Origin of the sequence: Pseudomonas sp. Sample_20 (assembly GCF_004307585.1) — a bacterium.
Taxonomy (GTDB): Bacteria; Pseudomonadota; Gammaproteobacteria; order Pseudomonadales; family Pseudomonadaceae; genus Aquipseudomonas; species Aquipseudomonas atacamensis.
Map to the genome: position 1 here is coordinate 96,625 of NZ_RCOA01000036.1, position 56,523 is coordinate 153,147.

At 52.5% G+C, this 56,523-nt stretch carries 51 protein-coding genes, 1 tRNA gene and 5 pseudogenes; 29 read left to right on the forward strand and 28 right to left on the reverse strand.

The genetic code is table 11. From position 1 onward, the window contains the following. Positions 1–21: 21 nt before the first annotated feature. Positions 22–1,083: an SDR family oxidoreductase gene (locus D8U70_RS09485; protein WP_130928712.1), complete on the reverse strand. Its 1,062-nt coding sequence runs from the start codon at positions 1,081–1,083 to the stop codon at positions 22–24. Between the two features lie 104 nt (positions 1,084–1,187). Here D8U70_RS09485 and D8U70_RS09490 point away from each other — a divergent pair, with 104 nt between their 5' ends. The 3 genes from D8U70_RS09490 (at position 1,188) to D8U70_RS09500 (ending at position 4,390) form a co-directional block, all read left to right on the forward strand. Next, positions 1,188–1,826 (forward strand): dTMP kinase, encoded by a 639-nt coding sequence (locus D8U70_RS09490; RefSeq protein ID WP_130928713.1) that lies wholly within the window; start codon positions 1,188–1,190, stop codon positions 1,824–1,826. A gap of 142 nt (positions 1,827–1,968) precedes the next feature. Further along, a tRNA-Lys gene (locus D8U70_RS09495) sits at positions 1,969–2,043 on the forward strand. Positions 2,044–2,068: 25 nt separating this feature from the next. Then, entirely contained in the window at positions 2,069–4,390 is a 2,322-nt protein-coding gene (locus D8U70_RS09500) for a hypothetical protein (RefSeq protein ID WP_130928714.1), read from the forward strand. Positions 4,391–5,329: 939 nt separating this feature from the next. Here D8U70_RS09500 and D8U70_RS09505 read toward each other — a convergent pair. Together D8U70_RS09505 and D8U70_RS09510 are read right to left on the reverse strand one after the other, a co-directional pair. After that, on the reverse strand, positions 5,330–5,632 hold the full coding sequence (locus D8U70_RS09505; protein ID WP_130928715.1) for a hypothetical protein: 303 nt from the start codon (positions 5,630–5,632) through the stop codon (positions 5,330–5,332). A gap of 15 nt (positions 5,633–5,647) precedes the next feature. Further along, positions 5,648–5,962, reverse strand: coding sequence for a hypothetical protein (locus D8U70_RS09510; RefSeq protein WP_130928716.1), 315 nt, complete (start codon positions 5,960–5,962; stop codon positions 5,648–5,650). A 637-nt stretch (positions 5,963–6,599) separates the two neighbouring features. On the opposite strand from D8U70_RS09510, the gene D8U70_RS09515 reads away from it, so the two are divergent. Together D8U70_RS09515 and D8U70_RS09520 are read left to right on the forward strand one after the other, a co-directional pair. Beyond that, positions 6,600–11,060 (forward strand): GreA/GreB family elongation factor, encoded by a 4,461-nt coding sequence (locus D8U70_RS09515; RefSeq protein ID WP_241664640.1) that lies wholly within the window; start codon positions 6,600–6,602, stop codon positions 11,058–11,060. A gap of 117 nt (positions 11,061–11,177) precedes the next feature. Further along, positions 11,178–12,473 (forward strand): ImmA/IrrE family metallo-endopeptidase, encoded by a 1,296-nt coding sequence (locus D8U70_RS09520; RefSeq protein ID WP_130928717.1) that lies wholly within the window; start codon positions 11,178–11,180, stop codon positions 12,471–12,473. Between the two features lie 121 nt (positions 12,474–12,594). Here the strand turns inward: D8U70_RS09520 and D8U70_RS09525 are convergent, their stop codons facing one another. Then, positions 12,595–13,287, reverse strand: a complete 693-nt coding sequence (locus tag D8U70_RS09525) for an ImmA/IrrE family metallo-endopeptidase (protein ID WP_130928718.1) — start codon at positions 13,285–13,287, stop codon at positions 12,595–12,597. A gap of 296 nt (positions 13,288–13,583) precedes the next feature. Then, positions 13,584–14,651, reverse strand: a complete 1,068-nt coding sequence (locus D8U70_RS09530; protein WP_130928719.1) for a DNA-binding protein — start codon at positions 14,649–14,651, stop codon at positions 13,584–13,586. A 196-nt stretch (positions 14,652–14,847) separates the two neighbouring features. Between D8U70_RS09530 and D8U70_RS09535 the strand changes: the two genes are divergently transcribed. Then, positions 14,848–15,795, forward strand: a complete 948-nt coding sequence (locus tag D8U70_RS09535; protein ID WP_130928720.1) for a site-specific integrase — start codon at positions 14,848–14,850, stop codon at positions 15,793–15,795. A gap of 255 nt (positions 15,796–16,050) precedes the next feature. Here D8U70_RS09535 and D8U70_RS09540 read toward each other — a convergent pair whose 3' ends face one another. Together D8U70_RS09540 and D8U70_RS09545 are read right to left on the reverse strand one after the other, a co-directional pair. Continuing rightward, positions 16,051–17,019, reverse strand: coding sequence for a DUF4365 domain-containing protein (locus tag D8U70_RS09540; RefSeq protein ID WP_130928721.1), 969 nt, complete (start codon positions 17,017–17,019; stop codon positions 16,051–16,053). Positions 17,020–17,313: 294 nt separating this feature from the next. After that, positions 17,314–17,580 (reverse strand): hypothetical protein, encoded by a 267-nt coding sequence (locus D8U70_RS09545; protein ID WP_130928722.1) that lies wholly within the window; start codon positions 17,578–17,580, stop codon positions 17,314–17,316. Between the two features lie 358 nt (positions 17,581–17,938). Here D8U70_RS09545 and D8U70_RS09550 point away from each other — a divergent pair, with 358 nt between their 5' ends. The 4 genes from D8U70_RS09550 (at position 17,939) to D8U70_RS09565 (ending at position 20,988) form a co-directional block, all read left to right on the forward strand. Continuing rightward, on the forward strand, positions 17,939–18,682 hold the full coding sequence (locus tag D8U70_RS09550; RefSeq protein WP_130928723.1) for a hypothetical protein: 744 nt from the start codon (positions 17,939–17,941) through the stop codon (positions 18,680–18,682). 291 nt (positions 18,683–18,973) lie between these two features. After that, positions 18,974–19,249 carry a hypothetical protein gene (locus D8U70_RS09555; RefSeq protein WP_130928724.1) on the forward strand — a complete coding sequence of 92 codons (276 nt, stop codon included), beginning with the start codon at positions 18,974–18,976 and terminating at the stop codon, positions 19,247–19,249. Further along, positions 19,246–19,980 carry a Fic family protein gene (locus D8U70_RS09560; RefSeq protein WP_130928725.1) on the forward strand — a complete coding sequence of 245 codons (735 nt, stop codon included), beginning with the start codon at positions 19,246–19,248 and terminating at the stop codon, positions 19,978–19,980. The genes D8U70_RS09555 and D8U70_RS09560 overlap by 4 nt, the downstream gene beginning before the upstream one ends. A 699-nt stretch (positions 19,981–20,679) precedes the next feature. Continuing rightward, entirely contained in the window at positions 20,680–20,988 is a 309-nt protein-coding gene (locus D8U70_RS09565) for a hypothetical protein (protein ID WP_130928726.1), read from the forward strand. 176 nt (positions 20,989–21,164) lie between these two features. On the opposite strand, the gene D8U70_RS09570 is transcribed toward D8U70_RS09565, so the two are convergent. From D8U70_RS09570 to D8U70_RS09590, 5 genes are all read right to left on the reverse strand, one after another. Beyond that, a complete protein-coding gene (locus D8U70_RS09570) occupies positions 21,165–22,055 on the reverse strand; it encodes a nucleotide-binding protein (protein WP_130928727.1) in 891 nt (296 codons plus the stop codon). Beyond that, positions 22,055–22,330, reverse strand: coding sequence for a hypothetical protein (locus tag D8U70_RS09575; protein ID WP_130928728.1), 276 nt, complete (start codon positions 22,328–22,330; stop codon positions 22,055–22,057). Before D8U70_RS09575 ends, D8U70_RS09570 begins: the two co-directional genes overlap by 1 nt. A gap of 414 nt (positions 22,331–22,744) precedes the next feature. Next, positions 22,745–23,167 carry a hypothetical protein gene (locus tag D8U70_RS09580; RefSeq protein WP_130928729.1) on the reverse strand — a complete coding sequence of 141 codons (423 nt, stop codon included), beginning with the start codon at positions 23,165–23,167 and terminating at the stop codon, positions 22,745–22,747. Between the two features lie 169 nt (positions 23,168–23,336). Further along, positions 23,337–24,065, reverse strand: coding sequence for a hypothetical protein (locus tag D8U70_RS09585; protein WP_130928730.1), 729 nt, complete (start codon positions 24,063–24,065; stop codon positions 23,337–23,339). Between the two features lie 47 nt (positions 24,066–24,112). Beyond that, the gene (locus D8U70_RS09590) at positions 24,113–24,325 is read right to left on the reverse strand and encodes a hypothetical protein (protein WP_130928731.1); all 213 of its coding nucleotides are present in this window, start codon (positions 24,323–24,325) and stop codon (positions 24,113–24,115) included. A gap of 943 nt (positions 24,326–25,268) precedes the next feature. On the opposite strand from D8U70_RS09590, the pseudogene D8U70_RS09595 reads away from it, so the two are divergent. The 3 genes and pseudogenes from D8U70_RS09595 to D8U70_RS09610 all read left to right on the forward strand — a co-directional run. Then, positions 25,269–25,847: pseudogene (locus tag D8U70_RS09595) on the forward strand (histidine phosphatase family protein); the annotation flags it as partial. A 244-nt stretch (positions 25,848–26,091) separates the two neighbouring features. Next, positions 26,092–27,636 (forward strand): DUF6602 domain-containing protein, encoded by a 1,545-nt coding sequence (locus tag D8U70_RS09600; protein ID WP_130928733.1) that lies wholly within the window; start codon positions 26,092–26,094, stop codon positions 27,634–27,636. 601 nt (positions 27,637–28,237) lie between these two features. Further along, positions 28,238–29,377: an AAA family ATPase gene (locus D8U70_RS09610; RefSeq protein WP_174377111.1), complete on the forward strand. Its 1,140-nt coding sequence runs from the start codon at positions 28,238–28,240 to the stop codon at positions 29,375–29,377. 789 nt (positions 29,378–30,166) lie between these two features. On the opposite strand, the gene D8U70_RS09620 is transcribed toward D8U70_RS09610, so the two are convergent. Continuing rightward, positions 30,167–31,384: a radical SAM protein gene (locus tag D8U70_RS09620; RefSeq protein WP_130928736.1), complete on the reverse strand. Its 1,218-nt coding sequence runs from the start codon at positions 31,382–31,384 to the stop codon at positions 30,167–30,169. Between the two features lie 772 nt (positions 31,385–32,156). On the opposite strand from D8U70_RS09620, the pseudogene D8U70_RS28180 reads away from it, so the two are divergent. Beyond that, positions 32,157–32,354: pseudogene (locus tag D8U70_RS28180) on the forward strand (hypothetical protein). Between the two features lie 375 nt (positions 32,355–32,729). Here D8U70_RS28180 and D8U70_RS09635 read toward each other — a convergent pair. Further along, positions 32,730–33,956, reverse strand: a complete 1,227-nt coding sequence (locus D8U70_RS09635; protein ID WP_277751264.1) for a HEPN-associated N-terminal domain-containing protein — start codon at positions 33,954–33,956, stop codon at positions 32,730–32,732. Positions 33,957–34,128: 172 nt separating this feature from the next. Between D8U70_RS09635 and D8U70_RS09640 the strand changes: the two genes are divergently transcribed. Both D8U70_RS09640 and D8U70_RS09645 read left to right on the forward strand, forming a co-directional pair. Then, on the forward strand, positions 34,129–34,740 hold the full coding sequence (locus tag D8U70_RS09640; protein WP_130928793.1) for a 3'-5' exonuclease: 612 nt from the start codon (positions 34,129–34,131) through the stop codon (positions 34,738–34,740). A 187-nt stretch (positions 34,741–34,927) separates the two neighbouring features. Continuing rightward, positions 34,928–35,731 (forward strand): DUF6694 family lipoprotein, encoded by an 804-nt coding sequence (locus tag D8U70_RS09645; RefSeq protein ID WP_130928738.1) that lies wholly within the window; start codon positions 34,928–34,930, stop codon positions 35,729–35,731. Positions 35,732–35,977: 246 nt separating this feature from the next. On the opposite strand, the gene D8U70_RS09650 is transcribed toward D8U70_RS09645, so the two are convergent. The 3 genes from D8U70_RS09650 to D8U70_RS09660 form a co-directional block, all read right to left on the reverse strand. Next, entirely contained in the window at positions 35,978–37,279 is a 1,302-nt protein-coding gene (locus D8U70_RS09650) for a hypothetical protein (protein WP_130928739.1), read from the reverse strand. Positions 37,280–37,519: 240 nt separating this feature from the next. Continuing rightward, the gene (locus D8U70_RS09655; RefSeq protein WP_130928740.1) at positions 37,520–37,708 is read right to left on the reverse strand and encodes a hypothetical protein; all 189 of its coding nucleotides are present in this window, start codon (positions 37,706–37,708) and stop codon (positions 37,520–37,522) included. A gap of 152 nt (positions 37,709–37,860) precedes the next feature. Beyond that, a complete protein-coding gene (locus D8U70_RS09660) occupies positions 37,861–38,346 on the reverse strand; it encodes a 3'-5' exoribonuclease (protein WP_130928741.1) in 486 nt (161 codons plus the stop codon). A 226-nt stretch (positions 38,347–38,572) separates the two neighbouring features. On the opposite strand from D8U70_RS09660, the gene D8U70_RS27960 reads away from it, so the two are divergent. Beyond that, entirely contained in the window at positions 38,573–38,764 is a 192-nt protein-coding gene (locus D8U70_RS27960; protein ID WP_241664642.1) for a hypothetical protein, read from the forward strand. 189 nt (positions 38,765–38,953) lie between these two features. On the opposite strand, the pseudogene D8U70_RS09670 reads toward D8U70_RS27960, so the two are convergent. Then, positions 38,954–39,061, reverse strand: a pseudogene (locus tag D8U70_RS09670) (winged helix-turn-helix transcriptional regulator); the annotation flags it as partial. A gap of 185 nt (positions 39,062–39,246) precedes the next feature. On the opposite strand from D8U70_RS09670, the gene D8U70_RS27965 reads away from it, so the two are divergent. Further along, positions 39,247–39,594 carry a nuclear transport factor 2 family protein gene (locus tag D8U70_RS27965; RefSeq protein WP_241664645.1) on the forward strand — a complete coding sequence of 116 codons (348 nt, stop codon included), beginning with the start codon at positions 39,247–39,249 and terminating at the stop codon, positions 39,592–39,594. On the opposite strand, the gene D8U70_RS09680 is transcribed toward D8U70_RS27965, so the two are convergent. Next, positions 39,506–40,399 (reverse strand): AraC family transcriptional regulator, encoded by an 894-nt coding sequence (locus tag D8U70_RS09680; protein WP_177433955.1) that lies wholly within the window; start codon positions 40,397–40,399, stop codon positions 39,506–39,508. The two genes, D8U70_RS27965 and D8U70_RS09680, sit on opposite strands and share 89 nt — an antisense overlap. 138 nt (positions 40,400–40,537) lie before the next feature. Between D8U70_RS09680 and D8U70_RS09685 the strand changes: the two genes are divergently transcribed. Genes D8U70_RS09685 through D8U70_RS09695 form a run of 3 tightly spaced genes read left to right on the forward strand, consistent with a single transcriptional unit; the run spans position 40,538 to position 42,671 of the window. After that, positions 40,538–41,281, forward strand: a complete 744-nt coding sequence (locus D8U70_RS09685) for an SDR family oxidoreductase (RefSeq protein WP_130928743.1) — start codon at positions 40,538–40,540, stop codon at positions 41,279–41,281. Between the two features lie 14 nt (positions 41,282–41,295). Further along, positions 41,296–41,697 (forward strand): VOC family protein, encoded by a 402-nt coding sequence (locus tag D8U70_RS09690; RefSeq protein WP_130928744.1) that lies wholly within the window; start codon positions 41,296–41,298, stop codon positions 41,695–41,697. Continuing rightward, a complete protein-coding gene (locus D8U70_RS09695; protein WP_130928745.1) occupies positions 41,694–42,671 on the forward strand; it encodes a saccharopine dehydrogenase NADP-binding domain-containing protein in 978 nt (325 codons plus the stop codon). Before D8U70_RS09690 ends, D8U70_RS09695 begins: the two co-directional genes overlap by 4 nt. Before the next feature lie 31 nt (positions 42,672–42,702). On the opposite strand, the gene D8U70_RS09700 is transcribed toward D8U70_RS09695, so the two are convergent. Further along, positions 42,703–43,305, reverse strand: coding sequence for a TetR/AcrR family transcriptional regulator (locus D8U70_RS09700; RefSeq protein ID WP_130928746.1), 603 nt, complete (start codon positions 43,303–43,305; stop codon positions 42,703–42,705). 155 nt (positions 43,306–43,460) lie between these two features. Here D8U70_RS09700 and D8U70_RS09705 point away from each other — a divergent pair, with 155 nt between their 5' ends. The 5 genes and pseudogenes from D8U70_RS09705 (at position 43,461) to D8U70_RS09725 (ending at position 45,792) form a co-directional block, all read left to right on the forward strand. Then, the gene (locus tag D8U70_RS09705) at positions 43,461–44,201 is read left to right on the forward strand and encodes an SDR family oxidoreductase (protein ID WP_130928747.1); all 741 of its coding nucleotides are present in this window, start codon (positions 43,461–43,463) and stop codon (positions 44,199–44,201) included. Between the two features lie 76 nt (positions 44,202–44,277). Continuing rightward, positions 44,278–44,688: a VOC family protein gene (locus D8U70_RS09710; RefSeq protein WP_130928748.1), complete on the forward strand. Its 411-nt coding sequence runs from the start codon at positions 44,278–44,280 to the stop codon at positions 44,686–44,688. Positions 44,689–44,767: 79 nt separating this feature from the next. Further along, positions 44,768–44,888 (forward strand): annotated as a pseudogene (locus D8U70_RS27970) (NAD-dependent dehydratase); the annotation flags it as partial. A 221-nt stretch (positions 44,889–45,109) separates the two neighbouring features. Then, on the forward strand, positions 45,110–45,319 hold the full coding sequence (locus D8U70_RS09720) for a hypothetical protein (RefSeq protein WP_130928749.1): 210 nt from the start codon (positions 45,110–45,112) through the stop codon (positions 45,317–45,319). Continuing rightward, positions 45,316–45,792, forward strand: a complete 477-nt coding sequence (locus tag D8U70_RS09725; RefSeq protein ID WP_130928750.1) for a hypothetical protein — start codon at positions 45,316–45,318, stop codon at positions 45,790–45,792. The genes D8U70_RS09720 and D8U70_RS09725 overlap by 4 nt, the downstream gene beginning before the upstream one ends. A 623-nt stretch (positions 45,793–46,415) precedes the next feature. On the opposite strand, the gene D8U70_RS09730 is transcribed toward D8U70_RS09725, so the two are convergent. Next, complete coding sequence (locus D8U70_RS09730; protein WP_130928751.1) at positions 46,416–46,679, reverse strand: DUF1652 domain-containing protein; 264 nt, start codon at positions 46,677–46,679, stop codon at positions 46,416–46,418. A gap of 211 nt (positions 46,680–46,890) precedes the next feature. Further along, entirely contained in the window at positions 46,891–47,778 is an 888-nt protein-coding gene (locus D8U70_RS09735) for a LysR substrate-binding domain-containing protein (protein ID WP_130928752.1), read from the reverse strand. 161 nt (positions 47,779–47,939) lie between these two features. Here D8U70_RS09735 and D8U70_RS09740 point away from each other — a divergent pair, with 161 nt between their 5' ends. Together D8U70_RS09740 and D8U70_RS09745 are read left to right on the forward strand one after the other, a co-directional pair. Then, positions 47,940–48,656, forward strand: a complete 717-nt coding sequence (locus D8U70_RS09740; RefSeq protein ID WP_130928753.1) for an AzlC family ABC transporter permease — start codon at positions 47,940–47,942, stop codon at positions 48,654–48,656. Continuing rightward, positions 48,646–48,954 (forward strand): AzlD domain-containing protein, encoded by a 309-nt coding sequence (locus D8U70_RS09745; protein WP_130928754.1) that lies wholly within the window; start codon positions 48,646–48,648, stop codon positions 48,952–48,954. The genes D8U70_RS09740 and D8U70_RS09745 overlap by 11 nt, the downstream gene beginning before the upstream one ends. Before the next feature lie 329 nt (positions 48,955–49,283). On the opposite strand, the gene D8U70_RS09750 is transcribed toward D8U70_RS09745, so the two are convergent. The 4 genes from D8U70_RS09750 to D8U70_RS09765 form a co-directional block, all read right to left on the reverse strand. Further along, positions 49,284–50,795: a sensor domain-containing diguanylate cyclase gene (locus D8U70_RS09750; protein ID WP_130928755.1), complete on the reverse strand. Its 1,512-nt coding sequence runs from the start codon at positions 50,793–50,795 to the stop codon at positions 49,284–49,286. 423 nt (positions 50,796–51,218) lie between these two features. Beyond that, positions 51,219–51,443, reverse strand: coding sequence for a DUF2188 domain-containing protein (locus D8U70_RS09755; RefSeq protein ID WP_130928795.1), 225 nt, complete (start codon positions 51,441–51,443; stop codon positions 51,219–51,221). 187 nt (positions 51,444–51,630) lie between these two features. Beyond that, positions 51,631–52,470 carry an alpha/beta hydrolase gene (locus tag D8U70_RS09760; protein WP_130928756.1) on the reverse strand — a complete coding sequence of 280 codons (840 nt, stop codon included), beginning with the start codon at positions 52,468–52,470 and terminating at the stop codon, positions 51,631–51,633. A gap of 165 nt (positions 52,471–52,635) precedes the next feature. Beyond that, positions 52,636–53,646, reverse strand: coding sequence for a chemotaxis protein CheB (locus D8U70_RS09765; RefSeq protein WP_130928757.1), 1,011 nt, complete (start codon positions 53,644–53,646; stop codon positions 52,636–52,638). A gap of 421 nt (positions 53,647–54,067) precedes the next feature. On the opposite strand from D8U70_RS09765, the gene D8U70_RS09770 reads away from it, so the two are divergent. Next, complete coding sequence (locus D8U70_RS09770; protein ID WP_130928758.1) at positions 54,068–54,478, forward strand: response regulator; 411 nt, start codon at positions 54,068–54,070, stop codon at positions 54,476–54,478. A gap of 328 nt (positions 54,479–54,806) precedes the next feature. Here D8U70_RS09770 and D8U70_RS09775 read toward each other — a convergent pair. Then, positions 54,807–55,069, reverse strand: a pseudogene (locus D8U70_RS09775) (DUF1652 domain-containing protein). A 324-nt stretch (positions 55,070–55,393) separates the two neighbouring features. Next, entirely contained in the window at positions 55,394–55,960 is a 567-nt protein-coding gene (locus D8U70_RS09780; RefSeq protein ID WP_130928759.1) for a hypothetical protein, read from the reverse strand. Positions 55,961–56,523: the final 563 nt, after the last annotated feature.

Here is a 56,523-nt window from a genome sequence, read left to right on the forward strand (position 1 = left end):
ACCTTATCTGTCTGGAACCGCCTAAGGGATCAAGCGCATCTCCCGCAGCCTGTCGAACACGTCAAAAAATGCCTGATCACTCGCTTGGTAGGCAGTGAAGCCCATCAGGCGGCTTTTCGACATATCCGTGACCACTTCGATGGGCCGGCCAAGGTCGGCATCGGTATGCCATGGGGAAATCAGACGTCCAATGTCGGACTCTTTCAAACCGTGCTCGGCGACTATCTTCGTCCATACGGCTTGATCGTCCGCCATCTGCTTCTCTAGAGGCGAGGGTGACGCAGGATAGTCAGCAGCAGGCAGGTCGAAGTATTCGGCAATTCGGCTCCACATCCATTTCCAGCGGAATACATCGCCATTGGTGATATTGAATGCCTGATTTGCCGCAGCCGGCGTGGTGGCCGCCCACAGTTGCTGTTTCGCCAACTGCCGCGCATCGGTCATGTCGGTGAGGCTGTCCCACTGCACCCTGGATCCGGGAAACACAAACGGGCGATTGGTGTGTTTGCAAATCGAGGCATAGACGGCGAGGGTGGTTGCCATGTTCATCGCATTGCCCACGGCCACGCCGGTGACGGTATGCGGGCGATGAACGCTCCAGGTGAAGCCGTCCTTTTCAGCTGCGGCGAAGAGTTCGTCTTCCTGGGCGTAATAGAAATTCTCGACATCCAGACGACCCTGTTCTTCGCGAAACGGCGTCTGTGGCAGGCTGCCCTTACCATAGGCTTCGAAAGGGCCGAGATAGTGTTTCAGGCCGGTAACCAGTGCTACGTGTTTGACGCTTTTCGCTGGGCGAATGGCGGCGAGGACGTTGCGCACCATGGCGGCATTGACGCGAATGTTCTCCGCTTCCGTGGCTTGCCGCGACCACGTGGTAATGAACACATGAGTGGGTTTCACATCCCTCAGCGCCTGTTCCAGAGAAGCAGGATCCTGAAGGTCTGCCGCTACAGGGATCACGCCGTGCGCTTGCGATGGATGTCTCGATAGCGCGGCGACTTGCCACTGGTCGTCGATGAGTAACTGGGTGATGGCGCTGCCGACAATGCCGCTGGCGCCCACGACTAGAGCTGTCTGGGTCATAGGTTTCTCCTGGATTTGAGTTTGGGAGTCCGTCTGAGCAACAGAGGTTCAACCTGAAAATCCGTTAGAGTGCGCGCTACTCCCCGTTAAAGCCTGTGAGAAAAATGACTCGTCCGCTGTTTGTCGCTCTGGATGGCCCCAAAGGCGTCGGCAAAACCTCGCTGTTGGAGGCCATCACTGAAGTCCTGAGGGCAAACAACCAGAAAGTCATCCGATTGTGCGAGAAAAAAAGCGACCCGTTCAGGGGCGGGACAATGCATCTGGTGAATCGACTCGTCCGACATCCCGACCGGAATCTGGAGCTGGAAGTTTGCCAACGCCTGGCTGATAGCCGCCGCTGGATTTCCCAGCACGTGCTGACCAAACAACCCACCGACAGCATCATCCTGATTGATCGCTGGTACCCGTCCGATGCGGCGTTTCGCCGGATAGTCCCTTTCGCTGAAATCCTGCAATTGAACATTGACCGCAACGTACAGGTGCCGGACCTGCATGTTGGGGTGGTGACGACGGCGGAGATTTCGTGGGAGAGGGCAGGTTCACGCCGGCGTGGCTTGAGCAGTACTGTGCTTCGCGGTCTGGAGGAGCATGTCGCTTGTACTGAGGCGTTTGAGGTGGCCGCTGCCGATCAGGGTTGGTTTTTGTGTCGGAATGAGGGAACGATCGAGGAGGCGACGGGGCGGGTGGTAGGGGAGATTAATCGGGTGATTAGACGCCTCCATGTCCTAAGTATCCGTCCGTGATGCTGGGAGGAGCGGACTTGAGTGAACCCTATGGGTCATCGCCGACTGAGCATATAAGTTCAAGGGATACATCCAGGTTCACAACCGGCAATGTTTTCAACCTTCACAATCGTTCAGCGCTGGTGGACAATCCGCGCTCTGTTCCGGGGTAGTTCAGCGGTAGAACACTCGGCTCTTAACCGGGTGGGCGCTGGTTCGAATCCAGCCCCCGGACCCACAACATCACAGGCACGGACGGACTCATGCCCAAGAAAGATAGGAAATCGAATGCAAATGCCGGCATAGGTGCCGGCTATGCAGCCTTTCAACTGTCTCGGGCACTCGCTGCGTCGGGCCTCGACGATAACGGACAGACGAGCAAGCGCATCGAGCGCTGGCGCAATGTAATCGAGCACATATTGCAGGGATCCGCGTCGTATGGCTCACGAACGCCATTCGCGGATGTGCCTGAGTGGGTCACGCTGGAAATCGTCACGGGAGGTTTCGCCACTGGGCAGTTCATGGCCGGCGGTGCACTGACCGAGTACGAGCGACAGCTGGCTGCTTCGATTCCAGGTATCCGTCCCGGTTTCGAGCGACTCGATCTCAACACTTGGCACCTTACGGAGGAGGGGATTGAGGTACTGCAAACGAAGCTGGCGAGCGGGGATTATCGAATCGAGGTGCCCGAAGAAGCTGCACTGCTGACGGTGGCCTGGTTGCTGGGGCAGCAACGTACAGAGAGCGCATGGGATCTGGTTGAAGCGATAGCGCCTTTCTTTGAACAGCTGCGATTCTTTCCGATGGCTTCTGACGGTTTGCCGCTTTCAGCAGGGCAAGTGCAGGTTTTTACTGTCGGTAATGTCAGGGCCCTACTTTCAAATCGCCCGGCACAGGCGCGCGTGGCAGTGCAGAAGCATGTCGTTGAAACTCGTTTACCACTTTACGATTCGGCGGTGTCGCTGTTCCTTTTAACGTATCAGGATGATTGGCCTTGTCGCCGATACCCCGAGGGCTGGTTTGAGCAGGCGAATATTCTGAAGCGGCAGTTCGATGCTGCTTGCCCCAGCGCTTCAGGTGCAGCTGAAAGCTCAAGGGATCGGGCAGGGGAGTTGTTTGCACTGCTGGGGAGTTGCGCGAGCGATGCGGCGTCGCTTACGGGACGGCAAGTCGGACGAATTCGCAGGATCGTCGACGATTTCGTACGCAAGCATGGTCATCCCGAATCCGAATCTCATCAAAAGCTCAGAGAGTCTCAACGCAGTCATGTGTCCGCACCCGGTCACCATCTATTTGCTAAAGCGGTTGCCGCACGTCTGAGCAGGTATCCCGGTTCGGACGGAGTTTCCTACTTTTCATCTCTGCTGCAACCCGTTACCTGCGAAGAAGCGACCGCATATTCGCTGTTAACAGGTAGCGGCATTCCTCCTGGTATTCGTCGACGCGTCGAGCGGTGTCGAAAGGGCACAATTGCCGAGTTGATCGATAAGGGATTGATTACATCCGGGGATACCGTGGCGCGGGTGCTGCCAGCGATTACGGCTGAGATCTGCAGCGCAGGATTTCGCGATACGTCGCTGCGGATGCTCTCTGTAGCGACCTATCGCGCCTTTCGACAACGCCGATCATTGTTGCTGTTGGATCTGCAAAGTCAGGTCAGGATGAATGAATTGCCGTGGGTGGCGGCTGTTGAAGACCAGCGAGAAACGGACGCGGTGGTCGCTGAAGCAGCGAAACAGTTCCTGATCGAATCCGCAGCAATGACTCTTTGCGCTTTTCCTCAAGCGATCCTGCCCAACAAACTCATTCAGGAATTTGCTGCGCTTGGTGCGATGGCCAAGCTGGATCTGCCTTTTGTTGAAGAAGTCGCCTCGGACATTTTCATGGGCGCTTTCTCGAACAAGTACATAAGAGCTGCCAGGCAGGCGGCATTTTTGACAGGTGGTACGCTATACGCCAATTACTTCGACATTGATGCAAGCCAATTGGCGATGCTTCCTGATCAACCGAAATCCAGGCGCAAAAGGTTCTCCAGGCCTGACGCTAGTTCCAGAGACGCATTGGCCAGATTGTGCTCCCAGCGGGCTGATGAGGGCCTGGGTACATGGCGACCGGCGACTAACGGGAAAATCATCGAGCAACAACAGATCCTGACGACGCAAAACCTTGCGCTCTTATTTGGTGAGCTTGGGTTGAAAGCGCTGTTGCAGGATCGCTTGGCTTCGATGGCCGAGGAATGCTTCAGATGGATATGCGTACGCCAGCAGATGAAGTTGCGGTTTTATCACTCCAGCCTGGTGGTGATCAAAAATACGGCTTATGCCTGGCGGCAAATGGTCTTTTATCTAGCGATGCTCGATGAGGCAGAAATGCGTTTCGCGATTGAACGTATCGAAGCTCATTTCGCGATTCAGCCTAGTGCATTTCGTGAAAGGTTTCTGCCGGCGATTAGAGGATTGCGAGTAGCGGCTTCTGGCGCACTGTTGACCGAGGCACGCCAAGCAAGCGAAGGTGCTCAGGTTTTTATCGGATGGACTACCGAGAGACATTGGTTGTTGAAGCAGCAAACGAACGGCGTTGCTTAGACTGAGAGGTTGGGAGTGGTGGATCTGATATCTAAAGCCTGAGCCATTCACATACATGATTTAACATAATATACATTACACGTAACAAAGTATTGCAAAGTTAGCGTGGTCGCCCAGGAGATTTGAATCTGCGTTGGCCGCTTCAAAACCAGCTTTCCCTACAACCTGCAAGAACGCCGAAGTAAATTCGTACCCTAAACTGGAAGTAACCCGGTTTATTAGTCGGTATCTGCTATGACTCTGATCTTGCTTCTCAGAAAAGACCATCTTTGAATAAGACTTTTCGGTAGAACAAAAAAAAGAATTTGTCTAGGTTGCCATGAGCATACATTCATTTCTCTTTTCCCCGAGTCGCTGATTTCGGGCGCGCTCAGACTTGTAAGTCTCGCTATGCTTAGACGGTAACGCTGGAATATCAAACCGATACCGGAATGTGAAGCCTTTTTATCGGATTCCAAGCTACAGTTTAATGTAACCACAAGCAGTCCACCTCAGCTCATTTTCCGATGAGAGGCAGAGTTGCTAGCTTGGAAGTGTTTTAGGTGTTATTGCAATGCGGAAACAAAACGTTGTTACGGCAACATATAGTCTTGTGTGCTACCAAAGTATTCCCGTCCTTCAGGTTCTAGATCATTCATTTCAGGGGACAGACCTAGAGCCTTACAGGACTTACAGTCCGTGCTATTGCCCGTTCAGGGTCTACACCTCTGGTTTTCTTTAACCTTTCATTGTGAAAAAAAACGTGCTGCCGCGATGCTCGCTACGCAGTTGTAATGCCCCCCCGTCAGATGTGCCGTAACATTATCCCGCACTGAATCTAAAGTTGCGGATGCTGATTGTCACTCGATACTCTCCCGTTAAGTTTTTTTGGGGGGGGGCAGTGATATATAGCTCAACTAAATGCGTCTTTAGTTGAGTAGAAACTTGGCTGATCCTTTTCTATTTCTCTTCTTCTTGCACACTGGCCTCCACTAGCCTGTCGTGAAGCTCTTTTATTTCCGTATTGGCGCCTTGTTCACGTGGCTGGTCAAAATACCCAGGCTTTAACAGGTTTATAACGTCGCGAGCAGAAAAGTCGTTCTTTTTGGCTAACCGGTCAAGCGCACCCAGGAATTTAAGTTTCTTGGCCACCTCTTTCTCTAGAAGCAGAGAACTCGCGCAGCGGTATTCAGCTGAAATCCTTCTATCTGCTTCGAAAAGCACACCCATTTTTTGGTTGTCTGAGGTGAGATATTTAGCCATACGCTTACCCTTCCGTCAGCTCTTCACGTAGCCAGCGTGGTCGGTTGCTCCTTGGTCAACTTGGATTTCGGCGATGCTGAAGATATGCCGCAATTGATAGATTGTCTCGCAGCTGAACGATTTCTGGTCGATGTCGCCTCTCAGCATCAGCAGTTCCACGACCTCGTCCGCATCCGCCTGGTATGCTTGCATTAGCTTGGTCAGGTCTTCAAGAAACTGCTGATCGCGCTCGAGCCCCGCCTCCTTTTGAAGCTTGTTTATCTCGTTCTCAAGCTCGCTGATGCGCTGCTGAGCAAGACGAATTGCATCTGATCGATGAGGGGCATTCATGAGCTGGCCTCCACCTGCCGGTCTGTTGCATTTTAGCTGACTGAGTTTGACCGTTTGTCTGATCAAGAATCCGATATTTACCAAAAGTGCAAAGGTTCAGGTGCCCCCTGATCGCTCGTGATGGTGCTATGCCAAATTCGCATAGGCGTAGCCGATGGCCGGCAGGACGGTATTTCAGGTATCGCTAAGCCTCCCTTCAATATTTAGCATAAATTGACAGAGAGCACCGCTTTGCTCTGCCAAGGTGCTGAACTGATGCGGCAATTTATATGATAAATGTGCGTGCCACTTAGGGGCGGCTGTCTTAAACCGAGCCATCGGCTAGCACCGCCGTCTCGGCCCTGCGGGCTTCCATCCTCAAGCCTTCGCGCTCTGCTTGCTTGCTCATGCCCCGGTGGTAGTCAGATGATCGAGTTCAGGCTGACGCCCGGTCTGGTACATCATCCCCCCTGCCCCAGTTTCTAATCCTCCACAATCCTCGATTCAATTCCTGCTACCTGTGCTGACCTGGGACGGTGACCGGCCAAGAGCTGCGTAGTTCGAATCTCCGCGCCGCGCAAGCTCCGGCTAAATCAAGGCTACGCAGGGCGCTGAATGATCGATAAGATGAGCGGTATCTCAGTTCTGCGAGCCAGGTATGGCAAGGCCTCCAAAGGCAAAGGGAGAAAAATCTCCCACCCCTAAACCGAAACCCCGGCGGAAGAAGGTCGCAAGTCCTGTTTCCACGGGCGGGCGCGGTGGTGCATTCGAGCAACGCGTGCAAGCGGTGAGGCTGCTCGCTATGTGCCTGGGCATCCCGTGTGCGGGGTTGCGCGAAGGATTTGTCATCGTAGGGTTGCTGTTCCAAGGTCGAGGATTTGACCACAATACTGACGACCTGGTTGTCTATGCTGCGACGGCGAGCACAGGACGGAAAGCAACCATCAGAATGCAGATGAAGCGGTCACTCAAGGCGACTGCCAACGAGATTTTTACCGAGGCCGTAGGGCTTGCGTGGCTCGACTTCATCAAGCCAACTTTCCAGCGCGGACTGGACGACAATCTTATTGTGTACCACGTGTCCAGCTCGTCTTCCATGGAGGGCGCCGTGGAGGTGGTCAGGCTGGCCTCAGCGTCGATTTCGCATGAATCTTGGCACGTCCGTGTGCAGTCAGAGGGGCTGAGTAACGCTCGGAACCGAGCTGCTTACGCCGCCATCAAGGCTGCAGTTGAACAATATAATGAGGCGGCGGTTAGCGACGAAGACCTGCGACAGTTCGCGTTACACCTGAAATTCTTGCCCCACGACCTGGACTCGGATCGCACTCAGGAAGCCGGATACCAAAAGCAATTTATCGCCCAGGCATTGCCAAGCCGGGACAGCGGCGCGGTGTGGTCGCAGTTATTGGCTGTGTGTGCTGAGCTCAATGGCACTGCCGGAGAAATCGACCTCTCTTCCGCTTCAGCCCATCTGGGTGAGCTTGCCAAGGAATTTCATACGGCCAAGCTGATACGCGAGAGTGTGCAGGCCTACCAAATGGGTACGATGCCTGTCAGCCATGAGCGCGCGTCAGAGCTTACCCCGCTGGCGGAATATCTCGCTCCCCTCCTCTCCGTTGATCGCGCTGCCGGTAGTACACTGCTGACTGATGACCTTCCCATCGCAATCCAAGGGTCGGAAACTACATTTGCTACGCGCCAGCTCGACCGCATCAGCACGCTGCACAACGATCGCCGATACAAGGATGCCTTGACTCAGCTGGAACTCCTCGAGGACGAGCTGGACACGTTTGATATTCACCAGAAGGCCCGTTGGTATTTCCTTCGTGGGATGTGCTTCTGGCATCTTGGGGACGATGAGATCGCCTCGACAGATCTTGAGGCAGCCGCAAACCTCTATATCGACGATGATCGTATCGCTGCGGGTCATGTCCGGGCTCACATGCTCAAAAATGATGTGCAGGCTGCTCTCCAGGTTGGCCAGGCGGCACAGGCTCGCTTTCCGGAGTCGTATTCGGTATGGATCGCTTACACCAACGCAAGAGTCCTCAATAGAGAAGAGCTAACTGAAGACGAGATCCCCGAAGCCTTTCGCGATAGATCCGGGGCCTGGCAGATGGTGGCCAGTTCCAGGGCTGGCGCCGGGGACGATCTTGGTGCCGTCAACGCTATCAAGACAGCGTTGGAGCAGCCTGACAGCTCTATTTTCATCGTTGAAAACTATCTGCGCTTTGCCCTGCGACTCGCCACAGATAACCCGTTCCACGTGAATACGCGATCCCAGCCTCAGGATCGACGCGAGCTCATAATGGATGCCATGTCCAAGTTTGAGGATCGGGAGGCTGTGCTATGGGCCGAGCAAAGTCCTAGGACAAAGACTGACGTCGTTTTCCACCTCGCCTATGCGTATCTGCTATTGGGGCAGCCGGCTCAGGCGTTGGACATGATCGACCAGGGAAGACAGCGTAGCGTCCCAGAACATGAGACATCGGCCCGAGTGGAGCTTGAGGCCCTATGCGATTTGAATCGTGAGGGTGAAGCGGTTGATCGCTTCTGCGATCGCCTTGAGCAGCTTCCCGATGACGCACTGGTGATCTTCGGCCAAGCATGCTTGGTTGCGGGTCGGGAGCCAATGCTCGAGTCTGCCTATGGTCTACAGGTGCAGCGGCCTGTCACGGATGAGTCGGCGAAAGTGCTGCGGATACTCCGCCACATGCACTGGGAATTGTTGCTGCGTCAGCAACGCAATAATGCAGTTCAGCAAGAGCTTTCGCTGCTAGGTGTCAATCCCCAGAACAGCAATATCACCGATGGGGTTTTCGCTGCTCGGGCCTTCATCGATAACGACGCAGTGCGCCAGGCATTCGAGAATCGTGTGGCTGAACTCGCACCGCAAAGCAGCGATTTGCTGGAGCTGTCCATGGCATCGCAATGGATGCTCCATGCACGGCGTCACGATGACGCTATCGCAATGCTCGAACGCGTGCTTCCCCGCGACTCGTTTACTCCACTGCACGTGGATCTTCTTCACGCCTACGTCCTAACTGATCAGCGTGCGAAGGTTCGAGATCTGCTGGAGTCACTTCCTGGTGAATGGCGCCAGTCCGCAGATGTCCGAAACGTGGCTTTGAACGTTTACGGTAACGCCGGTGATTGGCCAAAAATGCGTGAAATCGCAGAGATGATCGCTTCTGAGAGCCCCCTTGATGCTAGTGCATGGTTGCTGCTGATTCAGATTCTAGCCAACATAAACCCTGAGCAGATGGACGCGTGCATAGCCACGCTTCCTGTCTTTCTGGAAGGCTCCGCTCAGGATCAGTTGAAACTTGCTAACGCAGAGATCAGTCGGGGGATGCATGATCAAGGTATCGCCCGCATTTACCGCACCATGCGAGTTAGCTCGGGAAATCTTGAGGCTGCTGCAGGTCACATCTCACTCATGGTCATGGCATCCGGCACGGTGGATGCTTTCCTCACCAACCCAGTCGAGGTCGCTTGTGGTACGTCAGTCGAACTCGAAGACAGCAACGGCGGCAGCGGTTACGTTTCAATAGATTTTGACATTGACCCCCCTCTCTCGCCTACCGCGGAGTTCATCGCTGCGGCCTCCGAGCAGGCTGTCGCGCTAATGGGTCTCAAAGTTGGCGAAACCACAACTATCCGTAGCTTGATAGGAGAGCAGACGCTCAAGGTCAAGCGGATTGTGACCATTCACCGACGTCTGCTCGATCTATCATATGGGCATGTCTCAAGCGCGGTCGTTCCGAGCAAAAATTTAGTCGCCATGACCATCCCCACGCGTGAGGATGGTGAGCTGGATATCTCCTTCTTCATCGAGCAAATCGAACGAAAAAAAACACAGGGCCTCAATACAATTGGGCTCTATAGCCAGCACATGGCCACGCTTGGGCTGATCGCGAAGATGCTCGGTGTGGATGTGATCGATCTCGTCAGAGGCTGGCCCTTTGAGGGGCCATTGCTGGAGGTCTCGATGGGTGTGGGCCAGACCCACGATGAATTCCCGGTTATCGGTGCCTCCGATCACTGTTGGGTGGTAGATCTTCCCATGCTGGTAGAGCTTGCGACGCTTGGAATGCTCGATGTACTGGAGCACATCCCCAGGCTGTATATAGCTGCTGCCACCAAGCAAGCGCTAGAAACGAAGATCGAGTCGTCATCGCGATTTCACAAGGGAGGGACGCTCTTCTCACACGATGGGCAACTCGGTATGCAGGAGCAGACAGAGGAAAATTGGCATCGGGAGCGGGCCTTCCTCGGCTCAATCTATGCCGCTATTGATGAGTATTGTGAGGTGGTACCGGCATATGGCCCACCCACACTGCCGGCACAGATGCATACGCTCAAAGACATTCTGGGTGAAGGCGAGTATGCAACCCTGCTTGTTTGCTTGGAGTACGGCGGTGGGCTGCTGTCGTCAGACGCCCGCCTCCGAGCTATAGCAGGACTCCTAGAGATCAAAGGAGCATCTCCTCAACTGCTACTGACGAATGAGCTGATTTCAGGGCGCTTGGTGCGTGCCGAGTACTCCCGGGCAGTTGTTCAAATGGTGATGACCAGGCGCAGCTTCATCTCGATCCAAGCTGCCGACCTTGTCACCATGATGGATCAGGGTGAAACGTTTGCAAACATAGGTATCAACCGATTGCGGAGTTACTTGGCCGAGCCGAACCTAACATTTGATACTGCTGTGCCCGTTATAGTCGACTTTGTCTGTCTGATGTTCCTGCAGGCGCGCTGTAACCTAGGTGTGATGCTGCAGCTGATTGAGTACTGTTTTGAACCGATGTTCCGCCACCCGAGCTGCCCTGACGATTTCCATAGGTTGGCGTACACACGGATCCTGCTCACGTTAGCCGGTGTAGAGATCAATTCCGTGGCCCGCAAGGCCATAGGGCACAGACTACATGTTGCGATGCAGCGCGCAGAGCGCCCTAGCAGGCCGGTGACACTGGAAGCGAAGGTTTCCTTCGCTTATGCAGTCCCTTTCTGGGCGGTCGTGGTGCCCTCGCCGCTAGCTTCTATTCAGCTAAAAGCCCAAAATCCTGCACCGGCATCGGTTCAGAGCGGTCATACAGAGGAAAGCAGGAAAGTGGATTAGCATTCATCATGATGCAACCTGACAGGCAGCATGTTCCGCAGGAAATCACCTTCTCGGAGCAACAACTATTCACGTACAACTGACTTTCTGATCCGTTAACCGGAGCCTGCTCTGCATATGAAAATTGAAGCGCTCAGCACCTATGCCAAGGGTGACCGATTCGAGGAGCAAGTCTTTGAGTTCCTGTCTCGTGAGATCAATGAAGGTCGCTTTTATGTCTTCCGACCTGAGTGCTGCAAAATTTTCAGGAAGAAGGGCTACTACTCCCGCGACCGAGAAGACTTCATCATTTTTGACATTTCGGTCGAAGTGTTCCTGCCTGGCTTCGAGACCCCATCGTTGCTTGTGCTCATCGAATGCAAGAACTACAGCGGCAAAGTGCCTGTGGGGGACATCGAAGAATTTGGATCAAAGATCAGTCAAGTGGCCGGCTTCAATGCTAAGGGTATTTTTGCCTCCGCCAGCGCGTTTCAGTCCGGCACGTTCAACATTGCGCGGAATCGAGGCTTCAGTGTCTTGCGTTACTTCGATCAATCTGAGTTCAGATGGGAGCTTCCTCGCGCCCTATTAACCGGGGCGCTTAGCGCTAGAGCTCGTAAGCGCGCAGAGATCGAATTCGCCTTAACCCAAACGGATTTTCGGCCTACCGTTTATAGCGCCTATGCCGTAACTCCTGCCGGTTTTACGGATGGCTGGGAAGGCATCTGGAAAGGCCTCGACCTTGTGAGTGCTTTTAAAGAGAACGATTTGAGTCTGATTCGTCAGCCCACGCTTATCGAAACACCCAGGGTTGCGTTCATTTCGCGGGACAAAATAGATCGCTTGGCGCAGCAGGCTTTGAAATCCATTTCATACATCCGGGGAGAGGTTGATCTTACTAAGCTAGTGTCCAGGGAAGCTGATGTCAGTGGACTGTCCGTGAGCTTCATTGAGGACTCGGGCTCAGCCCTCGGCAGTATCACGTTCAACCCGCTTGAGATCAAAATCTTCGGGGCAGATAGCCAATCCCACTTGGCCCGATTCACACTCGCCCATGAGTTGGGGCATCACTTTCTAGGTCATAAACGCTACATGACACGAGAAGCCATCCGAGCGCAGGACATTGACCAGAGCCAGCTCATCACCATCCCTAAAGGGGAAGTTGAGCGGCTGGAGTGGCAAGCAAATACGTTTGCTTCATGTCTCTTGATGCCTAAAGAGGACTTTCAGGCTGCGTTTGGGTTGTTACTACAGCATCTTGGCATCCGAGATCGCGGTCACGGGCATCTGTACTTAGACAGTCAGAGGGACAACGTCATCCAGTTTCATGCTGTGTGCAATTCTCTGAGCGGATATTTTAACGTTTCGAAGACAGCGATCCGATTGCGCATGAGGGCGTTGGAACTGCTGGTCGAGGTTGGTCGGCAAGATTGATCTGCATCTAACGGGGAGTTTATGACGCATGGCCGGGTGGTTCCTGAGCGTACAGTTCTTTATCGCCCCGCCACTCTTTTGCACTCCGATCGATACCTAGCGCCTACTTCATGCCCCCAAGCTACGGCCAGCGTACTAAACCAAGCTCCTTGAGTCGTAACGCCATTGCCGAATCGGATACTCCAAACTGCGTAGCAAGCGATACGACGTTGAGGTTATTGAAGCGTTGGCACCGCGCCAGTGCCAGCTCTCTTTCCAAGGAGTCTGACGAGGCATACAACAAACCTTCGATGTTATGCGCATCGAGGTGATATGCGACCGTATCGTTAAAGTGAAGCTGGTCTCCACATAGGAATAGACGCCTGAAACGGTCAGCGACCAGCTTCGCAGGCATCAAAAAACAAGCCGCAAAGAAATCAGCCTCCCTTTCTTCAGGGTTTCGAGCCCCGCCGACTGGACGGCCATCTAACGCCCGATCCCTATGCATAACCTCACCTTTATGTAGGGCGAGGTGGCCGATTTCATGAGCACCCGTGAACAGTTTTACCGTGGAAGAGAATTCTTGGGAGATTGCAATGCGGTTCGCTTGGCGATCAATCAGACCTGCAATCTTAGGGCCGGAGCCGCCTTGGATGAATTTGGGATCACCGAGATTCGGAAGCTCCCGATATTCAAAGCCGTACGCTAACGCCGCCTTTCTCGGATCACGCGCCTGAAGCGGGGTGATATCTTGATCGCCCCACAGGTGATATCGGTCGCGCCAGAGCATGCGCAGCAGCTCGGATGCTTCTTGTTCGATATTTGGCATGTCCATGCAAATCACCGCATGTAGTGTTCTTGGCTTTATAATAACCCAATATGTAGGGTTTTCAAGCCCGTCGAACATGCGTTGGTTGTGCTCGGCACACTGCTGCTAGTTTGCTTTACTCGAGTGAGCCGCTTCGATACTTGACTGAGCTCGGGTTTCCAATCGAGGACGGGTGTCGAGCTGTATGAAAGCTGGCGGTAATATGCTGTTCGCCAGCATCAAAGTGAGTCGCTGATGAGCCCACTGAAGCGCGGAGCATTCTTCATTAGGGCCTATGGGTTTGAGCGTGGCTTTGTTCATGGTCACTTCCTCGACGGTTTTGTGGGTGCTGTCTTTAGCTTCTCGGATGCAGGCGCAAATGTGGTGTCCGAATCGCTTCCATCTGTCTCAGCCTGTGTAGCCTGCACTCGCCGGAGTTGCTCATTCTCCGATTGGGCAGCGGCAAGCAGCAGTCTTGCCTCTAGCTCGCGCTCGCCGCTCTTGGCTGCTGCTTCATTCAGTGCCGTGGCGTCTTGTCGAAGCGTGGTGATCTGTTCCTGGAGCTGCTCAGCAACGCCGGCGGATTTCGCCGCTGCGAGTTTCAGTCCTTGGATCTCGCCAGTCAGTGTCTGTATGTGCGCCTCATGGCCGTGTAGCAGTTTCACCTGCTGCCTGGACTCTCCAAGCAACCGCTCGTTGTCACGATTTAAACGAGTTAGGTCATCCTGTTTCAGCACCAAGGTTTCCTGCAGCTTGCGCTTCTCCCCTTGAGCCTCGTGGAGTTGGGATTCATGCCGTCGTTGATCCTGATCACGCTGCTCTTTTATAGACTGCCGGTAGTGCTCCAATGCCCCGCGTGCATGAACATGCTTTTCCTCTAGAGAGTGGATCTGTTTATCCCGGTCACTGACCAGGGCTTCTAGGTCAGTACAGCGTTGATTAAGTCCGGCATTGCGTGTCAGCTCTGCCTGGAGCGAGGACTGCGTGGTTTTTAGGTCAGCAGTTTGAGCCTCAATCGCTGCTTGCTGAGTGTCGAGCTGCCGACGCGCTGCGGTCAGTTCAGTTTGCAGGCTGGCGATCTGCGCCTGGAGCTCTAGACGCTCAGTATCAAAGGCTAATCGGGATTGTTCGATCGACTCGTTGCCCTCCTCCATGAGTTGATCCAGAAGGCTTTCCACCATTGTCGAAAGTTCTTCACCCATGCGTTCGCGGGACGATAGTGGGCGTGGATCGTAGGATTCGATCTCTTTCAGGTACCGGGCAATGGTTGTCTTCGACCCGGTATTCCCCAGTTCCACACGCACGGCATCGATGCTTGGGTATGTGCCCCTAGCGAGCAGAGACTGCCTTGCTTTTTGCACCACCGCCTTGTTAATGCCGCCACGAGCCATGTGAACTCCTACGATTTCGTGCTGTGTTACGTGTCATGTAATTACGTGACACACTATCATCTATTTTTTGGACGTAAAGTCCAATAACTAAAAAGCTATAATAGTGCTTTATAGCTTCTTTATACTTTCAAGCGCCCAGAAAACCTCCTTGTGGCGCGGAAAGGCAGAAACGCTACGATTTTGAAGGCAACGTACGATGGAAAAGGCAGATCGGTACCTCAGTGCCGGCACCCGAGAGAACACCCGCAAAAGCTACCGGGCGGCGATCGAACATTTCGAGGTGACTTGGGGTGGGTACCTGCCCACGACAGGCGTGGGCGTCGTTCGGTACCTGGCGGAGTACGCCGACCAGCTCTCCATTAACACACTGAAGCAGCGCCTAGCAGCCCTTGCGCAATGGCACATCACTCAGGGTTTCCCTGATCCGACCAAGACGCCTGACGTCCGCCAGATGATCAAAGGCATCAGGGTCGTGCACCCAGCACAGGTTAAACAGGCCGCCCCACTGCTGCTGAAGCACCTGGAGCAAGCGGTCAAATGGCTTGAAGGGGAAGCTGCAGCTGCGATTGAACGGGGAGATTACAAATCGCTGGTTCGTCATCGTCGCTCGGTGGCGATGATTTTGATTGGGTTCTGGCGTGGCTTTCGAGGCGACGAACTGGCCAGGCTAACGGTGGAGGACACCCAAGCCGTAAGCGGTGAAGGTATTACCTTTTTCCTGCCTTACACCAAGGGCGACCGCCAGCATGAAGGAACTACTTTCCATACGCCGGCTCTTACCATGCTTTGCCCCGTCGAGGCCTACATCAACTGGATAACAGTTGCCGGGATCGCGAAAGGCCCGGTGTTCCAGCGGATTGATCGGTGGGGCAATCTTTCAGGCAAAGCTATGCAGCCGCATAGCCTGATCCCTGTGCTACGCCGCATTTTCAAAGACGCAGGATTGCCAGCTGAACTGTATAGCAGTCACTCGATGCGGCGAGGCTTTGCGACCTGGGCGTCCGCTAATGGGTGGGACATCAAAGGGCTGATGAGCTATGTGGGCTGGAAAGACATGAAATCTGCATTGCGCTACGTCGACCCCAGAACGTCTTTCGGTGGACTTGTCGCGCGTGGGGCACCGTCACAGCTAGAAATTGACTAACCGATGCTTTCACCATTTTGCGGACTGTTTAACTCAAAAATGATATAGCGCTTCACTCTGAAGCGCGGGCCCCAAAAATTCTACGTCGCAACAGGCGAAACTGGACGGAACTCCGCTGCTTTCTCGATGGCGAGAGGTAGATAGACTAACGATGCCGCCACCGCCGCTAGCGGATTTCGATCTGGACGCCCCTAGCAGAATGCATCGCTACCTCCTCCCTCCGCTAGGCTAAGATTCACTTAACAAATTGCACTATTAACGCAGGTCTTCAAAGACTGCTTGCCTCTCCTGCCAGGTCAGCTCCGTGAGCGCAGGCAACGCGGAGTCGGCGAAAGAGACTAATTCAGGGGCGGTATGCATCCAGTGTTCTCGGTAGCAAGCGATGAGTTCTCGAAGCTTGACGTAGACTTGCTGCATCTTGGCGTCCAGATGGCTCATTGCAACACTGAATTGTGCCTCATACATTTCACTACCCCATTTGCTGTAACAAGCTCCATTGCTGACTATCTCGTCGATAGTGGGCACATCCCATTCTACAGCAAGCAGCGTCGACACTCTGTGGACGCGATTGTAGAGGCTACGAATCTGGCGTTCGTATTTATGCTCCCCATGAGACCGACTGGGATCATAAGAGCCATCTCCATCCACCGCCATGTGCCCATCGCGCCCATATCGCTCGTCAAACAGACGATGAAAATCTTTGTGAAGGGACGGAAGCGAGGGCAGTTCATGATCTAACTGGCGTAGCCGCTTTGCGTATAGATATTGGTGGGTAAGACCAGCAGGCTCCAACTGATCGCAGCTCGAAAAGGTAAAAGTCACTTTTTCGATGTCGGTGCGTTTATATCGAAAAGGAGCCTTTCGCGTTTCGTGCTCAATGGATTTAGAGTAAACCTGCTTAGCGCTTGCATCCACCAAAATCAGGAAAACTGGTACCTCATAACCGAGCCACATATTCAGTGCTTTCGTACGGACAGCTACGTTGTGTCTTCCATCGTCTTCATTGAGGTTTGAACTGGCGGTGCCTTTAAGTTGAATGGCCGCAATCTGTCCAATAATTCGGTTTTTGGAGCTCACGAATTCTAGTAGAAAGTCGATGCCGTAGTCATTTTCCGAAAGCTCCCTCAGTAACCATTCCTGAGGAAGAGTAATTCTTAAGATATTTTTTGCTTGCGTGTCGACGATGTGGGACGAATGCCTATTAGGTAACCAGGAATCGCTCATATTTCCTCCTCGGAACTAGCCAGGCCACGGATAACAATTGTATATAATATCATCGACCCAGGCAGGATTAGGAGTTGATTTCCGCCGCCAACTACCGTGAACCAAGGCACTCTACTCCCGTGGGGGCGCTTCAGATTCTCATGCTTTAGTCCCGCAGCCCGAGCGCTACGCTTACCCAACCGGAGGGAGTGCGCCGATAGCGTCGCGAGTATCGCTATGCGTACCGGCTACAGTTCTGCTCACACGTAATGGAACCGCTGAAGGCGCAATGGATTGACGGCTCGCGATGCGCTGTTAACGGTCTGCATGACCAAGCTGCGCTCCGGCTTTAGCACCAAAGTGCTGGAATATTTTCACCAATTTCGCCGGCTCTGGCACCTGGTCATCGTTCAAAATGCCGATACCACTTGGGCCAATAAGGTCGTTTACCTTAATTGCCGGGATCTCCAAAACAATCAGGCCTGCTCCTTCAAGAGCCTTTGCGCCGAAGTGAATATGGTGGAAATCGCTGATATGGTTGTTCTCGTTAGCCGACTGCATGCACATCGGCACAACTACCATTTAGTAGCTGCTCTTGGCAATTGGCTGGCAACTACATGAGCTGGAAGTGATTACTTCCGGCAAGGAGCGGAGCGTGATAGCGTTTGCAAAGACGAAGGTTTACCCGGGAGTCAAGCTAAGCTCCTTTGTCATCCATGGAATATACGTTCTTACAAAAAAGGAGTGCCCCTCTCGTAAGGCGGTATTGCGTGCCCCTGGCGGGGGCGGCTGTCGTGAACCTAGACTCGTCGCCGGCGCCGGCGTCTCGGCCCTCTGGGCTTCCATTCTCACGCCTGCGCACTCCGTTTGCCTTTATAAGACGATCCTCAATGATGGGCTTTTGCTATCATCTGCAGCTTTTCACATGGATGGTTGAGAGATGGTTAAAGAAATAGCGGAGTATTTACGTGCTCGAAGAGACAGTCTGCCGTCGCTGTACGACTGGAAATTCGATTACGAAATTGCAAGCTCGGAGTTCGGACTCACTTTCTCAGGTGCCACCTCTTTTGAACGGACGCTCGAACTGAAAACCGGGTTGCGAAACCTAGTCAGCTCGAATACCAGTGATGCTGAACATCAGCGAGTTGCGACGTATTTCATCAAAACGTGGGGTGGGATCACTCGCTTTTCCAAGGTCAATGAGACGCTCGCGCTGTTTTCGTCTCACAAAGGCTCAACCGCAATGCCAGCTAAATTTAAGCCCTCCTTCAAGCTCATCAGCAGCTGGTCGAAATGGGCATCAATCATCTGCCCCGATTGGGCATGCATCTACGATGCTCGCGTTGCCTATTCTCTCAATGCCATCAACTACCTCTCAGGGTCGAGCCATCCTATTTTCCCGATGCCCGAGGGGCGCAACACACGATTAAAGATGTTGGACATCACTACCCTGTTGTTGGGGGAAAGACTTCAGCCCGGGGAGAGTAGCGACCCAAAGGAGCTGAGGAAAAATCATTACGTTCCGGAACAGGATGCTTACCCGTTGTACCTTTCCATCGTGCGGAATGTGAGCATGGAGCTGTGGGGAGACGTGGATCATATTCATGAAGTAGAGATGCTGCTCTTTTCGCTAGCCGACGGCGACATCTACCAGGAGGCATTCAATCGCCTCAGCAAGCTCTGAGTAGATCTCAACCCAGTGCCGGCCGATATCGACCGGGGCTGATCGCCCTCGTATTGATGGAGAACGAGATCCTGGGGGTAGGCATGCGTTTCCGTTAAACTCGTCCAGAAGGATGTGTCGATGCTGAACCTAGGCCTGTGGCATCTAAGGCGTTTCGCGACTGAAACGCCCTGCCAGTTTGAACGTAGCGAAGCTAGCGCAGATGCGACCTAGAGACGTCAGGAGTGTGGGTGGCACCAAAATACTCGGAGTCATGTAGAATGATATTGTACCGAGTAAGAGGGCCGCTTAATGACTCAATCAGCCACCAGAAGCGTTGCCAGTGAAGTTCGCCGTCTGGCCAAGTTTCACAAAGTAACCGCGAAGCGAGATAGCATCAGCTTTATGGCTACGTGCATCACTTCGCTGTCAGGCGACACTGTTGCCTTGGACACCGTTGAACAGCTGCTCGTGAATCTGAAACGCAAAGGTGTAATGAGCACCTCTGATCTGCTTGCGATGCAGGTGCGATACCTGAAGGAAAAAAACGCTAGCAAATCCAAAACCAAGAAGAAGCTTAAGGCGTGAGCTTTGACCCGTTCGGCGATTTCGATACTGCAGGCTATCTGCGCAACCACTTCCAACTGACCGACCTCAACACCGTAAAGCGTCTAGAGCACTCTTCGTTTGAAGCCAACATCGAACAGGCTCTAGACTATCTGGCCCGACTCAAGGACATCGAGTACGCATCCATCCTTGACGTTCATCGGATGCTGTTCCAAGAAATTTACCCTTGGGCCGGCCAAGATCGAATGGTAGTGGCGCCTGACCTGCGAATCAGTAAAGGCCGAAAAGGTGAGCCGGGCTATACCGAATTTGCTGATGCTGAAGACATCATCCTCGCCGCTGAATACGCAATTTCCACCGCGAACAAAGGGGTTCGATTTAGAGAAAGACCCGGTGAAGTCATGGGTCTACTTGCACTGGCTCACCCCTTCCTTGATGGCAACGGCAGAACCATCCTCCTCATCTACACCGAGCTTTGCTATCGGGCTGGCTTCAGCATTGACTGGAGCCAGACCACCAAAGATGGGTATCTGGCAGCTCTCAGCGCAGAAATCCTCGAGCCCAACGAGCGCTCATTAGATGAGTATCTTAAACCCCACGTCGTCCCTGCCGCCGAACGCAAAGACTGGCCCGCTCTTATCGGCGGGATTCAGGGACTGGATGGACTCGACAAAGAAGATTTGGACTACCAAAAACTGGATGGCTCACAGCCACAACCTCAGTACAAAGGCTACCTAGTTGAACGCGCCTGAATGGTCACACCAAAGCAGTCCAAAGCCCAGCCATAGGTGCTTAACGAAGTCCATCGAAAGCCGAACGCTTCCCATGGTTTAGGCTGAATGCTTCCGAGTCCGGCGTTGCGGTGCGAGCAGAGAATCGGAGCCCGTATCAATTTCCAATTGCGACTGCTTGCGTGTGGTACTCACGGCATTCCTCTTTATCAGCCGCATGAAAAAACGGCGAACCTTAGCTCGCCGCAAAGGAGCGTTTGTTTAGAACAGATTGATCGGGTAGTCCACGATCACTCTGCATTCGTTAGTATCCGCTGCATATCCGTGCGGAATACGCCGTGACGCATTGAGTACTCAACTCCTTGGCCGGGCTAATCGCATGCGTCCCCACCCTCTCCAACTCCAGACGATTGAATCCTTTGGAGGGCGCTCATTGTAGTATCCGCGCCCTCGTCATTGCCGAAGCGGATCCCTCTATCGCGAAGATATTTTCCCAGAGGTGATAGCACTCATCGCCGTCAAGCTCGAGGAAAAATACAGGGTACATTGTCGAGAAACGATCAACGAATGTTTTCGAGACACTTGAGAATCCCTTATGGCTTATCACCAGATACATGGGATTTTTTGTCCCACCCAGCCACAAGGTGATCGCCGTGGGTGTAGTCTTCGATGTCCAGGCTACCGTCCTAGGCCATGAATTTAACAAGGGAGTTGCGCACAATGCGTTATGCAAATTCAGTGATGACGACTTACTACGATGGCCTCGCAGGGTTTGAAAAGGAGCCTTGCGTGGTGATCATTCGGAATAAAGAAATCGTGGTCGAATACCTGCGAAAGGGCCGTCCCTCAACGTATCGGGGTGAGCTAGAGGGCGAGCAATACCATCTACATTACTTTCCCCAGATCGAAGGTTTTGTCGGAGAAGCCTACCTCAGTCGACCCGAAGGGAATTTGCTGGATGGCACATGGAACGAGTTTGAAAATGGCTCTAGAAGTGGAGGCACTTGGGACATCGAATTGAACGAGTGAGCTGTATGAGATCGATAATCACGTCCCTAAGGTTGTGGTTAGGTAGTGTCCCGAGCTTTCAGCGATTCGTTGTGGTCAGTGAGTGATTAAGCCAGGGACGTCCATTTGTTCACTGCGAGCTGATTTGAGTGAGCAAAGCAAGGCGGGACGCGGCAATGTCTGCCTTGCAGCATGACTTAAAGAACTGAGCTGGTATCAGGTGTGAGGCCTGCTGCCTTCATCTCTTTTATGAGCCTGTATTGCCACGCCTCATTAATATCCATTTCTGTATAGAGAACACCAAACAAGTCCGAAGGGATTTCAGGGTTGCCCTTCTTCAAGAGCATAACCTTCCCACGGCCTAGCTTTCCTCTGAAATAGCCAAGCTCGAAGATTACATTCTGGCGTGCACGGGCGTTTGTTGAAGCAGCTTGTGCGGAACCACCAACGTCATCAGGTGTGAGCAAGACCACTGCGAAGGCTGCATCTGATTCGGTTTCAAATTTTTCAATGATGGTCTGGCCTCGGTCAGGCATCTCCCTGAGCACGATCGCCTTTAGGCCGAGCCTCTCGATGAACCTAGCCAAACTCTGAAGTGCTGCCTCGTCGTGACCATGAACGATGAACACTTTGTTGGATGAGGCTGGGGAAGGCATCGGACGTAGGTTCTTAGGCTGGGATTGAACGTACAATTTGTAGTCCCGAACGAATGGGGCCAGGATCTGCGCGGTAAACCCATGAATGCCTGCGATGATTTTGTTGCTACCGTTGCTGAAGTGATGCATGCCGAAATTCAAGGCAAACCGAGGCTCTTCGCCCATCTTCAGCGCTAGCAGGATGATCAGCCCTAACCTCTCTTCCTCGTTGTCAGGCCAAGGTAGCGGGTTGCCACGGTACAACTTGCCGCTAGCTGCGAGGAATTCATCAAGGTCAACACGAGCAGTCAACTGGTCGTTAACGGTTGCTAATGACGGATCGCTCAGTGCTTTTGCTAATGTCCTCAGTGGCAGCTCATAGGTCTGATGCTGGGAACCTTGGAGATCAAGAACGGCGTTCGTGATCTTCTTGAAGATATCAATGGAAGTCATTATTCGCCACCGCTCAAGCGAGCCGCAGCCGCCTTATCAATGATGTGCTGCCTCGCGGTCTCTTTGAATTGCTCGATGAGAGGCTTCACAATTGAATTTGAGGCGTATGAACCTACTCGAGAATCAACATCTCGATAAATCTTTGCGATAGCTTGTTCAATGCTCAGAGGGTCGTTCGGGTCGTATTCCACTGACCCGATAGTTCCATCGAGTTCCTTTAGCGCCTTCGATGCCTCAGTCAAATCGCGCTGGAGCTTATCCAATCCTTTGATCATTCATCTACTCCCGGAGAAAATGCAACGGGGCTGTTGCCGCATGGCCGTAATAATGTCGAGGCTTCGCCATCCACTTACGTTAAAAATTTGGCTGACTGACGCAAGATAGCTCACATGACGAACCCCGACCGTTTGGAGCTGGTGCATTGCACATAAAATTACCAATCCAATATGACATCTCCCTAGCCCTTTTGATATCTAAGCGGGATTATTTTTCTGCTGGAATCGGGTAATGCTGCGCTGTCTAGCCTCGACATAATCATCAGGTCACACCGAGCTCATGCCATCAGTGGCCCGGATCGACAGATAGACAGAAGCTACGTGCACATGAGCATTTCGTGAACGCAGTAGGAGCGCTACGCCCTGATTCTTCTTGAGCAATTCGCTGCTGATGGTTTGATAGCAATGTAGATTTTAAGTGCCAGCAGTATCCATGCAAGCGCGCGCTTCGTGAGCTTTCTCCAATACCCGATATTTAGCCGCGTCTATCCGCGATGCCGTCGTATGCACACCAGATTTATCGTCTACTGCCTGATCTGTAGCTACAGGCGAGCCCGAAGAAAGCATTCTGACCGAGAGATCCTGGGTGAGATCTTTCGGCCACGATGACATTTTGAAAAAGGCTGGCCTGGAACAGGTCACTCGCAGCGGCTTCTGGGATGATGGCGCACCGTTAGGATCATTGGTCTGGAATGGCACCTCGTCTTCGTAAACGATAGCGACATACCACGAGCTCTCTTCCCGAATCCGTCCTCGGGGAAAATCGAAGATTAAATCGAACCGAAATGTCGATTCTTTAGGAAGGGTTACCAGCATGGCATCACTGAGATCAGTCATATAGGAGTCAGAGGAGAGAACAACCCAAGCTCTTGGTGAGTCACGCTGGCCTGAGCTTCTCCATTTTTATACACCACTATGAGCTTTCAACACCCTTGATATAGTTTGTCGTCTAAGGACAAGTGAATTGTTAGAAAAGCCCAAAGCAGCGCCCGATATAATCTCAACTCTACAAATGACTTGGTGAAACGATCAGGCGCACTGGAAGATCACCTGAAATTTTCGAAAGATCCATTTGGATTGTTGTGGGGCTTCTTATCAGCCTGCAGCGGTCATAGACGAAAAAAATGATCAACCGGCACTCGGGATGAATTCGATATCGCGCAATATCGTTAATCATCTCGTCGTTCAACTTCTTCAATGGCTTTCCTTGGTATGTGTATTTAGTTTCAATAACAATTCCGTATTTAGGCAGCAGAAAGTCTAAGCGAGAGCTGCTAGCCGCAATACTTGGCGTTGGCTCTTCAGACTTTACGTTATCGAAATGCAGCCCCAGTAGCGCATTGACTAAAAACTGCACGTCGTATTCATTATTGACCTGAATGCCCTTTTGGCCTATACGCGGGTGGGTTTCAAGATCTATCGCGAAATTATGGAATCGCCTCAGCATGCGACCAACGAGCTCTTCTGCGGACTCCACAGGTGTGGGCAGTACAGGCGACTCAAGAGAGAAATGAGTCTGTAAAATCTGCTCCTCGAAACGGCGCTGAGCTTTTGACGACCCTAGCAAAACAGAGGTAATCACTGTTCCGATTAACACCATCTCGGCGCTCAAAAACAAAATTAGATACCCGACGGAAAGCGAGACTTTGTATTGCCCTTCAATTTTATACTTCTGCCCCCCTCCCTCCCTGGGTTCGTTACGTGGAGCTAGTTTCAAATTGTACACGACGGTCACGCCCCTAATCGGTTGTACTCCCTGAAGACCATGTAGCGCATCTAATTCTATTTTTCCTTGGTATAGAGACTGAGCAGCTGATAAATTTCTCCGGTTTCCTCCTGATATCTTTTGGTATTAATCGCCTCGAGCACTGCAGAATTTGTAAGCTCTGAATCCTCGAAGTAAGGAGCAATCCATGCGAGATAAAAAGGTAACAGCATCAACGCTGGCACTGACAACGACACCGCAGATAAAATTCGCCAGCGTCGAATCGACATCACCAATTCACCTGGCGTGTCATATTCCTTGTTTGAAGCAAAAGATGCGTAGATCCATTTTAGCAACGCGTTCTTCTCCGAGGCATTCGATTAAAGTTGGTGCGTATCATACATGCAACGGTGATTGATAGAGCCAATCGTTAGACGACGCTTGGAGAGATTTTTGGCCGAATCACCATTGATAAGCGAGATTAACGCGATGAGCTTTTCAAACACCACGATCGCTCTTGTTAGAGCAGTTGTAGAGCTTTTATACGTGTGGAGTTTCAGGAGCGGCACTATTTGACGATCACTCTGGATCGCCTTAAGGCACCGCAGAACGTGCCGAATCTCCTCCATACACATTGCCAGAGAACTAGAGGACTCGAGAAACGTTGCTTCAATCGTGAAGCAAATGCTCCGTTGAATGCGTAAACCGCTCCGTCATGACCCAAGGGGCAGTGGACGCACACCGATTGTTAAGCCTAGACGTTAGACAAGTACTTACTATCCTCAGCTGGATGAGTTCGATCTCAGTGGTCGATCCCCGAAGAGGCGTGGGTTGCATAATGCAGTCTGGCCCCACCAAAGTCCTTGACTGCGAAATGATGGAGAATACTGCTGAATCCATAACCTGCGACGGCTCGCAATTGGTTAATGTCTTTTCCTAGCAGGCTGTTCGGGTACCAGTCATAGGCGGGCACAAGGCCCGGAGGGACGACACCTCCACGTACGGCCCAGCGATTGCGGCGCGCCTCTCTACTACGGACGTCACCATGATGTCGTAAGCCAACCAACTCCCCTCCCTGCTTTATTACCAACTCGCTCTAGATGCGGGCGATAATAGAGTCCACTGGGTCGAGCTTTCAGAAGTCTACATGCCACCCCATCACCCCTCCCTAATCCGGCCATGCCCTTAGCAACGCTACTGGTGTCGTGCGGCGGGGAAACGACAGGTAAGTCAATGAAGAATGTGAGGCTAGTGCGTCATGGAGAAAGCGCAGCCAATGCCGGTGCAGTTACCCTTGATCACGCAAGTATCCCGCTCACCGAAAAGGGCATCGAACAAGCTAAACGAGTGGCGCAATCCGTCAGCCGTGCACCTGAGTTAATCATTGCCTCCCCTTTCTCTCGGGCTCGAGCGACCGCCCGTGCGACTATCACCATATTCCCTGATGCTCCATCTGAGACATGGCCCATCGAGGAGTTCACCTACCTAGATCCGACCAGGTGCGTTGACACCACCGTCGGGCAACGGAAGGCATGGGTCGACCATTATTGGGCAAACGCAGATCCGTCCTACATTGATGGAGAAGGTGCTGAGTCGTTTCTGGAGTTTGTTGGCCGCGCACGCTCGTTCCTAGATGACCTCGCCACGCACCCGGCGCAAGACATCCTAGTCTTTTCGCACGGACAATTTCTCAATGCGGTAGCTTGGCTCATCGAGCGCAAACCACTCCAGGTAGATGCCCAAGCGATGATCGACTGGCGCAGGTACGAGATCGATAATCACGTCCGTAATTGTGGGTATGTCGTGACCCGTGCTCTAGGCGATTCGTCGTGGTCAGTGAGTGATCCAGTCGACATAGATGGCGCGGTTGATCTCAACATGCTCCAAGCAAGGTTAAGGCTTCGTATACGACAGAAGATTGCGGGTTTCATCGCTTACAAACGTGTTGACTCGCCTTTGTAAAAAAAGCCCAACAGGGCGTTTTTTCAATACCGGGTTTCCTCTCTTCTTACCTCCCGAGGATCCTTGAAAACGGAAAGTTGTAGAAGGTCAGAATGTGCACCTAACCGCACAGCTGATTTATCGAATCCCTGATGTTACCTTTCGCGCAGACTTCCAACGCGGCCAATTCAACATGCTCGAACAAAAAATCACCTACCTTAAAGAGATTGCTATTCTGATTGAGGAAAAAATCAGTGAGATGGCCGCAAAGCTTGAGCTCCAGCCGATGCCTCATATGCCGACATTGGGAAGCGGTTACGAAGCCATTTCAAAAACTACGCTTGAGACAACGCTAAAAGAGAAACTCCACGCACCTGTTTACCTATCAGAGGGTTTCGTCAGAATAGCCGGTGAGATGGCAGGGCAGCAAATTGACATTATTTTGTCCAGCAAGCCAGGTGAACAATACGGTAATACGGCGTCATTCATCCATAACATTGAAGATGTACTATGTATCATAGAGGTAAAAAAGACACTCGATAAGTCTTCATTCACCGATTCAATGCAGCACCTGACCGTGATAAAGGACAGTTACATAGATGCAATCACGAAAGGAACTATTCCTTTAAATTTTGCAGCAGTCGATCATGCAAGAAATGTCGTATCCATTCTAAAACACGCCCCATTACTTATTGAAAAAAAGAAAGGAAAAATTAACCTAACGAATTTAACGCTGCCTGAAGAGGTGCTCTTCTGGAGCTTTTATTTAGAGTGGGCATTGCCGCCCTATATTGTCCACGGCTTCGACGGCTATAAAACCGAGCAAGGACTGCAAAACGCATTCTCCAAATACGTGGATAATAAAGACATCAAGAAGAGATGGATTACCTATATTCCTTCCTTGGTAATGTCGGGAAAACTGTCGATTGTGAAGGCAACCGGAAATCCATTTTTCTATAAAGAAGGGGAAGAAGTCTCGGTTTTTTTTATGTCAGCCAATTCCTTACCTATGGAATTGATGTTGATGATTATCGTAAATCGCATGGTAGCCACTGGACTAGTCGACAAATCCTGGGGCTCTATCTACACCGAAAACTCATTCTGTCCCTTCCTCAAGGCAATAGTAAATCTGGAGGTATTAGATAGGTTTTCGGCCAGATTCACGCGTGTACTGTTCAAAAGAAACAACATTTTGGACGAAGCCTACCGGTTGAAGAATACTCCTCCACCGGGAAAGATCGGCCCGGCCGCCACCAACGTTATCCAGTCCCATATCTTCAATTTGCTAGCTCGCGAGCGTGGTCTCTTCTGCCGCGTTCCCTTTCTTAACGACATAGAAAGTCTGCAAGCCCTTGAGGAAATCGAAAGATTAGGGATCCCTGTAGATCTGGAAGGTTTTATGGCTGAAGTGGATTTTGCGTTTAGAGCGAACCCCAGCGACGGTACTGCCATAATTGATCAGTCAATCTCCAAAATGGAGCGTTTCGTGCTCTACTACCCAGAGCCAGTCATAGATGCTGTCCTCAGGTACAAAAACGGCAAAACGGATCTTAAGCTCTCCGAGCGATTCCAAAAAAAAATTGACCGCCAGATCGATGACTATTCAGCCCGTGGCTGGCTCATCTCAGAAGAAATAGCGAGAAAATATTCATTAATCTGAGTGGCTAGTAACCAGCGAAATCAACGGGCGCACAGCAAATTAAATAAAACTAAATGCCGGCCCAGGGCCGGCATGGTCAGCGACAGACTTCGATAACTAGGGAGCCCTCCCCCTATCGAACCGTATTTGAGTATTGATTGAACAGTAGCTTGCGCGTTTACTCGTCGGCCACAGGCGCAGTGTTGACCTGTTCTGCCAGCGCATAAGCACGCTTCTGCTCAGGCTCTTCACTGATCTGACCTAACTCATGAAAGGAATCTCGTGAAGCTGATCAAAATCGAAGAGGCAGAGACGCCCGAAGATTGGCTCGTGTGGATGGATGCATGGTGCGTTAGATTTCGCAGTTATGCCGAAGCCGAAAGCTTCGTTCGTTATTCAGCTGGTCGCAGTAAGCGGAAAATCCCCTCACATAGTTCCCGCTGGGCAACCTGTCGTGATTGGCGAAAGTTCGCAATCAACAAGGGAACTCCTCATCCTACCTCATGCTTAGGCCTATCGCGGAGCAATGCTCCTAGCGAAAAAAGCCCGGCACTCTGCTCATAATTTTTTGCCATCTGGGATTTGGTTAGTCTTCGGATACCAACGAATTTGGAGGACGATCATGGACAACCAACTACGAAAGCATGCGAAAGAACTCCGCGAGGCTGCCGACGTCAGCGTCAACCTCGCCGCGATGTGGGCCAACGTTGCCGAGAGAACCTGGAGATCCTGGGAAACCGATAGCGGCAACGTAACCTCACGCTTACCCTCCCCCGCTGCGCTGTGGAGCTTCCTAGCTCGCTCAGGGATCAACCTACGAAAATTGGGTCTTGATATTGATATAAAACCACGTGGGCTCGCGTTGGCTATCTCTTGCTACAAAGGAGGTGTTGGAAAGACATCCATCACTGTGAACCTCGCAGTCGCACTCGCTGAGCTGGGCTTTCGGGTAGCAGTCGTGACCAACGACTATAACTACCGTTATGCCTGCGGAGACGGCGAACAACCATCCCCAGACAGTTGGGCAAGTCGAGTCGGGTTCTTCGATGAGCGCGACCTCATCACATTCCCATCGGCTGTGAAGCAGCGTCGCAAGCGGATTCGCGATCAACTGGCGGCTTTGCCCCCAAACGAACGAGCGAAATATCAATTTATTTATGCCGATGAATTAGAAGTACTGGAACGAAAACAGCGAGCTACAGAAAAGCTCAGCGAACTGATTGCGCGGCATGATTACGTGTTGCTTGATGTGAACGCTGAGCTCGAACTAATACGGCGCTTTGCAAATCTGGTTGCCGTGGTCGTGGACACCAACTGCTCGATGGCTGTGCGCAGCGCTGGGAGATTCGTCTCGGCGCTGCAGGAAATCAAATGCCGCGAGACAACACCGAGCTACTTCGGCTTGCTGACAAATTGTGATGTCGGAGGCGTCAGCAGTGAGCTCGAAGAATTTGTTGGCGATTTTGTGAAGCTTAGTGATGAACAGTATCAGGACATCATCGACTCGAAATACTCGACCTGTAGGCGCCGCGAGCGAGTGCTCGAGCTGGTCGACTCACTGAAGTTTCCTCCTCTGCATACTGAGCTGACCGGCGCTTACCGGATCGCCATCGAGATGCTGGAGGACGCCCCTCCCCCGGGACAGGATTACGGCTATTTCAGCGCATTCGTAGATTTCGCACCGCGCTCACATGCCGCTCGTGAGATGCGTCGCTTGGCAGATGAACTCATCCATTGGCGACTCCCCAACAACTGGAAGTAATATAGAAAATTTGGTTTGCACTGCATGATGTTCAAGTCGGCACGCGGTTCCACCACCAAAGAGAAGGATTACGCGCTTCCTTCACGCACTTATGGAAGGAGGCCAGCAGTCGTTCATGGAACAAGAGCTGCGTCGATCGAGCATGCTAGGCTCAGCTCTGCACACATCTTCCATGATGCTCTCAATTACGCCATGTGCGAATCGTGCTTCACCGACAAACCCGAACATAAGGCGACCGGGCTGGCCGACTCCAACCAACACATCATCACAGCCCTCTATCGCCTCGCACTCCACAAGCGCTCCCGCTGTGCTGAGGCGCGACCTGCTGGGATTGCCAGTGCTGATTAAGTGTTTGCCCGCTGTTGTCTACCTTCAGCAGCAAACCTTCGTCATTCAAGACCTCATAAAGCCCGACAGCAGCAGCGATATCGCTGTATCACGACAACGAGCTTGAGACCAATGTATTTTTTAAAAGTAGCCATTACCTACCATGGCTCCCCTCCGTATTAATACCTAGGTTGGTATTTGGTAGTAAACATCTCGACAAGCGCATGCAACTCGATTCTTCCAATGAGATTCCAACTTAACTTTGTCCATCTTTTCTTGGACTCGCGTCAATACAGGCGCCTGCTCCGCCGAAATCACTACAAACTTATTAATCACCAGCGAAGGGTTTTCTTTGTATTCAAGATACAAATCATAATTTAGACATAGCCGATCACAGATAGCCAGCGATAGGGACTCTACAGTTTTGGACGCTTTCATAAAATCCATCTCAGTATTTTATTGTTAAACAGCTCGGATAATTCGATATGACTTGGCATCAACCATATTTATTAAAACTCTTGGCTCCTCCTCAGCCAATTTTTTGTACCAATGACGAAGTCGCTCCCACAGTACGAGCAAGAACGATTCATACCCATGACACGCATCACGGGAGCCATCTATAGTTGAATCTACTCTACAACCTTGATCGCACATGTTGGAGCTACTGCAATTTGTACAGCCAGAGTGCGTGCGAGAAGTTTGTTGCAGGAACTGTCCCACCGCATCCATACTGATGCCGGAATTTACCGAGCCCAGAACCCAATTATGGGTGGCTCTGGCAACTACGGCTTGCTCACATGGATAGATAGCACCATCAGGGGTGACGCTGATTATTCTTGTTGCGGCCCCGCAATCATAACGTGGCCATACCTCGCCTCTACCAAGCTCCCCGTAAAGCAGTGATAGATAGGTACTGATGGGATGCATGTCGACTGGGCTGCCTTTCTTCGCTAACGAGACCAACCTCCGCATAAACTCATCAATTAAATTCCCATAGGCTTCCGAGGTCATACTTACAGGTGGGGTATCATCAACGTAGCCCAGACTAATCTGACGAAGTCCTGCTGATATTAAAGCATCGAAATATTCCAGCTCGTTTGTACCTGGTGTCATGGTCGCGCGCGCCCATATTCGATCACTGGGGACATGTCGCTGCAACTGCTTCAGACCTTCCATTACTTTTTTGTAAGTTGGAAGCCCACGATGATCTACTCGTTTCGCATTGTGAACCTCCTCGCTTCCATCGATGCTTACCATAATGGTGGCTTCTGCATAGCCTAACCACTTCGAAATCTCCTCCGTAGCTAGAGTTGCATTCGTTATTAACTGCAGCTTGACGTCTACACCCTTCTGCCTGAGCGCACCAATCGACTCACACGCAGCTATTACACCCTTCCTATTCAATAGAGGCTCACCACCAAACATAACGATGGCCAGCGAATCATCAAGGTCATCTCGATTTTCAGTAAACCATGATATCGATCTGTTAACAGTGTCTACACTCATTAGCTTAGGCCCAGGCAAAGCATGACCCTCATCAACAAAGCAGTAGCTACATGCTATGTTGCATGTGCTTGCCATATCCAGCTTCATAGTTTGCAGCTCTTGCGAGGGCGATGAAAACACCTCTGACCCCGAAGAAAATAATTGCACCGCAGGTATGAGAGTCGGTTGACTCATAATAGGCTCTCCGTAGTCATCAGCAATGGTTTTCGTCGTTGTACGGAGCGTAGCCCATTTAAACAACACGCTTAGAAAAAAACGAAATATACAGACTTTAAAACAGACCAATTATTAGCGTTTCAGCAGTGATACACTTTTTTGCGGCCCAATAGCTGATATTTAACGCCTAACTTCCGTTCGGTATTCAGCCGCCTCAACAATACCAGCAGTAGGGAAAAACCAAATCAACCTGACGAGATTTTTGATATTGATGGCGCTGAGGCAATATCTCGACCTAATAGACTAACTCAACAGCCTATTAACAAAATTTTAAATGGGATGTCTACTAGCACCTTTAACAGACAACCAATAAAGGCCAGTTTCCGGCAATGACTACTACGAAGTAGTCGATTTTCCATACCGAAACTTTGGTTGATATCTGATGACTGCTTAGCGTTAGGTTTGAGTTAATCCTCTCAATCACGGTCTGAAGCTCCGCCTACACAAAAATAATTAGTCGACCTGCCCCCCCAATAAACGCCGCAAACGATAGGTCAGACCGCCTAACCAATGCCATCAAATGCTTATCACTTGCCCCCCCGCTTCCCTGCCATTCGGTTTCTCACCGTTTCTCGTTTGCATTTGTCCAAGGTACCCACCCGAGTTACGCAGATGCCTGGATTGTCCCTAGGGAAAATCGCGCTCAGGTACTTGTTCTGCATAGCCGAAGTGTCCTGCATCTCATCGACAATCACACATGGAAAGCGGTGCATGAGCCCTTGCGCGACGCCTGGTCGATCTACTAGTTGAGCCTTGCCTAGGACGAAGATCTCGTCATAGCAAAGCCGCGATAATGGATCTAACTTTATGGGTCGAGTAGCGCGGATCAGCGGAGGTCGCCGGCAACGTTCGCGGAGTTTTGGTCACAATCAGTAAGAACGAAGAGTTCATCAACATGACGTTAGCTGTGCTCATGAAACCTGAGTGAGTAGTTCTCGAGCTCAGTAGACTAGCCGGGCCCAGTTGGCCCGAACGAGCGACCTCTCCATTAACAACGCTGGTTCATCCAGGGCAAGAGATGACTCGAGCTCAGAATGCTTTGAACACAACCTCCCCTCTCACCGCCCGCGAGGTATGCCAAGTGCTGACAGACTTCGTGCTCGGCAAGGTCATCATGATGAGAAGCTCCATCCAGTCATGGAATGAGATCTACCACGGCCTCATGCCCGTAAAGACTGGCTGGTAGCTCATTGCGGACAGCTCGGCAACGCTAAGGAAAAATGAGACGACCGCAATGCGCTTCCTTGAAGCCCAGCTCCCCAGACCCCAAGCATTATCAGCCAGCGCAAAACTCCTATTCCGGTCAAAAATTTTCGGTGCTTTCAACAATTGCATATGGATCCAAGCTGACATCGACCGCTCTATCCAGCCTCAGAAGTGCGCAACTCCCCTGCGTTTCTTCGGCATCAATGCATGCAGCAGAGTCAGCGAAAATCACGATCGCCTTCTGCCCAGTTTTAGAACTGGGGTAGATGATTCCGTCTATCTGAGCTCCATCTCCAGTCCGATACACATGTCGAAAATACTCTGTCACCACTTGGGTGGGTACATACTCAGCGTGCGCCCTGTCACTGCGCTCAATCGGCTTGGTGAAATCGTCGATAAAGTTATTCATGAACCGGTAATAGTTACGCAGCTCCTGGAGTGTTGGATCGAAGAGGCTGGGAACAGGAAGCGACTTCGATAGATCCACCACTCTAAGATCTCGAAGAGCAGTGAACTCACCCGAGGCGACCTTCTTCCCCGCATTGTCAGGCTCGTAAACCTCACGAATGGCTGTATTGAGATCAAATGCACCATAGAACATCGGAATGCCTACTGGGCTCATCCTATTAGGCATATTTGCTCGTTCGGCTGGAGGTGGGCCAAGATCCTTGGCCTGCGTTATCAGCTCGTCCTGGTCGACGATCCGAACGCGATAAATTTTTTTCCCGCCCGGAACCGTATCGATAAGACCTAGACTCCCCACAACTCGGCCCAACGTCTCCAGGATGTCAACCGGGTTCATTTCGTCATGTTGGTCACGATCGTATGTTGGGTTGACCGCCCTGAAAAATACGAAGCGCGCGGTGTGAGTGATGAATTTACTGAAGCTCTGCCAGCCGTAGACCAATATCTTGTGAAGAGGTAGAGAATACGGGTCTTTCTCGCACCATCCGGTGTCATGAATTGACCCGGCAATGGTATCTAGAATCTCTTCTGGGCAATCGGGGCCGAAGTCGTAAAGTAGCTCATAAATGCTGTAAACATTACCTTGCCACCCACCTTCTCGGGTCTCGTAGGGAAGTCCTTCATTAGCTGGATCGCCCCACTCCAAGCAGAGGCTATTCACCACGTGCTCTATCACATCATCCATGGTGGACACTCTGACCGATCTATCGCAATAGGAGCAGGTACCGGGGCTACGATTTTTCCTTACGAATTTTTTCAGCCCAGCGTCGTGAATGCATCTCTCGCAGACATAGGTATCCTCAACGCTCGAATATCCGCGCTCCATTTCCTCTTCCAACATCCTTTGGACTCTACCCATCCCGGTAATCTCACAATGAATTAAAAACAATCGAAAGACTTTTGCCAGCGAGGAATCCTTGAGTACATCGCGACTGAGATTCCACTCATATCCATTCGCGGCCCAATTCCGCATTCTTTAAGCATCGCAAGCTACCATATGCTGATCCGATCCAAAGCCAGCCATCATGATCATGAGCATCGAAGCAAAACTCCTTCACCTCCAATCCATCCAAAACCTCCTCGCGCCATACCGCTACCTCTATTGTGTAGACCTCGAGGCAACCTGTGATGACGTTGGTGAGTCACCAAGACCGCTTGCAATCGTTCCTGATCAGATGGAAACGATTGAAATTGGCCTGGTGGTGATCGATCTGGAAACGCTTGAGGTCGTCGACGAGTTCCAGCGGTTCGTTCGCCCCCGGATCAATCCCGTCCTCACCGACTTCTGCAAAGCGCTGACATCCATTCAACAAGCGGACGTGGACGGCGCAAGTACCTATGCGGAGGTTGGTCAGGAGCTGGGAGCATTCATTGTGCGATATCCAGATGCTGCTTGGGCATCATGGGGTGACTACGATGCAAGGCAGCTGGAGCGCGATGCAGCATTAGCTGCGTGCCCTTCCCTGCTCTTCGGTCTGCAGCACTTCAACGTCAGGAAATGGCATAAAGGCCTATACGATGATCAGCCGAAAAGTCTGAAGCAGACGGTCGAGTCGTTGGGCCTCGTCTGGCAAGGCACTTATCATCGGGGTATCGACGATGCGAGGAATGTGGCCTCAATCATGAAGGAAATGCTGGGCTAGAAACGAGCCGGGCCTTGTGGCCCCGAAGAAAGACCTGAAAAGATGCTTCATAGGCATCAATAGCCTCGGCTAAGGCTATAAGCGCAAACCCTAAATAGTTCTGCTGAGTGCGAAAACAAAAACTGCACAGAAAGCATTCCGACATCAATTTGATATGCTGCCCTGAATTTTCTGAGAGGGAATGCAGATGCGTCGATTTATGTGCGTAGCGCTTATGGCAGGGATGCTAGCTGGCTGTGGCGAGCCCAAGCTAGACGGTAGCTCACAACAGGCTTTCAAAGACTCTGCGGCAAAGGTTGCTGCGAGCCTGCCCGAGGACAAGCGCAAGCAGTTCGCATCTGATGTGATGGTACTTGCGCTTCAGGGGCTCGATATTTCTCAGGTGTTACAGGGCAAGAAAAATGCCGAAGGTGTGTCCGCAGATATGCTTGCTGCGCTCAACGGAAAGACTGCTCAGCAGGTTGCCGATGAAGCAAACCGAGTACGAACAGAACGTGCAGAGCGAGAACGGCAACAGGCCTTGGCGGAAATTCAGGAGCTGGTCGACAAGCAAAAAAAATCCGAAGCTGCAAAAACAGAATTAGCCCGCTTTCAGGTTTCAAAGTCTCGCTTTTATCAAAGGGCCAAAGAGTATGGCCTTGGTAACCAACCCATCATCGAAATAACTGTGAATAACGGGACTGCCAGCGCCGTGTCACGGGCGTATTTCAAAGGCACCATAGCATCTCCTGGACGCTCAGTGCCTTGGCTTGTCGAAACGTTCAATTACTCAATCAGCGGTGGTTTGGAACCGGGCGAATCTCAATCCTGGAGTCTCGCACCTAATCAGTTCTCGGACTGGGGCAAGGTCGAACCACCAAAGGATGCCATCTTTACCGTAACCGTCGAACGGCTTGATGGTGCTGATGATAAGCCTTTATTCGACGCAGGCTCATTCACCGAGCGTGATGCAACGAGGCTAACCGTACTCCAAACAAAATACGCTCAGTAACGTGGTGCAGGCTCTATAGCAGACTCGTGGTTAAGGTTGAATTTCATCGGGCGAGCCGCCCCAGGCGGCTAACCTCCCCTCTTCCATCCAGATAAACCGCCACGTCGCCCGATCAGGCGATGTCCTCAGACTCGCTATTTGCCTTCAGTCGATTTACTTCCCAAGGCAAAGCAGGCTGAGAGCGGACTTTTTTTGTATTTGCCCTTGGCGAACATGTAAGTCTGCAGCTCCTTGAAACGCCGGCTCCTACTCGCCGCCCTGAAGCGGTGGTGGTTTCCAGTCAGCGAAGTGCTTTAACGCATCAAGGTCGCCGATCAATTCCTTCGCGTTGGCCAGCCGCTTCATGACAGCCTCTCTCGCCACACCATCCAGGCACTGCGCTGATTTTTCGATATCGGCGAAGAATGCGCGAACACTGTTCACCTTTGCCCACGTCTGGATTACGGCTTCGAGTTGCTCACGGCTATCCTGTATGGCCTTGAGGTACCGTTTCTCCTCCTCCTTTCTTTTCCATTCAGCTAATTGCAGCTGGTGCTTTTGCCATTCGAGCTCGGCTTTCTCCCGTTCGAGCTTCACTTTCTCGGCAAACCCTGGAGCTTCAGCGATCAGAAGCTTCACGATGCTTGGGATTTTATTGATCAGATCGCCAGGCTTGTCTTCCTTCCAGCGCTGAACCCACTCCGCCCGGTAGTAAGGAGAGTAAACCTGTAGGCACAGTCGACCGCTGGGCATGTCGGCACGCATTACCCATTCGTTTCGATACGGGGCAGCGCGTTTTCTCTCTGGACGTGAACCCAACCGGACTAACCTTTTGTCTACGCTTTTGACTTCAACGTATTCGCTGATTTCGTAAATGGACAAACCAAAAACGACGCTTCCAACATGAACCACAGTTGGACGTTGAGGCTGCCAAAGCGAGGGATAGACATATCTCGATGAAGGGTTGTCCCTATGATCAACTGGTTCGCGGCTCATGCGCTCGGCAGGATCGCTGAAGGTAACGGTGAGGCCTTTTTTCATAAACGCTAGAAACAACTGGTTTGCGAAGTTGACTGCATGAGCGAGCCCACTGCGGCTCACTATCAAATCCGCCATCGCACGTTTGGTAGGCCTATCGTAGCCGTTCTCGCTTTCCCGCACTTTTTTGAAGTGATCTTCAATGCTCAGTAAAAGTGGGTGCCTTCGGGGTTGCGCTTCAGCATTGCGCGGCGCCGTACGATTCAACCTCTTTTGTTTGATCGCTGACGGTCGCTGAACCTGAAGCGGTGCTTCATTTCGGTTCCACACCGTCGGTTCGCCAGGTTGAGCGTCAGGCAAGACTGGGCGAGCTTTAGCTTTTCCTACCGCGACTTGCGCCCAGTAGCCAACAGGCGGCCTAGGAATATTCAGGCTGACGAAGACCTTCGTGAGATAGCTGGAGGAGACTCCGAATCGCAAGCTAATTTTGCTCATTGGAGTCGACCAAGCCAGATCGAAAAGCGATTCTCTCGTCACTACTTCATCCGACATATCACCCGCTGAGTTCTGAGGGTTAGCTGAGCCTTCCATAGGGATCACTTTCCAGCGATTGAATAACAAATGATCGTAGCCAGCCCGTCGCGACTACAAAGTTGGTTACCTACTTCCGACGGATAGACGATGTGAAATGACGCGTCGATCTTAAAGGAAATGGTGGCACTTCGATTAACCCGGCGTTGTGCCCGAGAATGCCTTCTTACATACGAACCTACAGACGGAACAGCCGTAAACGAATCGTGCTAACCGTCTGTGGTTTGCCGCGATACCTCATCACGCATTGACCGGCGTCTCAATGAATCGATCAGCCGACTCCATGTAAGTGGCCAGGTCGACGATCTGTCGAAGGACAATGACTACCTCAAGCTTGTGTGCATCGTCGGGCAGCCCTATCCGTTTTAGCATCGCCTTTGCGTCTTCCTCGATCGCCGCTAGCGCATCGATATCGCTCTGCAACCTCATGTCGGCCTCCTGCCAGTGTGAGATCAGAGATACATAACCCACTTCTTCGAATCACGCCAGTTGGCACATTCACGGCTTCGCGATGGAGACATCGTCGACTAGCTAAGCACGCCCTAGCCTTAGGCATAGCGATGGATCGGGACATCCCCCGCTCATGAATGAGTAGCTCTCAGATGCTGATAAAGGTCAGCAAGAAGCTTGGCATCGAGTAATGCATGGTGCGGAAGCTCCGGAAGCTCGACTCCACCGAGGTCATTGCCTTCTAGGTGGCGAAACAGGTGAATCAGATTCGTGGGCTCGTTGGCCACATTGCTTGGCCATTCATCAGCCGAATCGGCCATCTGGCAGAAAAACCTCCAGTCCCAATCTGGCGCATCCGAGCAAATCTCGAGCTCTTCCTCAAAACTGTCGAGGTAAGACTTCATAGCCGCTTGGGCGGAAGCGAGTGACCTGCCATGACGGTTTGAATCCAACTGCGGCAAGACGTTTTGAATCACGAAGTCGCTGCAGTCTTCCACTCGGTAGGTATCAATCAGCTCAACGTAAAACTCCTCTCCAACCTCAGGCACTAACGCCAGAGAGATCAGCTTCGCTTCACGGTTGAGTTGAGTGAACTCACAGTCCAAAAATAGCTTCATCTCTTCCGCCCTAGGTGTACCTGCGTCATGGCTCCCAGTGTACCTTTGAGGAAACGACCAAAACCGGCTGGTTTCTTTTATGGTTTCAAACGACTGCACTGGCGAGTCTATGCCTGTACTCACGGCGAGGGAAGTTTGTCAGGTACTGCGCGATGTAATCTTCGGGCGACACGTGATGGTTAGGCTAAGCGCTCAGACTTGGGATGAGCTCTATGCAGGTTTGTTCATGGTAACCATTGAAGGATGGAGCATTACGATCTTCAACGATTGTGATGAGCTGGACTACTGTGAAGAGTGCATAAGCCCAGATGGCCGGCGTTGGTCGTTCGATTCGGGGAACCGGTTTGGCACAGATCCCATTGCGCTGCTCTCTGTGTGGGAAAATCAAACGCTTGAGAACCAACTGAAGGAGCTCTGAAGACCAGAGCCAACAGCGAGCGAGCATTTTCGATGCATTCAAAAACTACGCCAGAGACGCTTGATACCTAGGTCGTTCCCAAACGCATAATTACGACTGGGAGCTTATTTTGCGACTTGGTTTATGAGGACGGACGCTGGCCCAGGATCGTCGTAATTTTCCTACCGATGCAACGACGCAAGCCAACCCGCGCGCAAGGATCCCGTTACGTTCGAGCCTTCTGAGCGCCTGGGTCAGCGCTTTTTGAGTGATACCGTCCAGGCACCGCTTTAGTTCGTTAAAGCGAAGCGGCTCTTCACCGCTGACAAGCTTGCAGTCGCCGAAGCTCTATATGGCTACGCTGCAGGTATTGATATTCGTGATGCCGGGCTTATGGCCTCGGCGCTTACAGATAGTGCCGCTTCTGATTTCCGGCCCGCAGCAGCCAAAGCCGGTTTGAATACCCTGTTCTTCAAGGTCGTGACACCATCGTCCAGGCTCTCATTACGTCACTTAGCCGAGTCGATACCACGCACTCTGGGAACAATCCCCGCGTCACCGTTGAAGGAGATGAGGCGGTGCTGGATGCGTTGGTAGAAGCCCAACATGTTTTGAAAACTGATCACTCCCGTTCCTATCTCATGAAAAACCGTTACGACGTGAAGCTGGTCAGGCAGGGTGAAACTTGGCGCATTCAGCACATCGTGGTGGACAACGTCTGGCGGACGGGAGATCCCGCAGTCCTCGCCGTATTTGATCTGATCAGGCCCTTGAAACTTTATTCTCGTGCTGAATGCGCGCAGCGTCTCTTGAGGGCGGTAGCCCGAAGACTTTTGCGTAATCTCGGCTGAACTGGGTGCTGCTTTCATACCCGACTTCAAAGGCAGCCGCAGTGACGCTTCTGGCGTTGGCAACCATAAGGGTGCGAGCCTGAAGCAGGCGTACACGCTTTTGATATTGCAGAGGGCTCAGTGTGGTTACCGCCTTGAAGTGTCGGTGAAATGCCGAAACGCTCATTGCTGCTTTCTCTGCCATATGTTCTACCCGAATAGATTCGGCGAAGTCGCGGCGGATCCACTGAATGGCCTGATTGACACGGGCCATCGCAGAGTCCGGCGCGGCGATTTCACGCAGCATCCAGCCGTGAGGGCCTTGGAGTACACGATAGAGGATCTCGCGTTCGTATGCCGGCGCCAGGGCGGCGATACTTTGTGGGTCACCCATCAAGCGCAGCAGGCGCACCCAAGCATCCATCAACTGAGGCGTGACCGGCGCTACTGAAAAACCCGGATCTTGGTCATGGCGATCAGCCGGAAGTGGTAGGTCGGCCAGCAGCGTGGTTAGCGCCACCGGGTCGAGAGTCAGGCTTACCGCGAGATAAGGCTCTCCGGTCGACGCCGGATGAACTGTGCCCACGGCGGGCAGCTCGATCGACATCACGAAGTACGTCGCCGGGTCATAGTGCAACGTCTGCTCCCCGACGGTCATGGTTTTACTGCCGTGGAGAATCAGGTTGATCATCGGCTCGTAGACGGCGGCCAGCATGTGCTCGGGAATCTCACCCTGCACCATGGCTACCCTGGGGATTCCTGTCTCAGTGCGCCGATTTTCAGCACTTGAGGTCAGGGCTCGCAGTTCATTCAATTGTGTGGTCATGGGCTGGATCCTGCCGGCTCGTTTGGGACTTGGCAAGCAGAAAGCAGAAACAGGCAGGTTTCGAGTAGGAATGGCCACGTTCTGGATGGCCGGGGACTCTACTGTGGAGGCTCAAGTCATCGACACGGGAAGTGCACCATGGGCGTCATCGTTATCACCGGAGGCAGTCGCGGCATTGGCGCCAGCGCTGCTCTCCATATTGCCGAACGGGGGATGGGCGTCATCCTTACCTACAACCAGAATCCTGATGCAGCTCACCAGATCGTCCGGCAAATCGAGGCCGCTGGCGGCAAGGCGGTGGCGCTGCGGCTGGACGTGAGTAACACCTCAAACTTTGCTGCATTTCGTGATGCCGTGGTCTCCGCTCTGGAAATTACCTGGGGCACAAACACGCTGGCAGGTCTTGTAAACAACGCAGGCTACGGTCTGTTCAACCCGCTGGAGTCAGTCTGCGAGGAGCAATTCGACGGCCTGTTCGCAGTGCACCTCAAGGGGCCTTTCTTCCTCACTCAAACGCTGCTGCCGCTACTTGAAGATGGCGCGAGCATCGTCAACCTGACGAGTGCCACAACGCGCGTCGCGACATCAGGGGTCGCGCCGTATGCGGCCTTTAAAGGCGGTCTCGAAGTATTGACCCGCTACATGGCGAAAGAACTGTGTGAGCGCGGTATTCGTGCCAATGCGGTTTCGCCTGGTGCCATTCGTACTGAGCTGGGGGGCGGTTTGAACGATGAGTTTGAAGCCATGCTGGCCAGTCAGACAGCACTGGGCCGGGTGGGCGAGCCGCAAGACGTCGCTCGTGTTATTGCGATGCTGCTCTCTCAGGAAAGCGCCTGGATCAACGCGCAAACCATCGAAGTCGCAGGCGGCTACATCATCTAAATCATGGAGGCTTCATGCTCGATCATATTTTTCTCTCGGTGAGCGACATCAAGCGCTCGATACACTTTTATCAGGCAGCACTGACGCCGCTTGGCATCACGGCGCGTCTGGATTACGACGGCAAGGACGGGCCTCCTGGTCATCCTGACCTCAAGGGCTTTGGCGCCCATGGCCGAATGTTCTTCTGGCTGCGCGAAGGGGCGGTGGAGGGACAGGCGGTGCACGTAGGTTTCGTCGCCAATAGCCGTGCCGAGGTCGATATCGCCTATGCAGCGGCCATCGCCCAAGGGGCAACAGACAACGGCCCTCCCGGCGCACGTCTGCATTACGACCCGAACTACTACGCGGCCAATGTCCTCGACCCGGACGGCTATAGCCTCGAATTCGTTTACAAGAACTGGCAGCACGCCCAATGAAGAAATTGATGATCTACGGCGCAACCGGCTACATGGGACGCATGGCTGCCGAGTATGCAGCAGCGCAGGGGCTGGATGTCATCATTGCTGGGCGCAATCAGGAGAAGCTGCGCGCTCTGGCCACCCAGTTGAATGTTCCTTATCGTATATTTATGCCTGATGCTTTGACGCCAGAAATGCTTAGCGGTGTCGCCGCGCTCCTGAATTGTGCCGGGCCCTTTGCTCAAACGGCCAGTGCGCTAATGCAGACCTGTATAAACGCTGGCGTCGACTATCTTGATATCACGGCTGAGATCAAGGTCTATGAGCTGGCCGAGCGAATGGGCACTAAGGCAGCCGAGTCAGGCGTCATGCTCCTGCCCGGGGTCGGGTGGGATGTAGTGCCAACTGATTGCCTGGCGGTTCATGTTGCACGTCGGGTGCAAGCGCCGCAGTCGATAAAGATCGCACTTCAGGTCGCAGGTTCGATGTCACGTGGCTCGGCCCGAAGTGTTAGCGAAATCATTGGTGCAGGGTTGCTGGCGAGGATTGACGGGGCAGTGGTTGCAACTCCCGCTGCACAACCACGATCGTTCGATTTTGGTGACGGCCCGGAGCTGTGTGCGCCGCTCTCGTTTGGCGATCTGATCACGAGCTGGCATTCCACTGGCATACCCAACATTTCCATGTTCGTGCATTTCTCTGGCGATCCGATTCCCCAAGCAGATATTTCAACGCTTCCCGAGGGGCCGGATGTGCACCAACGTGAAAATCATCGCGCACGAGCCGTAGCCGAAGTTACCGGCGCCGACGGTGCTGTTGCGCGTTCGATAATCGAAACTGTCAATGGCTACACCTACACTCCGCTCGCTGCAGTGGAGGCTGCGCGCAGAGTATTGGCAGGCAAGCGACAACCAGGCTTCGAGACGCCAGCGAGGCTGCTGGGGGTTGAGTTCGCCGAGAGCATCGCGGGTACGACTATCACGGATCTCTAAATCATCAAAAGGTTAAAGCAGTGGCGGTTGCTCAGGAGTCAGCGGCGGTGTCGCCTGCATCTAGCGCTACAGAAATTGCGGTGCCGGCAATTTGCGCCACCTCTATCAACCGCCCAAGGGACATGCCGTTGCATGCTGCAGCAGAGAGTCCACGCAAAGTGGTCACTAGGTAGTCAGTCAGCGCTTGCGCGCCTCGGGGACAAACTTGGTCAAGGTAATTGCGGATTGTCTGAATTGCGGCTCCTCCCAGCTTCTCGGCCATGCTTCGGGCAACAGGATCATCCGCGCGCAAGCCCTCAGTGATAAGACAACCACGCAAAGCGGTATCTCCTCCGTACTGCTTCGCAGCGGCTACAAGCAGCGACTTCAGCGCTGCTGCGGGTGGCAAATCCGACGTTAGCAGCTTGTCTAGAGGTAATGCTTTTTCGCTAGCGTAGCGACACATTGCCCGCTCGAACAGTTCGGCCTTGCTGCCATAGGCGGCGTAAAAGCTTGGGGGCTTAATATTCATGGCATCCGTCAGGTCAGACAGGCTGACTGCATCGTACCCCCGGTGATGAAACAATGCCTGAGCAATCGCTATCCCTTGCTCGCGATCAAACGCGGGACGGCGCTGGCGGGTGCTTATGTTCATTGATGTCTCACTCAGTCGAGGCGACAACTGTAGCGATCGCTACAGCTGATATCAATCGCGTCGGGCACGAATTATTTAGTGATCGCTAAAAAGGTTGTGATTGACCGTGCACCTATGTAGTGTTCACTACATATTCACTCGCTGAGACGTTTCCCATGGAATTTAAAAACAAGGTTGTTCTGGTAACTGGTGGCTCTTCAGGCCTCGGCTTCGCCATCGCTGAAGCGTTCGCCTTCCAAGGCGCCACTCTGATCATCACGGGGCGTCGGCAACCTCAGTTAGATGAAGCCGTGAGTCGCTTGGGCGGGAACTCGTCCGCTGTCTGCACGGATATCTCGAACGCCACAGACCTTGCCGAGTTGTTCAGCCACATGCAGGCGGTTCATGGCCATATCGATGTATTGATTGCCAACGCAGGTATAGGCGTAATCGAGCCACTAGGAGCGATCACCGAAGTAGGGTTCGATAAAGTTTTCACTACCAACGTCAAAGGCACGATTTTCACCGTACAAGGCGCACTGCCGTTGATGAGCAAGGTGAGCAGCATTGTTATCATCGGCTCGACCGCCTCTATCAACCCTGGCCCCGGTCTGAGCGTCTATGGAGCTACAAAGGCGGCCCTGAGGGCGCTGGTGCGTAGTTGGATTTTGGATATCAAAGGTTCTGGCGTCCGTATCAACCTACTCAGCCCCGGCCCTGTGAACACCCAATCCCTTCGCGATGTGCTTGGCGAAAACGCGCAGGAGGTGATTGATGGCCTCAGCGAGAAAAGCACACTGGGTCGAATCGGCGAGGCACGCGAAATTGGTCAAGCCGCTCTTTTCCTTGCGAGTGATGCGTCAAGCTATGTTAATGGCACCGAGCTATTCGCCGACGGTGGCGCATCGCAGATTTAGGGGTTGATGAACGGACGCACGGGGCATTAATTGCATGCTTCGCCAGCCGAGCAGTCGGTATTTATGGAGTCATCTAATGAACAATTTTGCGGGCTCGGCAATAGACCATATGGGCATCGGTGTTTCGGATATCGTGCACGCCAAAACCTTTTACGCCTCACTGCTCGGGCCACTAGGTATCAGCTTAGTAATGAGCATCGAGGCTGATCCTCCTTGTGCAAAGCCTCGACGACTGGGATTTGGCCGTGGAGGAAAGCCATTTCTATGGTTGCATGACGAGCCCGATTCCAGCCATAGCCTGCACATAGCACTAGTCGCTGAGAGCCGTGAAGCGGTCGACGCTTTTCATGCGGCTGGCATAGCTGCCGGCGGCAAAGATAATGGGGCACCCGGCCTAAGGCCTAATTACCACCCTAGCTATTACGCGGCTTATGTCTTGGCGCCCGACGGAATGAACCTAGAGGCCGTTTGCCAAGCGGCTCTTTGACTCCATAGCCCTTCATCCGGCTAGGACTGCTGCGATAATGATTTCGATGATCTCTCTTCCCAGTTATCCGGATCAGGGCGTCCAGCACGGAGCGCTGGGTTACCGGGCTAGAACACTATGTCGGCCCGTTCGAAGCCGATGATAAAGGCAACCTTCCGCTAACACCGCTTCGCGAGGAACAGGGACATCTGGATGTGAAATGAAGTCATCCTTTCCAGCAGCGGCAAAACGTTCGTCCTCTTGGGGGAAACAACAACTGGGGGCGGCCTCCGCCCAAAAAGCTGCACTATTGGCTTCACTGCGCACCAAACGAAGGATCAGGCAATTTTCGACGTGCTCGACAGATTGCGTGAGATGCGGCTAATCCATAGAACGCTAAAAATGGCTATGCTCAGATGACTCCAGGGAGAGGACGAGGAAAATGTCAGCTGAATACTCGTTATCAGATGTGCTCGAAAGGATGTATCTGAATCAGCTCGCCCTGGAGGCGGCGCTGATGGAGTTAACGCTCCATGTTGAAGCCCAGGGCAGTGCTGAAGTCGGGGATAATGTCCGAGGTGCTTTGTGGGCAATTGGTGAGAATGCTGGGCACATCAAGCAGGGGTTAGCCCGGCTCAAAAAGCTCCCATGACGCAGCCGCTCTTTGATTTTGATCTCAAGCGTGTGTCACGCGAGCACTACATAACTGGCAAAGCCGCCATCAATTTTCCGCACGCTGGGAGCACCACTGGTGGGTGGCATTTTCTGCCCTACTTCGACCGGGATTCGGGTGTAGCGAAAGTGTCGTTGGCAGGCATTCACTATCCAGATACCGCCGATTTCTTTATAGACGCTGGAATCATCGACGTTACCGACGAGCTTTCAGTGCGTGGATGGGAACTGGAGGGCAGGCACATCTTCATCGCAGACCATTACCGCGCCGCCGGTGACATGATTATCAAATGGGCTCTCAGCGGTTCGACATGTTGCAATGTTGAAATAGCTGATTGGTTTCCCACGCATGCTGACCGACAGCGACTCTTCGCACTTTTGAGCCTGGGGAAACAAAAACTACTCGAGCTTGGTCGCCTGGAACGACTCGAAGCATGGCTAGCCTCTCAGTAACCCATTAGCTGGTTTGGTGACGCAGCCCCTTGGTCTGCATAGCTCAGCTAAGTCTGAACTCCCCCTTAAACCTCGCATCAATGATGCAAAGTGGGAGTCAATACATGAAGCATGCATGTCGAATCTGTTGGGGTGATTCTTCGTTGCTGGGACTTATGGCGACTGGGAGGAGATCGTGTGTCTGGGCTGCGGGCGGTACATGATTAGCAAGCGTCTGCTTGTAGTGAATCCAGGAAAAGCTTTTGACGTCATTCTGATGAGAGTGGAGCTCGAAAGCTGGCGAGCAGTCCACCAGACACCCATTGTGAGTCAGAGTAATGCCCGCTTCACGACCCAAAATCCCCATCACCGTCTTCAATGCGCATTTATGGTTGAGCCAGGATCGTAGACGACGGCGTACATGACTAATCTATGGGTTCGCTCTGGTGTCGCGACTGTGAAAACGTGATTCATCGGAGCGGGGACGCCCTGTAGGTTGGAGGCGACTCGGCTACTCCCGCCAGCAGGTACCTGTGGTCAATGCTCTATCGGAGGACACGTGCCCTGCTCCATGACAACGAAACCGCAGCATGAGCCGATATCAGTTTGAGATCGCAGGCTGAGTCCTCGTTTCCTTCCCCTCACTACCCTTGTGCCCTACTCCTACTCGGCTCAAAGCCGGTTTTGCGGGAAGCCATTTCACTCCGAAGTTCGCCTATCAGATTGGCAATCGCACGACTCGAAGTCAGCTGGGTCGTCGACACCCCTGTGACCAACAGCTCCACGCTGCCTGTAGAAGGCTCAATTACTTTTATCATCAATGAACCATCCACGTTTAACGTGCATGAGCAGGAGAGCGGCAGGAAGCCACACTCAATAATGTGTCGGAGCTCAAGAGCGGAAATCATGGTGGTCTTCCTAGGAGCGATGTGCCTTGATTGTTGCCTAAATGGGGCAGGAGTCAAAGATTCCTAGAGCCATTATTCGACAAGGAGTTTCAGGGCTTACTCCGCTGAAACGTTGCACCTAGCTGCGTGCGTTGAAGAGCGTAAAAAAAGAGTCTTGAGCCGGGCCTTGCCCGAAGAGGCGACACCATGGCAGGCCTCGCTAGAGCCTCCGTCACGAATGGTGCAACGTCGAAAGCTCACCTGATATCCGGAGCGTTTTGATTAATAAGCCATGCAAGCTGTCTACTGACTTTGATCTAGCAGACGCGCGACTTCGATATACCGCAACTTCCATTGGTCTCAGCGGGCCGAGTCCATGCTCTGCGCCGAGAATCTCCAACTGCTCAGGAACACTGCATCGAGTGAGTACCGCCACCGCGAGACCGCTTTCAACCGCTGCGATCTGACCCGCTAGGCTGGAGCTGTGATAGACCACTTTGAAGTTTCGGCCTTGCAGGGCTAGTGAGTCGATTGCACAGCGCCTGGCTAGACTCGCTTCCTCATACGTTGCGATGGGAAGCGGATCTCGCGCCCAGAGGTCAAACTGCGCAGATCCAACCCAGACCATAGGCTCATGAAACAAAAGCGTGCCTCGTCTAGAGTGGTCGCGCGATACCAATGCCAAATCAAGATCGCCCTGTTCAACACGAGGTATTAGCGAAGTCGATTGTTCGCAGTGAAGTTCGATTTCCACCGCCCCATGGCGGGGTGCAAAGCGCTTGAGCACCGGAGTGAGATATTTGGCTGCGTAATCATCCGGAACGCCTAAGCGTATTCGCCCCCTTAATTCAACTCCAGTGAAAGCCGCTTGGGCATCCGCATGCAAATCCAATATCCGTCTGGCGTATCCCAGGAGCATTTGCCCATCGTGGGTCAATTGATGGTTACGCGCATCCCGAACGAGTAATTGCCGGCCCACCGCAGCCTCGAGCTTTTTAAGCTGCATGCTCACCGCCGATTGCGAGCGAAACACTTCGTTCCCAGCGCTGGTAAGCGATCCTGTGTCGACGACCGCCACAAAGCACTTGAGCCAATCTATTTGAAGGTCTTGAACGTTCATTACGGCGTCCATTCGATTAACGGATAATAGCTACAATCATTATGCGCTTTCCGAAACGTCGCCTGTTAGCGATAGTAGGCTCGCGCTGCGCGCTATGACGCCGCTGAGCTTTTCGAAGCTTTGCCTTCGCAGCCTTAATCACCGGACTGGGAGGAAACGCTGTGGTATCCGCTGAAAGCTCTGTATCTGATCTAACGTTCGTTGAGGCTTGGGCCGGCTTCAAGAACTTATTACCCATTTCGCTATTTGTAGCGGTGTTTGGAGGCGCATTTGGGCTCGCTGCTGCTCAGGCTGGACTGAGTGAATTTTCAACCGTAGTCATGAGTCTTCTTGTATTTGCCGGCGCTGCACAATTTGCAGCTCTCGATCTATGGGGCGCGCACGTCCCGGTAATCCCGCTGATGATCACTGTTTTTGCGATCAATGCCCGGCATCTCTTGATGGGAGCAACCTTGTACCCGTGGTTACGGGAGCTTCCACTGGCAAAACGGTATGGCGTCATGTTGGTGGTTTCGGACGCCAATTGGGCGATGTCCATGCAGGCTTTCAACAGTCGGAAAGCTGGCTTTGGCGTATTACTTGGCGGCGGTATCGCCCTATGGGCCTCGTGGACGATAGGGACTTGGCTGGGCATCTATCTCGGGAGCGCGATTAAAAACCCCGTCAGTCTAGGGCTCGATATGGTGATGGGCTGTTTTCTCTTAGCCATGGCGATTGGGGGTAAGAAAAGCTCCCGCATGTCGATCATTTGGATTGTGGCTGCTGCGGCAGCACTGCTCGCTTACTGGTACCTACCGAAGAATTGCCATGTTGTTGTAGGTGCGCTTGCGGGCGGTCTATTGGGAGCCTTTTGGATGGAAAAGAAAGATGAGCATTGAAAGCGCAGGCGCGGGCACCTTCTTCTTAATCTTGATCATGGCTGCAGTCACGCTGGTAACGCGTTGGGGTGGCGTTTTCGTCATGTCTTTCGTACCCATAAACTACCGCGTTCAACAATTCATTAGCGCCATGTCGGGCTCAGTGCTGATAGCGGTGCTAACACCATTAGCAGTCACGGGAGATAATGGCGCCCGTCTTGCTCTATTAACAACTGGAGTGATGATGCTGCTCGTTAAAAAGCCTTTACCGGCTATCGCAGCGGGCATTGCCGTAGCAGCTTTATGGCGCAATCTTTAATCTTCAATCTCCTAGGATTCTTGGTTTTCAACCCAGAAAGAGCTAGCACAGCATGGCAAGCATTCCCCAGTATTATTGGAAGAGTTTTTCGCCATTCTAGATCTACGCTGTCGCTCATAACTCTAATGGTTCCCGGCCCTGGGTTGCAGCCGCGATAACACACGTCAAGAGATAGGCCCCAAGCTTAGCTGACTGCGTTCATCACCTTGGCTTTGCGATATAAAGTTCAAATGTGTCACGCGAGAACCGGCAGTCTTGAACGACAGCATAGCAATCGTCTCAGTTACGCATGTGAGTTGGCCAAGCGCATTTTCGAGACGGTCAGCAGCTCAACTTCCTACTCGATTTCGTCCTTGAGACTTGGCGGCGTAGAGCAAACGGTCTGCCTCGACCAGAAACTCTTTTGGACTCTTTTCTCCTGTTCTAGAGGTCGAGACTACACCTGAGCTTATGGTGACTATTCCGAAGGGGCTCGCTGAATGTTGAAGATTTGCATTCGATAGGGAAAGCCTAATATTTTCTGCAACCATGACCGCACCTGCTAGTTCAGTGTCCGGAAGCAAAACTACGAACTCTTCCCCACCGTAGCGAGCAGCAATATCACCGGGCCTATTGACGTTGGCTGCAATAAGGTTGGCTACGTGTACAAGACAATCGTCGCCACTTAGATGGCCGTAACGGTCATTATATTGTTTGAACAAATCTATATCTAAAAGGATTACGGATATGCTTGTCTGATTTCTCGTGGCACGCTTCCATTCTTTATCTATAGCCAAGTCAAAGCTCCTCCTATTGGCCAGAGAAGTGAGACTATCTGTGTGGGCTATTACCTCTAACTCTTTTCGGATAATCTTTAGCTCGTACTCTGCAACCAGCAGCTGTTGGATCTGGCGATATAGCAAGCTACCTAAAATTGCCAACGCCAGTATGATGGAACCTACCAGTGCAACCGATTGGTAAACATATGACCACCAAGGGGCAAATACATGCTCGTACGACACGCCAGCTGCTGCGACGATAGGCAGCCCAGCCAGACGACGATAGGCGTAGATCCGCTCGATACCATCCACGATAGATTTTATGACTGCAGTCCCGCTATCGCTCTCAGGTAGATACCGGCTAAAAATTTCGCCTTTGGAAAGATTAGTGGTCATCAATGCTGCGACGGTCGGGCGTCGCGCGAGGAGTTCGCCGTTATCGAGTGCTAGGAAAATTACCCCTTCGTCGTCCACGGCCATACGTTTGAAAAAGCTTTGAAAATATGAAACCGGAACCGTGGCTAACGCAACCCCTGCAAAAGCTCCATCGGCTGTTTGGATACGCCGACTTATAGGGATCACCATATCCCCTGTCGTTCGACTTTCCACTATCGAGCCAACGTGGATGGACTGGTCATCGTGCTCACGGTGATATCGAAAGTAAGCTCTGTCGCCGTTGTTTTTGGTTTGCAAACCTTCGGAAAAGGAATTGGCCATCCAATTGCCTTGAGCATCGAAGATGAATAGACCCTGAACGCCTTCAATGTCGTTCACCTGGCGGGCCATCAGCTTCGTTAACCGCTCCTGTTGATCAGGGCCGCTTCCATCATGCGCCACACGCTCAGCAAGATCTCGCAGGGTATTGTCGGCCTGGAGCATCGTGTCACGGGCCTGCTGTTCAGCGGCAAGTACAATGTTCGAAACAGTTATTTTGGCCGCGTCTACCCGCTCACCGGACGACTGCACAATCTGCCAAGCAGTAGCAAGAATCAACGATAAACAAACTAGAAGAACGAAACCTATCAGCGAAAGGGACAGCGCTTTAGGTGTCAGCCTTGCTGAAATCGGTAAGGAGAGCGTCATTTGTGCGTCGTCAAATTGGCGGTGGGCTTAAGCGAGCAATTTTTATACCGGCGTGGAAATAAAGCTTTCACCCGCAGCTTCGGAATCCCTGAAACCCGAGCACACAGTCGTTGTTCTTTATATATACCGACGCGGTTTCGCCCCCACACATCACCAAATGCTCCATAAACCCATCGGACTGCGAAGACGGCGACCCCGCGCGAACTCGATTGGCAACACCGGGCCGTCCATGAACCATTTGCTCGCGAGCGGCTAGATGTTCGTTTTCCAAATCAACGATCCCTATCCTAAACATGCGATTAACATGCTCAGCACCTGTGTTTGAAACGAAGCTCAATCGAAATGCCCCGAGCCCTACAGGTCAACCGCGTGCACGGCAGTTCGGTGCGATGGGCACTGCCCCTCCTTGGGCAAGTAGTCCCTTCAGCCTTTAGTCTTTCTAGGATCTGCTGATCGAGGAAATGTACGCTCCTCTTGGATCGTGCCGTCCTCTTTGTGGATTTTGAGAGAGGCTGTCTTGCCCTGAAGAAATTCGCTCGCTATCTGCGTAATTTCTGCTTTGGTAGATGCAGTCTTGGAGGCGCGTTGCGCGCCCTCTTTAACGAGCTCCCAGAGTTTTTCCGCTTTTTTGATGTGATAGTTATCCATTGGCTCACCTCTGACATGACGATCCATACCTGTCAGGTTGACCGTAGGAAAACCGAAGAGTTTGAACGGATTGCGGCATTCTGGATGCTTACGGAAATCCTCTTGAGTTTCCTCAGGACGTGGGCCAAACGCCCGAAGCATGGGCTGTAGCCGCTACACAGCAGTAAGAGCTTTAGCATGGCAAAGCTTAAACAGTCTTAGCTCGCTGCAAGCGTTGCTTACCAGCGCGGTTAGCGATCTCCGGCGCTGAGCCTTCACCGTTCTGCTGCCGGCAAAGAAATTCGCGTATCAAACCCGCAGTTCGCCTGGCACTGGTCACTACGAAAAAATGCCCCTCGCCCTTGAGAACGCGCAGTTCGGCTTGTGGAATTGAGCGTCGCAGGACATGCGCATTGTATGGCTGCACGAGGGTGTCACGATCGCCGATGAGGATGAGCGTGCGTATACGCAAACGGGATAACCGCAGCAGACTTGTCCAGCCTACTAAAGCGGTTAGCTGGTGGTGGTAGGTTCGCAGGCGTACGGTTAGCATTCGCTTTACAACACCGAAACGCAGCAGCGCCTGTGTCGAATTGACTGAACCATCTCGTTTCCTCTGTTTGGCGCCTGCGCTCCCTCTAAAGAACTCAAGGATGTCAGCGGGCCTCATCAGTAGAACCGGGCCCGCAGAAGTTGCCGCCAGAATAAGCCGTCGTACCATGGTTGGATGACGAAGAGCCAACTCTTGCGCCAATGCACCGCCCCAGCTCACGCCGAATACATCAACATGGTCGAAACCCAATTGTGTGAGCATTTCGGCGATCACATCGGCATGGCTTGGCAAACGCATCGGCCAGCGGGGCATCTGCGATTTGCCGACACCAGGTACGTCCAACGTGATCGTCGTGTAGTCGCCTAGTTCGTTGCGCAAGGCATCGAAGGTTTTAATCAAACCTCCCAGACCGTTGAGTAGGAGTAACGGTGGGCCCTGGCCGGCGATTGAGACATTCACCTGCAAGCCTTTAACGGTCATGATCCGGCTCGGCATGGACACCTCCTCTGTCATCCGTTCAACAGTCTAGATGAGCTGTGAAAACTCGATTTTTCGGCAATAGACAGCCTGATAGGGGCTTCAAATTTATCTTTCGAGCATCTTCACCGGAGCCGTACACGTTACTGGCGCCACAACGAAATAACCCAAGTCGCCGCGTGTTCAACCGGGACATAAGGATGAAACCAATCCTCGAAGAGTCGCCTTGTGGCTTTCGAGTCCCTCACTTGCAAGTTCGTATTCTCGTAACGCGCCCAAGCGCCCGCCATCTCTGCTGCTCTGAACAAGCCGACCAAGGAGCAACTGTTTTTCATGCAACGCTCTAATGGCCACCCAGAGTGCTTCCTCAGTCGTTTCATCCTGCGCATGAAATAATGCGGCGGCGGTATAGGCATGACCGGTATGGCAGCGAAACCGTGGAGAGGATGCGGCTACCTCCCACAGAGCGCCTCCGCATTCCGGACAGGACATGCCTGCGACTCGACCGATCTCATCCAGCGCGGAGGCACCCCCCTTACTGAAATCCTCAGTCAGATCATTCTCCGTTGCGAATGGCTCGATACGTTTTGACTCTGAAGCCGCCGTCGCCTCCGCTGTACGTTGATTGATGATCTGTACGAGCCTCTTACTCAACTCAGTAACCGGCAAGCATTCGTCCACGGTCACATACCGGAGAGCGTTCGTTGGCATTGAGGGTGCTTCGGCAGTCTCAGGATCTTGTACGTAGGCCAGTCCGCCATAGGCTTTTATCGCCTGAAGCCCAACTACACCGTCATCAAGCTCGCCGGTCATCAGCACCCCTATGGCACTGCTTCCATAGCTGATGGCAGTCGATCTAAACATCGGATCAATCGCAGGCCGCGAGTGGTTTTCCTTTGCGCTTCGAATGATCTGAATAGCTCCTTTTTTGACAAGCAGATGCTTGTCGGGAGGTGCTATGTATACACGCCCCGTCTGTATCTGCTCTTCGCTCAACGCGAAGCCGACGGGCAATTGGCTCGACTGAGTAAGAAGGTTAGGGAGAGCACTAGGTTGGTCTCCGATGTGCATCGTGACGAAGACAGCCGCATTTAGATCAGACGGAAGCCCGGCAAGAAATTCACGCAATGCAGCGAGCCCGCCGCTGGAGGTGCCGATGACAATGACTTGGGGGTTTTGGTTTTCTTGCTGCATGGATCGATCCTGGGTTGCTAGCCATTGCACGCTCGAATTTGACTCAGCTGCCTCAACTAATTCGCGATAAGTGCTTGCCGATCTTCCCCGGTGATGCGCTTACCTTGTTGCTAGTTTCGATAGATACCTCTGAGGGAAGGTTCGAAAAATTAATCAATGCTTGATCTAGATCAAGGGATTGCTACGCAGCATTCGTAGCCTCAAGCCCACAATTGGAAGGGATTCGATGCTTTCGCGGACAATCAGAAAAGCAAGGCGCCACGCGCTCCTTCAATACGCTGCGAGGACATCTGTAGGGTGACTTCAGTTGAGTCGAATGTGCCGCGAGCTCCAAGCGCCATCACGGCACACGCGGTTTTCGCTTACAGTCATGCTACCGTTCCGTTTGTTTGGTCGGTTTCTCTGGTAGGAGGAGGATTGTTTGAACGTAAATTGGGAAGGATTGCTGCCGATTCGCGGTGAGGTCATCGTCATTGAGGACGACCCAACTCTACAGTCGCTCATGACCGATATCATGGATGAGATTGGTGCGAAGACTGTCCCGTTCGCGACAGCGGATGATGCGTTGACCTACCTGCTCGAAGCTCATGGTGACTGCGCCCTAGTGATCGCCGATCACGGCGTCCCCGGCCAAGTCCAAGGCATCGAGTTCATAGAAATGGTCAAAGGCAGGTGGCCTCACATCGCTGCGATCCTTACCTCGGGTTATCTGATCGAGAGCACCGCAGTGCCAGCTAACACGATTTACCTGCACAAGCCTTGGTCATTGGACGACATGGTGGCAGCAGTCGCGGAGCTTCTTCAGCCTGGCAATCCTGTTAGCAAGCGCTGACCCATCGCTCATCAGAATTTATATCCGAAGGGAGACGCTTGCGACAAAGCCGCGTAATCGCTTTGTCGATTTCGTCAGCAGCGCCTTCCCTATACTCAGGATCTGCCCACTGCCAATACCCATCCGACATCAGTCCACCAACCGCCATAGCGCAAGCGTCTTCAATGCTTCCGCCTCTCTGCCCCAAGGCCGCCAGGACGGCGAGAAGGGCTTGTTCAAGGTGTAGCCCACGTTCTTGGGACACGATCTTAATCAAACTATACGGGGAGACTGAGTTTAACCTAGTGTCACTCTGCCACCAACCATCAAACTGAAATCGATCCTACCCTCAAGAGGAGGAGTTCTGCGCTGTCTTCCGAAACGATCCTTGGCAGGCCGCGATCTCACTCCTTAGCTCCGCAATCAGATTCGCCAGCGCACGACTGGAGGTGAGTTCAGAAACGGAAATACCAGTGACTAAGAGATCGACGCGGCCCGAGGAAGCTTCGTAAACTTTAATTGTCAGCGAGCCATCTGGACTGAGGTGCAAGTACAGGATAGCGGAAGGAAACCAGATTCAATTATGCGTCTCAATTCAAGCATAGAAAGCATACGTTTTCCCGATGCATATACAATTAACTGGGACAGAGTCTCTCCAAAGCATAACTTCATGAAACATTTTTGACTCACTGCAGAACGTAAAGTTGTGAGGTCGATCAGGAAACAAATCGGTAGCTAAGGGCTTCAAAGCGCACAGACGACAAGACTCTGCACAACGACTTTACGGCACAGAACATCGCGAATTAATTGGTATCGAGGTAAGGGATAAGTGTGTTGAGCTTTCAGCTTCACATTGGCCTTCGGCAGGAGACGAAAAGCCCTAGCTCCGATGCTAGGGCTTTCGTCCCGCAGACCAGCTACGCGCGCATTGCTAAGTTACGCTTGCTGGAACATGCCGATACCGCTGCCGTAAAACTGACCATTGATGTCGGCATGATATTGAGCTGGGTGAACCAATACAGCGATCAGGCGGTTCCCTTCTAAGATTGACAGGGAAAGCGCGCCTTGATTGATCGATAACTGGAGCGAAAGCTGAATCCCGATCAGATTCTCGGCGTCAGGAACTGTGCCTTGCAGATAGACGTTGCTAATTTCTAGATTTGTGCCCGTGCCCGTTGCCTGACCGATGAATCGAACAGGAGTGCCTTGCTGCGGAGCATTCGGGCCGATATTGGCCAGCGATGAACTTATCTGAATGGTTTCAGTGTGAGGCCCACAGCCGCAACCGCAGCCTTCGAAATTGAAGTAACCGCAGATGTTCTGCTGGCAACCGCATCCGCATAAAGTTTGAGGGTGCACTTTCTGGTGGAGAACTTCTTGAAGGGCCGGCTTAGCGCTCACAACATCGTCACGACGTTGAATTTCAGCGTCAAAAGCCGCCTGAGATTGCTGCTTCAGCGCATCTATTTCTTCAGGTTTGATGTTTTGCAAAGACAGGGTCATAGCTAATTCCTTTTATTTTCAAGAAGCACCCGGAGACCATCCGCTTCTAAGCCGGCGCCTCCTTGGCGCGGAACCCACGAAATCCTTCGACCCGTGGCCAAGCCTTTAAACCATAATGTTTCTCCTCTTTCAAGTATTTTGATGGTCAGTCAAATACTATCGACCGCTCCGCGCCAGCTTGCGCGTTAGTGATCGCCGCTCACGGCGTCCCCAGTCAAGTCGAAGGCATCAAGTTCATAGAGATGGTCAAAGGCAGGTGGCTTCACATCGCTGCGATACTCACCTCGGGTTATCTGATCGGGAGCACTGTAGTGCCAGCTAAAAACCATTAATCTGCCCAAGCCTCGGTCGCTGGATGAGATGGTGGTGGTGGAGTTTCTGCAGCCCGTAAATCCCATAAGTAAACGCTGCGCCTCGCTTCAAATCGTGAGGCCATGTAGGACTTGGTTGGTGCTAAGCGGATGAAGCTGCATTTGCACCGCCCTGAATCAATTCAGGGGATGAAGTCCCTGATTTTTTTGAATTTTTCCGCGCCCGATGACTCCGTTAGCTCAGAGCAGACG

Bases quoted from the DNA above. Each gene is read 5' to 3' on its own strand.
- D8U70_RS09580 (WP_130928729.1), bottom strand. From the start codon at position 23,167: ATGACTGATCTCAGTGATGCCATGCTGGTAACCCTTCCTAAAGAATCG.
- D8U70_RS09540 (WP_130928721.1), bottom strand. From the start codon at position 17,019: ATGAGCGATTCCTGGTTACCTAATAGGCATTCGTCCCACATCGTCGAC.
- D8U70_RS09635 (WP_277751264.1), bottom strand. From the start codon at position 33,956: ATGGGTAGAGTCCAAAGGATGTTGGAAGAGGAAATGGAGCGCGGATAT.
- D8U70_RS09535 (WP_130928720.1), top strand. From the start codon at position 14,848: ATGGAAAAGGCAGATCGGTACCTCAGTGCCGGCACCCGAGAGAACACC.
- D8U70_RS09545 (WP_130928722.1), bottom strand. From the start codon at position 17,580: ATGGTAGTTGTGCCGATGTGCATGCAGTCGGCTAACGAGAACAACCAT.
- D8U70_RS09610 (WP_174377111.1), top strand. From the start codon at position 28,238: ATGGACAACCAACTACGAAAGCATGCGAAAGAACTCCGCGAGGCTGCC.
- D8U70_RS09700 (WP_130928746.1), bottom strand. From the start codon at position 43,305: ATGAACATAAGCACCCGCCAGCGCCGTCCCGCGTTTGATCGCGAGCAA.
- D8U70_RS09485 (WP_130928712.1), bottom strand. From the start codon at position 1,083: ATGACCCAGACAGCTCTAGTCGTGGGCGCCAGCGGCATTGTCGGCAGC.
- D8U70_RS09680 (WP_177433955.1), bottom strand. From the start codon at position 40,399: ATGACCACACAATTGAATGAACTGCGAGCCCTGACCTCAAGTGCTGAA.
- D8U70_RS09575 (WP_130928728.1), bottom strand. From the start codon at position 22,330: ATGATCAAAGGATTGGATAAGCTCCAGCGCGATTTGACTGAGGCATCG.
- D8U70_RS09570 (WP_130928727.1), bottom strand. From the start codon at position 22,055: ATGACTTCCATTGATATCTTCAAGAAGATCACGAACGCCGTTCTTGAT.
- D8U70_RS09720 (WP_130928749.1), top strand. From the start codon at position 45,110: ATGTCAGCTGAATACTCGTTATCAGATGTGCTCGAAAGGATGTATCTG.
- D8U70_RS09650 (WP_130928739.1), bottom strand. From the start codon at position 37,279: ATGGAAGGCTCAGCTAACCCTCAGAACTCAGCGGGTGATATGTCGGAT.
- D8U70_RS09705 (WP_130928747.1), top strand. From the start codon at position 43,461: ATGGAATTTAAAAACAAGGTTGTTCTGGTAACTGGTGGCTCTTCAGGC.
- D8U70_RS09745 (WP_130928754.1), top strand. From the start codon at position 48,646: ATGAGCATTGAAAGCGCAGGCGCGGGCACCTTCTTCTTAATCTTGATC.
- D8U70_RS09690 (WP_130928744.1), top strand. From the start codon at position 41,296: ATGCTCGATCATATTTTTCTCTCGGTGAGCGACATCAAGCGCTCGATA.
- D8U70_RS09685 (WP_130928743.1), top strand. From the start codon at position 40,538: ATGGGCGTCATCGTTATCACCGGAGGCAGTCGCGGCATTGGCGCCAGC.
- D8U70_RS09530 (WP_130928719.1), bottom strand. From the start codon at position 14,651: ATGGCTCGTGGCGGCATTAACAAGGCGGTGGTGCAAAAAGCAAGGCAG.
- D8U70_RS09710 (WP_130928748.1), top strand. From the start codon at position 44,278: ATGAACAATTTTGCGGGCTCGGCAATAGACCATATGGGCATCGGTGTT.
- D8U70_RS09490 (WP_130928713.1), top strand. From the start codon at position 1,188: ATGACTCGTCCGCTGTTTGTCGCTCTGGATGGCCCCAAAGGCGTCGGC.
- D8U70_RS09505 (WP_130928715.1), bottom strand. From the start codon at position 5,632: ATGGCTAAATATCTCACCTCAGACAACCAAAAAATGGGTGTGCTTTTC.
- D8U70_RS27960 (WP_241664642.1), top strand. From the start codon at position 38,573: ATGGTAACCATTGAAGGATGGAGCATTACGATCTTCAACGATTGTGAT.
- D8U70_RS09620 (WP_130928736.1), bottom strand. From the start codon at position 31,384: ATGAGTCAACCGACTCTCATACCTGCGGTGCAATTATTTTCTTCGGGG.
- D8U70_RS09590 (WP_130928731.1), bottom strand. From the start codon at position 24,325: ATGTCGATTCGACGCTGGCGAATTTTATCTGCGGTGTCGTTGTCAGTG.
- D8U70_RS09555 (WP_130928724.1), top strand. From the start codon at position 18,974: ATGACTCAATCAGCCACCAGAAGCGTTGCCAGTGAAGTTCGCCGTCTG.
- D8U70_RS09765 (WP_130928757.1), bottom strand. From the start codon at position 53,646: ATGCAGCAAGAAAACCAAAACCCCCAAGTCATTGTCATCGGCACCTCC.
- D8U70_RS09750 (WP_130928755.1), bottom strand. From the start codon at position 50,795: ATGACGCTCTCCTTACCGATTTCAGCAAGGCTGACACCTAAAGCGCTG.
- D8U70_RS09755 (WP_130928795.1), bottom strand. From the start codon at position 51,443: ATGGATAACTATCACATCAAAAAAGCGGAAAAACTCTGGGAGCTCGTT.
- D8U70_RS09660 (WP_130928741.1), bottom strand. From the start codon at position 38,346: ATGAAGCTATTTTTGGACTGTGAGTTCACTCAACTCAACCGTGAAGCG.
- D8U70_RS09520 (WP_130928717.1), top strand. From the start codon at position 11,178: ATGAAAATTGAAGCGCTCAGCACCTATGCCAAGGGTGACCGATTCGAG.
- D8U70_RS09550 (WP_130928723.1), top strand. From the start codon at position 17,939: ATGGTTAAAGAAATAGCGGAGTATTTACGTGCTCGAAGAGACAGTCTG.
- D8U70_RS09725 (WP_130928750.1), top strand. From the start codon at position 45,316: ATGACGCAGCCGCTCTTTGATTTTGATCTCAAGCGTGTGTCACGCGAG.
- D8U70_RS09645 (WP_130928738.1), top strand. From the start codon at position 34,928: ATGCGTCGATTTATGTGCGTAGCGCTTATGGCAGGGATGCTAGCTGGC.
- D8U70_RS09730 (WP_130928751.1), bottom strand. From the start codon at position 46,679: ATGATTTCCGCTCTTGAGCTCCGACACATTATTGAGTGTGGCTTCCTG.
- D8U70_RS09780 (WP_130928759.1), bottom strand. From the start codon at position 55,960: ATGACCCTGTCTTTGCAAAACATCAAACCTGAAGAAATAGATGCGCTG.
- D8U70_RS09655 (WP_130928740.1), bottom strand. From the start codon at position 37,708: ATGAGGTTGCAGAGCGATATCGATGCGCTAGCGGCGATCGAGGAAGAC.
- D8U70_RS09760 (WP_130928756.1), bottom strand. From the start codon at position 52,470: ATGCCGAGCCGGATCATGACCGTTAAAGGCTTGCAGGTGAATGTCTCA.
- D8U70_RS09565 (WP_130928726.1), top strand. From the start codon at position 20,680: ATGCGTTATGCAAATTCAGTGATGACGACTTACTACGATGGCCTCGCA.
- D8U70_RS09695 (WP_130928745.1), top strand. From the start codon at position 41,694: ATGAAGAAATTGATGATCTACGGCGCAACCGGCTACATGGGACGCATG.
- D8U70_RS09735 (WP_130928752.1), bottom strand. From the start codon at position 47,778: ATGAACGTTCAAGACCTTCAAATAGATTGGCTCAAGTGCTTTGTGGCG.
- D8U70_RS09525 (WP_130928718.1), bottom strand. From the start codon at position 13,287: ATGGACATGCCAAATATCGAACAAGAAGCATCCGAGCTGCTGCGCATG.
- D8U70_RS09510 (WP_130928716.1), bottom strand. From the start codon at position 5,962: ATGAATGCCCCTCATCGATCAGATGCAATTCGTCTTGCTCAGCAGCGC.
- D8U70_RS09500 (WP_130928714.1), top strand. From the start codon at position 2,069: ATGCCCAAGAAAGATAGGAAATCGAATGCAAATGCCGGCATAGGTGCC.
- D8U70_RS09515 (WP_241664640.1), top strand. From the start codon at position 6,600: ATGGCAAGGCCTCCAAAGGCAAAGGGAGAAAAATCTCCCACCCCTAAA.
- D8U70_RS09640 (WP_130928793.1), top strand. From the start codon at position 34,129: ATGAGCATCGAAGCAAAACTCCTTCACCTCCAATCCATCCAAAACCTC.